The 40,746-nt window shown below is 56.8% G+C and carries 34 protein-coding genes; 20 read left to right on the forward strand and 14 right to left on the reverse strand.

Features of this window, described 5'->3' with window-relative positions; translation table 11 throughout:
• Window positions 1-86: 86 nt before the first annotated feature.
• Window positions 87-221, reverse strand: coding sequence for a hypothetical protein (locus NTD86_RS07105; RefSeq protein WP_262201453.1), 135 nt, complete (start codon window positions 219-221; stop codon window positions 87-89).
• 119 nt (window positions 222-340) lie between these two features.
• Here NTD86_RS07105 and NTD86_RS07110 point away from each other — a divergent pair, with 119 nt between their 5' ends.
• Window positions 341-529, forward strand: coding sequence for a hypothetical protein (locus tag NTD86_RS07110; RefSeq protein ID WP_262201454.1), 189 nt, complete (start codon window positions 341-343; stop codon window positions 527-529).
• Here NTD86_RS07110 and NTD86_RS07115 read toward each other — a convergent pair.
• Window positions 526-912, reverse strand: a complete 387-nt coding sequence (locus NTD86_RS07115; protein WP_262201455.1) for a fe2+ zn2+ uptake regulation protein — start codon at window positions 910-912, stop codon at window positions 526-528. The genes NTD86_RS07110 and NTD86_RS07115 overlap by 4 nt on opposite strands.
• Window positions 913-1,182: 270 nt before the next feature.
• On the opposite strand from NTD86_RS07115, the gene NTD86_RS07120 reads away from it, so the two are divergent.
• Complete coding sequence (locus tag NTD86_RS07120; protein ID WP_262201456.1) at window positions 1,183-3,477, forward strand: acylase; 2,295 nt, start codon at window positions 1,183-1,185, stop codon at window positions 3,475-3,477.
• 46 nt (window positions 3,478-3,523) lie between these two features.
• Here the strand turns inward: NTD86_RS07120 and NTD86_RS07125 are convergent, their stop codons facing one another.
• The gene (locus tag NTD86_RS07125; protein WP_262201457.1) at window positions 3,524-4,525 is read right to left on the reverse strand and encodes a FecR family protein; all 1,002 of its coding nucleotides are present in this window, start codon (window positions 4,523-4,525) and stop codon (window positions 3,524-3,526) included.
• A 163-nt stretch (window positions 4,526-4,688) separates the two neighbouring features.
• Here NTD86_RS07125 and NTD86_RS07130 point away from each other — a divergent pair, with 163 nt between their 5' ends.
• Window positions 4,689-4,961 (forward strand): PepSY domain-containing protein, encoded by a 273-nt coding sequence (locus NTD86_RS07130; RefSeq protein ID WP_262201458.1) that lies wholly within the window; start codon window positions 4,689-4,691, stop codon window positions 4,959-4,961.
• A 73-nt stretch (window positions 4,962-5,034) separates the two neighbouring features.
• On the opposite strand, the gene NTD86_RS07135 is transcribed toward NTD86_RS07130, so the two are convergent.
• Entirely contained in the window at window positions 5,035-5,589 is a 555-nt protein-coding gene (locus NTD86_RS07135) for a GNAT family N-acetyltransferase (protein ID WP_262201460.1), read from the reverse strand.
• Between the two features lie 107 nt (window positions 5,590-5,696).
• Entirely contained in the window at window positions 5,697-5,954 is a 258-nt protein-coding gene (locus NTD86_RS07140; RefSeq protein ID WP_262201462.1) for a DUF2790 domain-containing protein, read from the reverse strand.
• Window positions 5,955-6,278: 324 nt separating this feature from the next.
• Between NTD86_RS07140 and zapE the strand changes: the two genes are divergently transcribed.
• Entirely contained in the window at window positions 6,279-7,397 is a 1,119-nt protein-coding gene (zapE, locus tag NTD86_RS07145) for a cell division protein ZapE (RefSeq protein ID WP_262201463.1), read from the forward strand.
• Window positions 7,398-7,503: 106 nt separating this feature from the next.
• On the opposite strand, the gene dkgB is transcribed toward zapE, so the two are convergent.
• Complete coding sequence (gene dkgB / locus NTD86_RS07150) at window positions 7,504-8,307, reverse strand: 2,5-didehydrogluconate reductase DkgB (protein ID WP_262201464.1); 804 nt, start codon at window positions 8,305-8,307, stop codon at window positions 7,504-7,506.
• Between the two features lie 192 nt (window positions 8,308-8,499).
• On the opposite strand from dkgB, the gene NTD86_RS07155 reads away from it, so the two are divergent.
• The gene (locus NTD86_RS07155; protein ID WP_262201466.1) at window positions 8,500-10,119 is read left to right on the forward strand and encodes a PvdJ/PvdD/PvdP-like protein; all 1,620 of its coding nucleotides are present in this window, start codon (window positions 8,500-8,502) and stop codon (window positions 10,117-10,119) included.
• Window positions 10,120-10,163: 44 nt separating this feature from the next.
• On the opposite strand, the gene NTD86_RS07160 is transcribed toward NTD86_RS07155, so the two are convergent.
• The 3 genes from NTD86_RS07160 to NTD86_RS07170 are packed head-to-tail and all read right to left on the reverse strand — an operon-like array spanning window position 10,164 to window position 14,709.
• A complete protein-coding gene (locus NTD86_RS07160) occupies window positions 10,164-11,558 on the reverse strand; it encodes an efflux transporter outer membrane subunit (protein WP_262201467.1) in 1,395 nt (464 codons plus the stop codon).
• A gap of 7 nt (window positions 11,559-11,565) precedes the next feature.
• A complete protein-coding gene (locus NTD86_RS07165; RefSeq protein WP_262201468.1) occupies window positions 11,566-13,536 on the reverse strand; it encodes a MacB family efflux pump subunit in 1,971 nt (656 codons plus the stop codon).
• The gene (locus NTD86_RS07170) at window positions 13,537-14,709 is read right to left on the reverse strand and encodes an efflux RND transporter periplasmic adaptor subunit (protein ID WP_262201469.1); all 1,173 of its coding nucleotides are present in this window, start codon (window positions 14,707-14,709) and stop codon (window positions 13,537-13,539) included. It lies immediately after the preceding gene.
• A 310-nt stretch (window positions 14,710-15,019) separates the two neighbouring features.
• On the opposite strand from NTD86_RS07170, the gene NTD86_RS07175 reads away from it, so the two are divergent.
• From NTD86_RS07175 to NTD86_RS07210, 8 genes are all read left to right on the forward strand, one after another.
• A complete protein-coding gene (locus NTD86_RS07175) occupies window positions 15,020-15,499 on the forward strand; it encodes a sigma-70 family RNA polymerase sigma factor (RefSeq protein ID WP_262201492.1) in 480 nt (159 codons plus the stop codon).
• Window positions 15,500-15,616: 117 nt separating this feature from the next.
• The gene (locus NTD86_RS07180) at window positions 15,617-16,951 is read left to right on the forward strand and encodes a lysine N(6)-hydroxylase/L-ornithine N(5)-oxygenase family protein (protein ID WP_262201470.1); all 1,335 of its coding nucleotides are present in this window, start codon (window positions 15,617-15,619) and stop codon (window positions 16,949-16,951) included.
• Between the two features lie 634 nt (window positions 16,952-17,585).
• On the forward strand, window positions 17,586-20,348 hold the full coding sequence (gene mgtA / locus NTD86_RS07185) for a magnesium-translocating P-type ATPase (protein WP_262201471.1): 2,763 nt from the start codon (window positions 17,586-17,588) through the stop codon (window positions 20,346-20,348).
• Between the two features lie 75 nt (window positions 20,349-20,423).
• Window positions 20,424-21,140, forward strand: a complete 717-nt coding sequence (locus tag NTD86_RS07190) for an MgtC/SapB family protein (RefSeq protein ID WP_262201472.1) — start codon at window positions 20,424-20,426, stop codon at window positions 21,138-21,140.
• Between the two features lie 296 nt (window positions 21,141-21,436).
• The gene (locus NTD86_RS07195; RefSeq protein WP_262201473.1) at window positions 21,437-22,063 is read left to right on the forward strand and encodes a response regulator transcription factor; all 627 of its coding nucleotides are present in this window, start codon (window positions 21,437-21,439) and stop codon (window positions 22,061-22,063) included.
• Complete coding sequence (locus tag NTD86_RS07200) at window positions 22,064-25,309, forward strand: transporter substrate-binding domain-containing protein (protein ID WP_410016959.1); 3,246 nt, start codon at window positions 22,064-22,066, stop codon at window positions 25,307-25,309. It abuts the gene before it with no gap.
• Window positions 25,310-25,421: 112 nt separating this feature from the next.
• Complete coding sequence (locus NTD86_RS07205; protein WP_262201476.1) at window positions 25,422-25,751, forward strand: hypothetical protein; 330 nt, start codon at window positions 25,422-25,424, stop codon at window positions 25,749-25,751.
• Window positions 25,752-25,833: 82 nt separating this feature from the next.
• Window positions 25,834-26,319 (forward strand): GNAT family N-acetyltransferase, encoded by a 486-nt coding sequence (locus NTD86_RS07210; RefSeq protein ID WP_262201478.1) that lies wholly within the window; start codon window positions 25,834-25,836, stop codon window positions 26,317-26,319.
• 66 nt (window positions 26,320-26,385) lie between these two features.
• Here NTD86_RS07210 and NTD86_RS07215 read toward each other — a convergent pair whose 3' ends face one another.
• Window positions 26,386-28,125, reverse strand: coding sequence for a phosphoethanolamine transferase CptA (locus NTD86_RS07215; RefSeq protein WP_262201479.1), 1,740 nt, complete (start codon window positions 28,123-28,125; stop codon window positions 26,386-26,388).
• A 422-nt stretch (window positions 28,126-28,547) separates the two neighbouring features.
• Here NTD86_RS07215 and gnd point away from each other — a divergent pair, with 422 nt between their 5' ends.
• From gnd to nudC, 5 genes are all read left to right on the forward strand, one after another.
• The gene (gene gnd, locus NTD86_RS07220; protein WP_262201480.1) at window positions 28,548-29,528 is read left to right on the forward strand and encodes a phosphogluconate dehydrogenase (NAD(+)-dependent, decarboxylating); all 981 of its coding nucleotides are present in this window, start codon (window positions 28,548-28,550) and stop codon (window positions 29,526-29,528) included.
• The gene (gene zwf / locus NTD86_RS07225) at window positions 29,525-31,048 is read left to right on the forward strand and encodes a glucose-6-phosphate dehydrogenase (RefSeq protein ID WP_262201481.1); all 1,524 of its coding nucleotides are present in this window, start codon (window positions 29,525-29,527) and stop codon (window positions 31,046-31,048) included. Before gnd ends, zwf begins: the two co-directional genes overlap by 4 nt.
• Window positions 31,045-31,866, forward strand: coding sequence for a Cof-type HAD-IIB family hydrolase (locus NTD86_RS07230; RefSeq protein ID WP_410016960.1), 822 nt, complete (start codon window positions 31,045-31,047; stop codon window positions 31,864-31,866). The genes zwf and NTD86_RS07230 overlap by 4 nt, the downstream gene beginning before the upstream one ends.
• A gap of 120 nt (window positions 31,867-31,986) precedes the next feature.
• Window positions 31,987-32,799, forward strand: coding sequence for a crotonase/enoyl-CoA hydratase family protein (locus NTD86_RS07235; protein ID WP_262201484.1), 813 nt, complete (start codon window positions 31,987-31,989; stop codon window positions 32,797-32,799).
• Between the two features lie 43 nt (window positions 32,800-32,842).
• Complete coding sequence (nudC, locus tag NTD86_RS07240) at window positions 32,843-33,673, forward strand: NAD(+) diphosphatase (protein WP_262201485.1); 831 nt, start codon at window positions 32,843-32,845, stop codon at window positions 33,671-33,673.
• Here the strand turns inward: nudC and NTD86_RS07245 are convergent.
• The gene (locus tag NTD86_RS07245) at window positions 33,641-34,426 is read right to left on the reverse strand and encodes a TSUP family transporter (RefSeq protein WP_262201486.1); all 786 of its coding nucleotides are present in this window, start codon (window positions 34,424-34,426) and stop codon (window positions 33,641-33,643) included. The genes nudC and NTD86_RS07245 overlap by 33 nt on opposite strands.
• A gap of 169 nt (window positions 34,427-34,595) precedes the next feature.
• A complete protein-coding gene (locus NTD86_RS07250) occupies window positions 34,596-35,705 on the reverse strand; it encodes a sigma-54 interaction domain-containing protein (RefSeq protein WP_262201487.1) in 1,110 nt (369 codons plus the stop codon).
• Between the two features lie 334 nt (window positions 35,706-36,039).
• Here NTD86_RS07250 and NTD86_RS07255 point away from each other — a divergent pair, with 334 nt between their 5' ends.
• Window positions 36,040-37,209, forward strand: a complete 1,170-nt coding sequence (locus NTD86_RS07255) for a cysteine desulfurase family protein (RefSeq protein ID WP_262201488.1) — start codon at window positions 36,040-36,042, stop codon at window positions 37,207-37,209.
• 56 nt (window positions 37,210-37,265) lie between these two features.
• Complete coding sequence (locus NTD86_RS07260; RefSeq protein WP_262201489.1) at window positions 37,266-39,077, forward strand: aminopeptidase P family protein; 1,812 nt, start codon at window positions 37,266-37,268, stop codon at window positions 39,075-39,077.
• A gap of 61 nt (window positions 39,078-39,138) precedes the next feature.
• Here NTD86_RS07260 and NTD86_RS07265 read toward each other — a convergent pair whose 3' ends face one another.
• Together NTD86_RS07265 and rhtA are read right to left on the reverse strand one after the other, a co-directional pair.
• On the reverse strand, window positions 39,139-39,420 hold the full coding sequence (locus tag NTD86_RS07265; RefSeq protein ID WP_262201490.1) for a hypothetical protein: 282 nt from the start codon (window positions 39,418-39,420) through the stop codon (window positions 39,139-39,141).
• A gap of 169 nt (window positions 39,421-39,589) precedes the next feature.
• A complete protein-coding gene (rhtA, locus tag NTD86_RS07270) occupies window positions 39,590-40,477 on the reverse strand; it encodes a threonine/homoserine exporter RhtA (RefSeq protein ID WP_262201491.1) in 888 nt (295 codons plus the stop codon).
• Window positions 40,478-40,746 lie beyond the last annotated feature (269 nt).

Raw genomic sequence — 40,746 nt, forward strand, 5'->3', positions numbered from 1 at the left:
GGGGAGGCAGGGGATTATTTTTTAAAAAAAAAAAACCCCCCCCCCCCCCCCCCCGCTTCTACAGGGGGAGCAGAGTCAGTGCAGGCTTAGCGTTGGTAATACCCAGGGCCACCATCGTAGTAGCGGTGATCGTGATGCCATCCATGGTCAGGGAAAAATACGCATCCGCTCATGGCCAGTATGAGCAACAGCGGAACCAGCCGAATGACACGACGTAACATCTGTAAATCCTCATGGTTAGAGCTGGTGGCAGCTAAAAAGCTTCCCCGGCTGTAAGATGAGACCCTGTTTGTTTCAATTCATCTCCGGCCATCCACATTAATTTTTTCAGGAACAGGTAATGACTCCTAAGCAACGATTGGCATATTCGATTTTGATCGCCCTGGTGGTACTGGGCATCATGTTTGGTCTGTCGTACTTGCAGAACACCGGCGTGATCACCGAGAAAACCTTCCAGTACATCGCCATCGGCGTAGCGGTGGTTGTCGTGGTGATCAACGGTGTCATGCGCCGCAAGACCAAACTCTAAGCCTCGATTTTCCCCATCAGAACGGCTTCAGCCTGTGGATGCAGGCTGTAGCTCTTGTCGCTGTTGAGTACCACCACGCCCTCGCTGCACAAGCGCTTTAAAACCTCGCGCACACTGAGAAACGACAGCGGAATATTCAACGCAAGCAAATGGCTGTGCATGCCGCGCACACCCAGTCTGCGGTCGTTGCCTGCGGCGGTCAGCAAGGCATCGATGACCTTGAGCCGTACCAGGCTGGTGCGTAGCCCAAAACACTTGAGTAGCTGGCGGATCCGTTCATTACCTTGCAAAGGCGCAAGCGCTTCGAGCAGACCGGGGTCTGGTTGAAAAGCGGTGTTGCGACGCTGTGGGTTGCCATCCGTTGGCATTTGCGGGTTTTGCATGCAAAAACTCCTTTTCAGAGCCTGATCAGGAAAATAAAAAAGCGCTCTTAATTAACTAGACGAATGAGCGGCGTAAATCATGAACATCAAAATGTAGAAATTTTGTCGTGAATTGTTCTCAATCGCGATTCGGCCCTGTATGGCCGGGGGTTCTAGGCGATTATTAATTTTTTTTAACCTGCTTCGTTTCTTGTACAGGCAGTTCCCGGGTGGTGGTTTTTCAAACGATCGCTGTGCCGGGCCTTTTGTACTGATCGAGCAGGAGTCCGCGTGAGTATTTCCAAGCCGCTGAGCAAGTCGTTTTGTGCTGCGTTATGCCTGGGCCTGAGTCTGTGTGCTTTGGCTCAGACACCCGCCAAGGCGTTGAGTGCCGAGATTCGTCGCACCACGTTTGGCGTGCCGCACATTCGCGCAGCCGATGAGCGAGGGTTGGGGTACGGCATAGGCTACGCCTATGCTCAGGACAATCTGTGCCTGCTGGCCAATGAAGTGATCACGGTCAATGGCCAGCGCTCGACGTATTTTGGCCCTGAGCAAATGACCCTGGACGAACGCGACAACCTGTCCAGCGATCTGTTTTTCACCTGGCTCAATACGCCCCAGGCCGTCGCGGCTTTCTGGCAAGCACAGACGCCAGAGGTGCGTGACCTGATCGAAGGGTATGTGGCCGGTTACAACCGTCAACTCAGTGAACGCAAAGGTTTGCCAGCACAATGTGACAACCCTTCGGTGCGCCCACTGACCACGGCAGATGTGGTCAAGCTGACTCGCCGCTTATTGGTCGAAGGCGGTGTCGGTCAATTCGCTGAAGCGTTGGTGGCCGCTGCTCCGCCGCATGCTTCGGTGCAGGGCGTGGCCGATGCTCGCGCCACTGAAGGTCGCTTTGCGGTGGCCGCCGAACGCAGACAGCGCTTTGCTTTGGATCGTGGCAGCAATGCCGTTGCCATTGGTGCGCAGCACTCGCGAAGCGGCCAGTCGATGTTGTTGGCCAACCCGCATTTTCCGTGGCTGGGGGGGATGCGGTTTTATCAGATGCACCTGACCATCCCCGACAAGCTGGATGTGATGGGAGCGGCTTTGCCGGGCTTGCCGATGATCAACATCGGTTTTAATTCCCACGTGGCCTGGACGCATACCGTCGACACTTCCAAACACTTCACCTTGTATCGGCTCGAACTTGATCCCATGGATCCGACGCGCTACCTGCTCGATGGCCAGTCCCGCCCGCTGGACCGACAAACAATCACGGTCAACGTCAAACAGGCTGATGGCAGTCTCAAAGCAGTGTCACGAACGCTCTACAGTTCGGTCTTCGGGCCTGTGGTGCAATGGCCGGGCAAGCTCGACTGGAATGACCATGTGGCCTTCAGCTTGCGTGATGCCAACCTGCAGAATGAGCGTGTCTTGCAGCAGTGGTACGCGATGAATCAGGCTCGTAATCTCGACGCGCTGCAGGCCTCGGTGAACACCATTCAGGGTATTGCGTGGGTGAATACCCTGGCGGTGGATGATCAGGGGCAGGCGTTATACATGAATTTGTCGGTGGTGCCTTATGTGGACAAGGCCAAACTGGCGGCCTGCAGTGACCCGCGTGTCGGTCTGGAGATGATCATGCTCGATGGCAGTCGCAGCGCCTGTGACTGGACGGTAGATCGGAGTGCGGCGCAACCAGGCATTTTCCCGGCCGACCAGATGCCGCAATTGCGCCGCAACGATTATGTGCAGCATTCCAATGACTCGGCCTGGATGGCCAACCCGAACGCGCCACTGAGTGGGTTTTCACCGCTGATCAGCCAGGACGGCCAGCCGCTGGGGCCGCGTGCGCGGTTTGCCTTGCAGCGCTTGAGCCAGCCAGGGCTGGTCAGTCTTGCGGATTTGCAAGGCATGGTGATGGACGATCGGGTGTACCTGGCGGGGCAGGTCATGCCTGACCTGTTGACCGTGTGTGAAACGCAAAAAGGGCCTGTGTGTGCGAGCCTCAAAGCGTGGGATCAACAGGCGAACCTAAACAGCGGCATGGGGCTGGTGCATTTCCAGAACATCATGGCTCAACTGCTTGAGGTTCCGGATGTCTGGCGGGTGCCCTTCAATCCGGCTGATCCCCAGCACACCCCGCGGGGCCTGAATCTCGAGCAGCCGGCTGTGGTGGAGGCCGTGCAGCAAGCGCTGCTGGCCTCGGCAGCGCAAGCCGCGCAGCAAGGGATAAAACCGGGCGCGACATGGGGAGATATTCAGGTGGTGGGCGCCGACGCGCAGCCGATTCCGATCCACGGTGGCCCGGCCACTCTGGGGGTGTACAACGCCATGCAAAGCGTTCCGGTAGCAGGAGGCAAGCGTGAGGTGGTCAGCGGTACCAGCTATTTGCAAACTGTGACTTTCGGCGAGCACGGACCGCAAGCGCAGGGTGTGCTGGCGTTTTCGATCTCCAGCGACCCGGCTTCCCGACACGCACGGGACCAGACCCAGGCATTTTCGAACAAGCAGTGGCCGTGGTTGCCCTTTACCGAGGCGCAGATCAAGGCCGATCCACAGTATGAGCTGACCACGCTCAAGGGCAGTTTGTAATAGGCAACGCTCTGGCCGCACGCCTGTGGCCAGAGCGTTACCAGACTCAGCCGCGCGGCAGGGCGTTGATCACCGGTCTGCCGTTCTGATCGACGCGTACCGTCACCGGCAAGACTTTGGACAAGGAAGCTACCAGCTTGGGAATTTCCCGGGTGTTGAATACCCCGCCTATACGCAGTTGACCGGTCGCAGTGTCGGCCAGGGAAAGCGGCGTGTTCAGGTAGCGGTTGATCAACGGCAAGGCATCGGCCAGCGTCAGGTTGTCCAGAATCAGCTTGCCGTTGCGCCAGGCGAGGTCGGGGCCGTTGGCGTAGGTCTGGCTGATTTGCGGTGCATAGTCGCCCGCCTTATAGCTGGCCTGCATACCGGGCTCCAGGCGCAGCCCGTCGCCGCTCAAGTTCGTGTTGCTGGTGACCAGCACCGAGCCTTCCAGCAGCGTGACACGTACCTGGTCTTCATACATCCACACATTGAACTGGGTGCCGGTTACCCGGATACGGCCGTCAGCCGCCTGGACAACGAAGGGGTGCGTCACATCGTGACTCACTTTGAAAAACGCCTCGCCCTTGCTCAGCGTGATCCGGCGCTGGTCTTTGTAGTTGCTGTAGGTCAGTTGAGTACCCAGGTTCAATTCGACCTGGCTGCCATCGGGCAGTGTTGCGTTGAGCACGCTGTTGCCCGCCTCAAGGCGCTCATAGGCGTTGGGAATCAAACCGAGCTGCCAGCCACTGAAGGCGGCCAGGGGCACGGCGACCAGGGTGATGGCGGCGGCAATGGCCACTCGCTGCCAAGGGCTGCGTTGCGACTTGCGGGGCAGGGCAACGACCTGCCCAGCGGCCGGTTCGGGGCGCGGCAAGTGCTCACTGGTGTCCCAGATGTCGAGCATGGCCTGGTATTCAAACGCATGCAGCGGATCGGCGTTTAACCACACAGAAAAGGCTTCACGTTCACGGTCAGTGCAATCGGGCTCATGCAAACGCATGCACCACTGAGCGGCAGCTTCGGTGATGGCATCGTATTCAGCTTCTGTGAGGCGTGATTCGCTCATGTGTACTCCTGAGGGGCGCTGCATTCTAACCCCGCGCTTGTGCTGACGAGAACATGAGCCATGTCAAAAGGGTGTCATTTATTCCTATGCAAAGCTTTTTCTCTGCTACGGTTACTTCGGCAACTTAGTACCAGACGCAACATCAATTAATGGAGTTAAGACAATGTTGAAGAAAACTTTTGCTGCTGTGGCCACAACTGCCGTATTGCTGGGCTCCAGCGTTGCGATGGCGCAGCCGAATCTGGACCCGAACTGGGCGTTCTCCAAAGAGCTCATTGAAGTGCTCAAGAACAAGAACGGTTACACCGTGATCAAGAAAATTGAAGCGGAAAACCCTGCCAACGGCATCTGGAAGGCAGAAGGCGTTAAAGGTGCCGATCAGTACGAAATCATTTTCGACTCGACTGGCAAAGTGATTTCCGAGAAGAAAGACTGATTCTCTCCGATTTCAGCGCAAGCACTCAATGAGTGTTTCAGCCCGATCTTGCCTGCGCGGATCGGGCTTTGCATCAGCCAATAGCTCTGCGTGAGCGCCATTGCTCACGGGTTATTTCCCACAAGTCGCACGCAAATTTCCCGCTCACAAAACTGCCTTCTTTACTGCTGATCAGGCGCATCCCGCCACGCTCGGAGATCCGCCGCGAGCCGACGTTAGGCGCCGCCTTGGGCACACGCATCACCTCGCGCCCCAGCGTTTCAAACCAGTAGGCATCCACCACGCTGCAGGCCTCGCTCATCAGCCCCAGACCCTGCCAGGGTGGGGAAAGCCAGAACCCTCGGTTGTTATCCGCTTGATCCATCAAACTGATGTTGCCGATGACCTCTTCGGGCTGGCTGCGCAAGCGGATTGTCCAGTGCCATTCTTCGCCACGCGCGATGGCTGGCAGGGCGACATCGCGCAGGTAACACATAGCGCCGTCATCGGGGTAGGGCCAAGGCACGGCATCATTCAGGTAGCGCACGACTTCCCAGTGCGGGAATCGTTTCTGGATGGCATCGGCATCCGTCAGGCTCAACGGCTGCAAGATCAACTGTCGCGTATGCAAGGTGGGCAGAGCGTGCATGAAAATGGCTCCTTGCCATTAATTTGCACCGAGATTAACCCTGAATGCTGCGCATTAAAAAGCCCCCGGCTTGCGGAGGCTGATGTGAATCCTGAGGACGCTGGCGGTTAGCCGTTGGCGCAACCGTTACCCATGACGCGGTACTCAAGCACATGACGCTGACCTTGATGGTCTTCGTAAGTCATTTTGGCTGGAACCACGCCGCACACATCGGCTACGGGTGACACATTGATGACTTTGGCGATGTCCAGATTGGTGGCGTAGGTGTAATGCTCAACGGCCGGTTGAGACTGAGCCACTTTCAGGTCATCAGCCATTGCCAAGCTAGACAGACCCATAAGAGCAAGAACAAGCAAACGTTTCATTTTCAATATGACCTTAAAACAATCACGACTAACTGACTTCAAGTGCCGGATGGCGGTAGAAGTTGCCAGACCACTGAGTGTGTGTCTGCCACGAAGTACCGTGCCCTGTTTCAATGTTGTTTCTAGGGGGTGGCTCAATGATAAGACTTTGCCTGTCAGCTTAAAGACCAAATGCTGGCATGCACTTATTCCAGATCGGTAACAATCTTTTCAACACACGCCCCCCTTGGTAGGCGCGAGCCGGGTCAGCAATTAATCGTTTAAGTGCTTTATGAATAAGAACCGCTGGCATAATGCTGCGTCTGATTCCGGAGCCCCATCACAATGAATGTCGAGTCCCCACTCAGTGCCTGGCAACGGGCTGTGGAACAACAGGGTTTTGTCCATGACCCCGCGCAGTGGCGGGCTGTGCAAGCGCTGCAGCAGTGTCACGAGGCCCTGCATTGCGGCGTTCGTTCGGTAAAAGGTGTGTACCTGTGGGGGCCGGTCGGGCGGGGCAAGACCTGGCTGATGGATCAGTTTTATCAAAGCTTGCGCGTCCCGGCGCGGCGTCAGCATTTTCATCACTTCATGCAGTGGGTGCATCAACGCCTGTTTCAACTCACCGGCAATGCAGACCCGCTCAGGGTTATTGCAAGGGCGTTGGGCAAGGAACTGCGAGTGCTGTGTTTTGACGAGTTATTCGTTAATGACATTGGTGATGCGATCATTCTTGGCCGCTTGTTTCAGGTGATGTTCGACGAGGGCGTGGTGCTGGTCTGTACCTCCAACCTGCCGCCCGAGCAACTGTACAGTCATGGGCACAATAAAGAGCGCTTTGCCCCGGCGATCACCGCCATCCTCAGTCACATGGACGTTGTGTCGGTGGACGGCGCAGAAGACCATCGGCTGCACCCCGGCATTGCGCAGCAGCGTTATTGGCTGAAAGAACCGGGCCAGCCCAGTGCAATTGCACGCGTGTTTGAAGAGCTGTCATCAGGGCAGGAAACCTCGGACGCTCCAATTGCCGCAGGTCATCGCACGCTAAAGGTGGTGCAAGCCAGTGCAACGGTGCTGTGGTGTACTTTCCATGAGCTATGCGAGCAGCCCTTGGCTGCCATCGAGTTTATGGATATCTGTGACCGCTACCGCGTGATCCTGCTCAGTGATGTGCCTTGCCTGAGTGCGGAGCAGCGTGAGGGCAGGATCGCCCGGGGGACTGAAGATGGACCGGTGAAGGTCGAGGCAGGTGATCGCGAACTGCCACAGCTGTCTTTGTATGACGACAGCGTGCGGCGATTTATTGCGCTGGTCGACGAATGCTACGACCGCAAAGTGCCACTGTGCATTGAGGCGCAAGTGCCGATGGAGCAGTTGTACACCCAGGGTTACCTGGAGTTCGCATTCCGTCGCACCTTGAGCCGTTTGCAAGAAATGCAATTGCAGCGCTTTGGTGCGCACTGACCTGTAGCCGCAGGTTGCGATCAAGACCGAAGACGCTTCGCTCATGAAAAGCGTGACCCTTCGGGCTCAATCGCAGCCTTCGGCAGCGGCTACCGATCCTTGGGGGTTAATCCCACTCAGGTGCCACGCTTTGTGGGTTGGTCAGGCGATGGCCGCGGTCCAGCTTGGCAATCTGTGCCATGTCTTCAGCGGTCAGCTTGAGTGTTTGCGCCTTGAGGTTGCTTTCAAGGTTCGCACGCTTGGTTGAGGACGGGATTACTGAATAACCCAGCTGCATGGCCCACGCCAGTGTCACTTGTGCCGGGGTAGCGTTATGACGTTTCGCGATGTCGACAATCACCGGGTCTTTCAGTACTTCACCGTAGGCCAAGGTCATATATGACGTGATATGAATGCCGTGGCTCTGTGCGAACTCGACTACTTTACGGTTCTGCAAGTACGGATGCACTTCGATCTGGTTAGTGGCGATATTGTCGGCGCCTACGGCGCTGATAGCCTCTTCCATCAGGGCGATGGTGAAGTTGGAAACGCCAATTTCCTTGGTCAGACCGCGTTTCTTGGCTTCGAGCAACTCGCCCAGGAATTCGGCGACTGGCACTTCATGCTGCGGTGAAGGCCAGTGAATCAGGGTCAGGTCCAGATGGTCGGTGCGCAGCTTTTTCAGGCTCTGCTCAAGGCTTGGGATCAGCTTGTCTTTGGCAAAGTTGCTGACCCAGATTTTGCTGGTGATATACAGCTCTTTGCGTGCAACGCCGCTTTCGGCGATGGCCTGGCCGACGTCGGCTTCGTTCTCATAGATTTGCGCGGTGTCGATGGCCCGATAACCCAGTTCAAGAGCGGTCTTGACCGAATCAATAACGACTTGGCCCTTGAGGCGGAAGGTGCCGAGACCGAATGCAGGGACTGTCATGGATAACTCCTTGGTGGTCGTAAGAAGGGGGATGAGTATCTACGGCTTGAGCGCTGGGAAAAACCATAGCCCACGCAAAGCAATCTTGACCGCAAGTCATGAATGAACGATCCCTTGCCCGGTTAAATTTCATGGTTGAGCAAACGTTCTAGCTTGGATAACGCCTGCATTCGGGCTTGGACAGGTAGTGCAATGACGATTTCTCGACGATGGTTTATCGCTGGCTTGGCGGTCACCGGTGCAGCGGTGCCTGCGGCGTATTTAGGGCATCGTGAGCTGACCCGCGTGGATGAGTCGATTACCCCCGGTGAAGCGACTGTCGATCTGGCGGACACCGGTGGCCAGCAGATCGCTGATCAATTGCGTGGCCTGTGGACGATCCATTTCAGCGGTCGCGACGCCGGGTTGGACGGCTTGCCGACGGAGACGCTTGAAGTGTGGCTGGACATTGCGCCGCGTGGGCGCGGGGTGCGAGGGTATCTGGACACGGCGCAGGTGCTGCATAGCCAGCAAACACCGCGCTATCGCATTTTGGGTGATCTGGTCGAGCCCGACAGCCGGCAGATGTTCTGGCGTCTGACACGAAGCGACGCGGCCCACGGCCAGCCGATGTACGAATTCAGTTTCAGCCTCGATGAGGTCTGGGGCATGTATGGCAATGCGGGCAGCGGCACCCTCAGTGGCCGAGTGCAACGCCTGGACAGGCCGCTTGCGTTGCCCGAGCAAGACAACCGCTTTGTGGCACTCAAGCGCACGTTCCCCGAGGCTCGTGAGCGCATCGCTCTGAACCCCACGCTGATGCAATGGCTGGTGTCACCCCAACATCGTTTGTTCCATCAACTGTGGCATGCCTCACGTGACACCTGGCATGAGCTGCCCGAGGACAAACGCAATGCGCTGCGCGGGCTCGGCTGGCAACCCGGTCAACGCGACAAGGAGCGTGATGCCCGAGGCCCGCGTAAAGATCGCAACGGCTCAGGCGTCGATTTTTTTTATATGCACCGGCACATGCTGATGACGGCACGCTCGATGCAAGACTTGCCTTCGTGGCCCTCGTTCCCGATGCCACAGCCAGAGCTTGAGCGCGACCGTGCCGGTTTTGCCCGTTATTTCGACAACCATGATGGCAGCGCCTTGCCACCGACCTGGCTGGCTGAAGGCGATGAGGCCTACACACAATGGCTGAGTGACATCAAACAGCCCGAGACCTATTACAGCAATTTCGAGGTCTGGGAGTCGCGCTACCGTGACCCGCGCTACTTGTCGACATTGACCTTGGGCCAATTCGGTTCGGAGGTTGAGCTGGGCTTGCATGACTGGCTGCACATGCGTTGGGCGTCTGTTGCACGAGATCCGTCCAATGGCGCGCCAGTGCCCTTGGCGCGAGACCCGGCTGACTTTGCCGGACGCTGGTACGTGGCCGAAAACGATTTTTTGGGCGATCCGTTTTCTTCTCACGTCAACCCGGTGTTCTGGCGGTTTCATGGCTGGATCGATGATCGTCTAGAAGACTGGTTCCGCGCCCATGAACGTTTTCATCCTGGCGAACTGACCCGCATGGATGTCAACGGGGTGCCGTGGTTTGCGCCGGGGCGCTGGGTCGAAGTGGATGACCCGTGGCTAGGGCCGGACACCCACGGTTGCAGCACTACACCGGGGCTTAGTGTGGGCAAAAGCGTAGAGATGGACCCGGAAATCATGAAGCTGGCGCTGCGCATTACCTTTGGCGACGACAAGAAGATCGGTAACTTGCTGCGCCGGGTGCCACGCCGCCCGTGGTATGCGCGGCATCTGGCGGTTAAACCTGTGTGAGACTCGAGGGGTAGGTCATAAGATCGCGGGCGGGCTTGCGATCTTTATTGCACCTGCCAGCCTCCACCCAAGGCTTTGTACAAGGCAATACTGGCCTGTAAGCGGGCCATACGCAGTTGTACGTGCAGGTCTTGCGCCTCAAATAGCGTGCGCTGGGTTTCCAGTACCGTCAGCAAGACTTCGGCACCAGCCTTGTAGCGGCTTTGAGCAATGTCGAAGGCGTGCTGCGCCTGCTGGAGTTCTTCGTCTTGCCATTGCCGTTGCCGGTCCAGGCCGCTGGCGCTGTTGAGAGCTTTTTCAACGTCGGCAAACGCATTGATGATGCTTGCGTGATAGGTCTGCAACAGCTCGTCCTGGCGCGCCACGGCTTTGTCGCGTTCTGCACGGAGGCGGCCATTGTTGAAGATCGGTGCCGCCAGACCTGCCGTCAGGCTGTAGAAGGGGCTACGCAGCATATCGCCGAAGCGATCCGCTCCTGAGCCTAATGTCGCGCTAAAGGTCAGGCTAGGCAGCATGGCCGCACGGGCGACGCTGATATCGGCTGAAGCCGTCGCCAGCTTGGCCTCGGCGCTGGCAATGTCGGGGCGCCGGCTCAGCAGTTCGCTGGGCAGCCCGCTGCCGATGTCGGGCCACTGCAGTTGGGCGAATGCCGTATCGCCCAGCATGAGCGCTTGAACGGGTACACCCAGCAAGGCGGCGAGGGTGATACGGGCTTCCCGTGCCTGTTGCTCTATGAGCGGCAGTTGCCGTTGTTGGGCTGCGACCAGACTTTTTTGCTGGGCCAGTTCCAACGCTGTGGCGGAGCCTGCGTCATAGCGGGTTTGCACCACGTACAGCACACTTTGGGCGTTCGTCAGATTGAGCCGCGCAATGTGCAATTGCTCGTCAAAGGCCAGGGTTTGCACGTAACTGCTGGCGACGCCGCTGAGCAGCGTCAGCTCGACAGTGGCCTGGTCAAACTCACTGGCGTCCAGTGTGTGCAGCGCGCTGTCGCGGGCAGCCGCTTTGCCGCCCCAAAAGTCCACCTCATAGCTGGCGGTCAGATTGGCGTCGAAATAATCCACCGCCTTACGGTCGTCGGTGGCGTCCAGCTGGCTATAACCCTTGCCCCGCAGCAGCTTTTCACGATTGGCGCTGCTGCCTAATTTGATGTCGGGCAAGAGCGGGGCACCGGCGATGACCGCCGTAGCGCGGGCCTGCTGGACACGGGCCATCGCTGCCGCCAGGTCGTAGCTGCCGACTCGCGCCTGGGCAATCAGTCGCTCCAGTGGCGGGCTGCCAAAATGGCTCCACCAGGCCGGGCTGCTCAGTGGGTTGGCCAGAGTGTGCGGGGATTGCCAGGACGCAGGTGGCTGTACCGGTTTTTCGTCATGGGGTGGGGTTTGGCTGCACGCACCCAGCAGCAGGCACGCGGTCAACAGGCTCAAAGACGGCTTCATCAATAGATCATTCACTGGTAAGGGCCGTGACCGGGTCAAGCCGGGCAGCTTTGCGGGCAGGCATAAAGCCGAAAATAACGCCGGTCACCAGCGCGCAGGCAAACGCACCGAAGACCGCAACCATCGAAAATGCCACGGCCACATCACACAGCAGCAAGATCCCGCCGATGACAAAGGCCAGGGTGATGCCCGCCAGGCCGCCGACCACCGACAGCATCAGCGCTTCGGTCAGGAACTGACGCAAGATATCCCGCTGGCGGGCGCCGGTTGCCATGCGAATGCCGATTTCGCGGGTACGCTCGCGTACCGTCATGAGCATGATGTTCATCACTCCGATCCCGCCCACCAACAACGAAATGGCGGCAATTGAGCCCAGCATCAACGAGAGCGTGTTACGGGTCTTGGCTTCGGCCTGGATCATGGCGGCGTTGTTGGTGATCTCGAAATCACGCTTGCCCTGATGGAGCTTGAGCATCAGTTGCTCGATGGCTTTTTCGGTCTGTTTGACCTTGCTCGCATCGGCGGCGGCGATGACCACGTATTCCGGGTTGTGAGTGCCGAACAAACGCACACTGGCCGCGGAGTAGGGCACCACGATGCGCGTGTCACTGTCCGAGTCCCCGGAACTGGCGCCTTTTTCGGCCAGAATCCCGACCACGCGGAACGGCACGTTCTCCAGCAGGATGTATTGCCCGATGGGGTTGGGGACATCCTTGAGAACTTTGTCGCGGACCTTTTTCCCGATCACCGCCACGGCAGCGGCGGCGTCTTCATCGGCCTGGGTGAAAAAGCTGCCCTGGACCACCGGCCAGTTGAAAATCGCCGGGAAGTCGATGCCGTTACCGCCGGTGTACATCGTGTGGTCGACGTTGCCATAGCGCACGCCGATGTCGGCGCCATTGATCGGCATGATCATCTTCACTTGCGGCAAGGTCGACAGGGCGGCGACGTCATTAAGGGTGACAATCCCCAGAGGTGCCCGTGGCCGGGGTGACATGCCGCTGAGGTAAATGATGTTGGAGCCAAATGCGCCCATTTCGGCCATGACCTGGCGTTTGCTGCCTTCGCCGACAGCCAGCATCACCACCACCGAGGCCACGCCGATGACGATCCCGAGTAGAGTCAGCGCGGTTCGGAAACGGTTGATCCACATCACTCGCCAGGCAGCGTGCAGGGCGTCGATCAGTTCACCGCGCCAGGCACCGCGGGCCTCGCTGCCTTCGTTGAGCCGCTGACGCAGGTCAATGGCTTGCAAGGCTTTGGGGTTGTCAGCGGGCGCTGGGGCGGCGCCATTGGCGCTGTCGCTGATGATCTCGCCGTCGCGCACTTCAATGATTCGGTTGGCCCGTGCCGCCACTTCGCGGTCGTGGGTGATCAGGATCACCACATGGCCCAGGCTGGCCAGTTCATCAAGCAGTGCCATGACTTCGGCACCGCTGTGGCTGTCGAGTGCGCCGGTGGGTTCGTCGGCGAGGATGATGTGCCCACCGTTCATCAGGGCGCGGGCGATTGACACGCGTTGTTGCTGTCCGCCTGACAGTTGGTGCGGGCGATTGCCGGTGCGTGTTCCCAGCCCCAGGCGGTCGAGCAGGGCAGCGGCGCGGGCATGACGCTCGGCAGCCGGTGTGCCCGCGTAAATGGCCGGCATTTCGACGTTCTCCTGGGCCGAGGCCGAGGGGATCAAGTGGTAGCCCTGAAACACAAAGCCAAAAGCTTCGCGGCGCAGCCAGGCCAGTTCGTCGGAGCCCAGATGGGCGACGTCTTCACCGGCAAACAGGTAGCGCCCCGAGGTTGGCCGGTCGAGGCAGCCGAGGATGTTCATCAGTGTCGACTTGCCCGAGCCCGAGGCCCCGACGATGGCGACGAATTCACCGGCGTGGATCGACAGGCTGACGCCCTTGAGCACATGGACTTCAGGTGTGTCGATACCGCCGTAGACCTTGCGGATGTCCTGCAGGTCGATCAAGGGAATGGGCATTCAGCCTCCGTTGCCGGTGGCCGGGCCGATCAGTAGGTGATCGCCCTCGTTCAACCCTTCGAGCACTTGCACGCGCAGGCGGTCGCTGATGCCGGTGCGGATGTCGCGCTGTTCGATCTTGCCGTTCGGGGTCACCACATGGGCGGTTTGCCGCTGGCTGTCGGTACTGCCCTGCAGCGCCACGATCGGTGCCAGCAAGACGTCCTGGGCGTGATCGGCAACGAAAAAGACCTGGGTGGTCATTTCCGGCATCAGCGTCTGATCGGTGTTATCGACATCCAGCAGCACGGTGTACAGCACCACCCGGGCACTGCCGCTTTTGCCGGAACTGGCCGGGCTGCCGCCGCCCTGGCTGGCCTCATTGAGAGGTTTGGGCGGGACCGGCAGAATCTGCCGCACGGTGCTGTTCCAGCGCCGATTACCGCCGCTCAAGGTCGTGAAGTACGCCTGCATCCCGGCGCTGACGTGGCCGATATCCGCTTCGGAGACTTCGGCCCAGACGGTCATCGGCGACAGTTTGGCGATCCGCAGAATCAGCGGTGTTTGTTGTTGGGCGTTAAGGGTCTGACCTTCCCGCGCATCCAGGGCGACCACGGTGCCCGACATGGGCGCATAAATGCGCGTGTAACCCAGCTCGGCCTCATCGCTGCGCAGGCTGGCCTGGGCCTGACGGATCTGGGCCTGGAACATATCGATACGCGCCTGGGTGGTTTGCACTTGCGCCTGGGCGGATTGAATGTCTTCTTCGCGGGTGGCTCCACCTTTGGCCAGGTTTAGCTGGCGCTGGTACATCTGTTTGGCGAGCCGATGCAGGGCGCGCTGTTCCTGGAGCTGGGCCTGGAGGTTCTCGATGGCATAGCGGCTGGCGTCGAGCTTGGCCTTTTGCGTTGAAGGGTCAATTTCGACCAGCAGTTGGCCTTCTGTTACCTCGTCACCGACTTCAACGTGAATGGTTTTGATCTGGCCCGAGGCCTGAGCGCCCACATCGACATATTGCCGGGGTTGCAGGGTGCCGAGGGCTGTCACGCTGCTTTCTATGTCGCCACGGGTAACGATCACAGTGTCATAGGCTTCGCGGCCTGTTTTCAAAAATGGCCAGGCGAGTACCCCGACGATAAACAGTAAACACAAGGTAATAAAAAGCGCACGGCGGGTCTGTCGAGGGCGTTTCATTCAGGGTTCCGGCCAATGAGGATCGGCCCGTCTTCGTTGCACAGGGTACATACACCTGGAGCAAACGCTGTCACACACGCGACAGACACGGGGAGCTGTTGAGTAAACGAAGGATTTAGTTAGGGATTTAGGCGTTTATTTCTCGATATGTGACTGAATATTTCGGGCTTGAGAATGCAACGTGCTTTAAATCTATATGAGAATTACTATAATTCGCGCCGTAAAAAGTGCCATCATCATGCCGCTAACTCATTCGGTCTGTTTCTGCGCTCATGGAATGTTGCCGCTGTTGTTGCGGCCGGGAGTCATGTTGGAAAACTACTATCGCGAACTGGTGGGTTTTTTGAGTGCCAGGCTGGGTAATGCCCAGGCGGCCGAAGATGTGGCGCATGACGCTTATGTACGAGTACTGGAGCGCACCAGTGATGAGCCGATTGAACAGCCACGGGCTTTTTTGTATCGCACAGCGCTCAATCTAGTGATCGACGGCCACCGGCGCACAGCCTTGCGCAAGTCTGAGCCGCTGGAGGTGCTGGACAACGAAGAGCGCTTTTTCAGCCCCTCGCCGCAATGGGAGATGGATCAAAACCAGCGCCTGCAACTGATCCAGCAGGCACTCTCAGAGTTGCCGACGGCGTGTCGTGACTGCTTCTTGTTGCGCAAGCTTGAAGGTTTGTCCCACGTTGAAATTGCCGAACGCCTTGGGGTGTCGCGCAGTGTGGTCGAAAAGCACATCGTCAATGCCATGAAACACTGCCGGATTCGAATCCGGCAGTGGGGCCTGTCTTAAATTTTTTTCCGTGTCCTCGTCCCTACTCAACAGACGACCTGCTGATTGGCCAACGATCAGTCGGGTCACGGGCTTTTTAATCCCTCGCTAAGAGGGGGAATCCAGAGGACACTGGAAATGACACAGGCAATCGCTTCGGCCGTCGTTCATGATCTGATCGGCATCGGTTTCGGGCCTTCCAATCTGGCCCTGGCCATCGCCCTGCAAGAGCACGGTCAGGTTCACGGCCACTTGGACGTGCTGTTTTTAGATAAGCAGGCGGACTATCGCTGGCATGGCAATACGCTGGTGAGCCAGAGTGAATTGCAGATCTCCTTTCTCAAGGATCTGGTAACCCTGCGTAACCCCACCAGCCCTTATTCGTTCGTCAATTACTTGAAAGCCCATGGCCGTCTGGTTGATTTCATCAACCTTGGGACCTTCTATCCATGCCGCATGGAGTTCAACGACTATCTGCGCTGGGTCGCTTCACACTTTGCGGCGCAGAGCCGCTATGGCGAAGAAGTGCTGGCCATCGAGCCAGTCCTGCATCAGCAGCAGGTTGAAGCCTTGCGCGTCATCTCCCGTGATATTCAGGGCCAGCACCATGTTCGGACCACGCGATCGGTGGTGGTGAGCGCGGGGGGAACGCCGCGTATTCCTGAAGCCTTCAAGGCGCTCAAGGATGATGCCCGGGTGTTCCATCACTCGCAGTACCTTGAACGCATGACACGCCAACCCTGCATCAATGGCCAGCCGATGCGTATTGCAATCATTGGCGGTGGCCAGAGCGCGGCGGAAGCGTTTATCGATTTGAATGACAGCTACCCGTCGACCCGGGTGGATTTGATCTTGCGGGGGTCGGCACTCAAGCCCGCAGATGACAGCCCGTTCGTCAACGAAGTGTTTTCGCCGCAGTTCACCGATCTGATGTATCAGCAGGGCACTGCCGAGCGTGAGCGCATGATCAATGAGTATCAGAGCACTAACTATTCGGTGGTGGACATTGACTTGATCGAGCGCATCTACGGCATTTTCTATCGCCAGAAAGTGTCCGGCATAGCACGTCACGTGTTCCACAGCCTGACCAGCATCGACAGCGCAACTGCAGACGGACAGGGCATCCAACTGGCACTTCGCAACGCGGCCAGCGGTGAAGTCAGCGAGCAGCATTACGATGCGATCATTCTGGCCACTGGCTATGAGCGACAAATGCACCGTCAATTGCTGGCACCGCTGGCGAACTACCTGGGTGAATTTGAAGTGGATCGCGATTATCGGATCGTGACGGACCCGCGCTGTAAGGCTGGGATCTACATGCAGGGTTTTTGTCAGGCCAGCCATGGATTGAGTGACACCTTGCTGTCGGTATTGCCGATTCGCGCCCAGGAAATTTGTGCTTCGTTGTACGCCCATGACCAACATGACAAGCCGGTCAGCCTGACGGATGAGCGGGTGTTGGCGGCGGTATAACGGCTACACAGGATGTAGGTACGTGCGTAGCGGTCACAAACTGAACCCTTCCTGAAGAGAAATCTGATTCATAAAACGGAAGCTTTCTTACGGTTTACTCTCGTAAATGTCGAGGGTAAGCTGCCCACGTTTTTTATCAAGAGCGCAGATCCTAAGTGGGTAACAGTTCGAGTGACAGTAGTCGGCCGGTTCTGAAGACCGGCACATTCTCGGCAAGCTAACGCGCAGATTCCCCTGCCGTTGCTTGCTGACCAGCGAGTAGCGGCGTCCTGAACGGGGTAATGACCCCGAACCCGAAGCCCTCTCATGACACTGAAACGTGTGTGATCAATGCCTTTACGGTGTTGTTCTCGACACGACGTGCGCGCGTGCCTGCTGGTACGGGGCGTACGCTCGGCTGTGCCTGTTTCTGAGCTGCCTTGACCGTTAGGGGAAGCACCATGAAGCACTTTTTCACGCCCATTCGCCGTCGCCAGCACCGCCCAGCCTTGCCAGGTTGTGTGTACGCCAATAATTGACAGCGGGCATCAGGCCCGCTTACCGAGATTGAAAAATGACTGACGGTTCAAGATTAAGGCCGCCTGTGTAATCACCCTGAACGGAGTGATGACGCAGGCGGCGCAGGAGTAGCACCATGAAACTCACTCTGAAAGAATTCTTCGCAGGTTTTCTGCGCACTCGCCATATTGGACGGCACTTTCGTCGTCTGGCATTGCTCGACAGCCTGACCAACACGACGGTCAGCCGCGAAGTGCCGCCCACCCTGGCACAAACGCTGGTGACCTCGGCCAACACTGAAAGCGCAGCGCTGATCGATAAGCTCGGCACCCACACCGATGGCCTGAGTGAAGCCGAAGCCCAAGCCCTGCGTGATCGCCACGGTCTCAACGAAATTGAACACGAGCAGCCTCTGAGCCGTTGGGTGCACTTGTGGCACTGCTATAAAAACCCCTTCAACTTGTTGCTGACATTGCTCGCCGCCGTTTCGCTGGCGACCGATGACATCCAGGCGGCAGTGGTGATCAGCACCATGGTGGTGTTGTCGACGTTGCTACGCTTCTGGCAAGAAGCTCGCTCGAATAAAGCGGCCGACGCCCTCAAGGCGATGGTGAGCAATACCGCCACGGTAATGCGTCGAGATTTCAGCGCAGAAGCTTCGCCGATGTTTGGCAAATTCTATGGCGCGGCGCAGCAAATCAAAGGCGCGCAACGCATTGAATTGCCAATTAAGCAGTTGGTGCCGGGCGACCTGATCGTATTGTCGGCAGGGGACATGATCCCGGCCGATTGCCGGGTGCTCAGTGCCAAGGATTTGTTCGTCAGCCAGGCGGCAATGACCGGCGAGTCAATGCCGGTGGAGAAATTTGCCCACCACTCCGACAGCCAGACCATCAACCCTCTGGAGCTGGAAAATATCCTGTTCATGGGCACCAACGTGGTGTCCGGCGCTGCCACCGCGGTGGTGCTGACCACGGGCAACAACACCTACTTTGGCGCGTTGGCGCAGCGTGTCGGGGCAACTGATCGTGGCCCGACTTCGTTCCAGACCGGGGTAAACAAAGTCAGCTGGTTGTTGATCCGTTTTATGTTCGTGATGGCGCCGCTGGTGCTGTTCATCAACGGTTTTACCAAGGGCGACTGGACCGAAGCCTTGCTGTTTGCCCTGTCTGTGGCGGTCGGTCTGACCCCTGAAATGCTGCCGATGATCGTGACTTCGACACTGGCCAAAGGCGCCGTGTTTTTGTCGCGCAAAAAAGTCATCGTAAAGCGCCTGGACGCGATCCAGAACTTTGGTGCGATGGACGTGCTTTGCACCGATAAAACCGGGACCCTGACCCAGGACAAAATCTTCCTGGCCCGCCATGTGGATGTATGGGGCGAAGAGTCTGACGATGTGCTGGAAATGGCTTACCTGAACAGCTACTACCAGACCGGGCTGAAGAACCTGCTGGACGTGGCGGTGCTGGAGCACGTTGAAGTGCACCGTGAACTGAACGTGGGCACGGCGTTCAACAAGGTCGACGAGATTCCGTTCGACTTTACACGCCGCCGTATGTCGGTGGTCGTGGCCGAGCAGGATCAACCGCACGTATTGATCTGCAAAGGCGCGGTGGAAGAAGTGCTGTCGGTGTGCAAGACCGTTCGCCACGGCGATTTGGAGGAAGCGCTGAGCGACGAGTTGCTGGCACGCATTCGCCAAGTGACGGCGGCGTTCAACGAAGAAGGCTTGCGTGTAGTGGCCGTGGCCGCGCGCTCGATGGCGGCAGGTCGTGACACCTACAGCCTGGCGGATGAGCAGGAACTGACGCTGATTGGTTATGTGGCGTTCCTCGACCCGCCCAAGGAAAGCACCGCCCCTGCGCTCAAAGCCTTGGCCGAGCACGGTGTTGCAGTGAAGGTGCTGACCGGTGATAACGAGTTGGTCACCGCCAAGATTTGCCGCGAAGTGGGCCTGGAGCAACAAGGCTTGCTGATGGGCAATGACATTGAGCGTATGACCGACGCCGAACTGGCGGTGGCAGTCGAGACGACCAACGTCTTTGCCAAACTGACACCCACCCATAAGGAGCGCATTGTGCGTTTGCTCAAGGCTAATGGCCATGTAGTGGGCTTTATGGGGGACGGCATCAACGATGCACCAGCGTTGCGTACCGCTGACATCGGAATTTCGGTGGACAGCGCCGTGGACATCGCCAAGGAAGCGGCTGACATCATCTTGTTGGAAAAGAGCCTGATGGTGCTGGAGGAGGGCGTCCTGGAAGGTCGTCGTACCTTCGCCAACATGCTCAAGTACATCAAAATGACTGCCAGTTCCAACTTCGGCAACGTGTTCTCGGTGTTGGTCGCCAGTGCGTTTATCCCGTTCCTGCCGATGTTGCCGATGCACCTGCTGGTGCAGAACCTGCTGTACGACGTGTCTCAAATTGCGATCCCATTTGATAACGTCGATGCCGACATGCTGAAAAAACCACAGCGTTGGCAGCCAGCGGATGTCGGACGTTTCATGCTGTTTTTTGGGCCGATCAGTTCGGTGTTTGACGTGCTGACCTTCGCCTTGATGTGGTACGTGTTCAAGGCCAATACCCCTGAGCATCAGACCCTGTTCCAATCGGGCTGGTTTGTGGTCGGGCTGCTGACGCAAACCTTGATTGTGCACATGATCCGCACACCTAAAATTCCGTTCCTGCAAAGCCGTGCCGCCACGCCGTTGTTGGTGATGACCGGGGTGATCATGGCCATCGGCATTTTCCTGCCAATGGGGCCGCTGGCCGGGTATTTCAAATTGGAGGCATTGCCACCGCTGTACTTCGTTTTCTTGCCTATCATCTTGCTGGCGTACATGGCGCTGACCCAGGCAGTGAAGGGCTTTTACATTCGCAAGTTCGGCTGGCAATAAGTGGTTTGGCAGGCTGCGGTCCTTTAAAGACCGCGGCCTGCGCGAAGGGACAGGTTTCGTGACAAGGATGAGCCCATGCAAGCAATCAACAACATCAATCTGGTTTCCCTGATCGATACGCTGGTCAGCCTCAGCTCGGCTTTCATACTGGGCGGGTTGATTGGTTTTGAGCGCCAGTTTCGCCAGCGAACAGCCGGCTTGCGCACCAACGTGCTGGTGGCGCTGGGCGCGGCCATTTTTGTCGATATGGCCAACCGCCTGGGAGGGGCTGAAGGGGCGGTGCGGGTGGTGGCTTACGTGGTGTCCGGGATCGGCTTCCTGGGGGCCGGGGTCATCATGCGCGAGGAGGGCAATGTACGCGGGCTAAACACCGCCGCAACGTTGTGGGCCTCTGCGGCGGTAGGCGCCTGCTGTGGCGCGGACCTGATCCTTGAAGCGTTGCTGGGCACCCTGTTTGTGCTGGCGGCCAATACGCTGCTGCGGCCAATCGTCAACAACATCAACCGTCAGCCGCTGGATGTGATTTCGTCCGAAGTCACTTACATGGTGTACGTGATCGCCCAGCGTCATCAGCAAAAGGCGGCCTTGGCTTTGCTGGAAGCCGAGTTGGAGCGCAGTAATTACCCGGCGAGCGATCTGGATGTGCATGCTTTTGGCCAGGATGAAGTCGAGATTGAGGGCACCTTGATGGCCACCTCGGTCGATGGTGATGAATTGGATGCACTGATCGCGCGGATATCAACGTCGCCGTTAGTGGTTCAGGCTTTTTGGAGTCCGAGCACGACCGAGTGATTAATAGGGGGCGTGCAAGTCTCTATCCAAGAAAATTCCTACAAGCTGAGTAGTAATTTCCCTTCTCGTGTGTGGTGCCTTATCGGTGATTATTCGCGGCTTGAAGTTAATTGCGTTGGCCAGGGTCGCGTAAAAATGAGGGTAAGGCCACAAATGTGTTTTGTAGGAAATATCCTATACTTTTCCTATCACTCAATAGAGCGTTAATTCGGTGGGGTTGCGGTATTTAAGCTATTCAAAAGGATAGATTAAAACCGTGGATTTCCTGTTATTAGCTGTTTTTGGCAGGAGGTTAAATGTTTAAAGTTTTGATTGCTGATGATCACACCCTCATTCGTACCGCCGTGCGAGCGCTCATGGAAAACCAGGGGTACACCGTGGTGGCTGAGGCCGCCACTGGCATTGATACGGTGCAGTTGGCACGTCAGCATGCTGTCGACCTGGTAGTGCTTGATATCAGCATGCCGGGCCTGGACGGTCTTGAGGTCATCGACCGGATCCGGGTGTCCGGCCTGAGCTGCCGGATACTGGTGCTGACTTCCCAGTCAGCAACCTTTTATTCCCAACGTTGCATGCGGGCGGGGGCCGCAGGCTTCGTGAGCAAAAGTCAGGACCTCAGCGAGTTGGTTCGGGCGGTCAAGACGATCATGGATGGTTATACGTTTTTTCCTAATCTGGCGATCAGTTCGGTTCGTAATAGCGACATAACACTTACGGACATGGAAATGATTGAGAGTTTGTCTGCACGTGAGTTAAGTATTTTGCAGCAACTTGCCCGGGGCGTGAGTAATAAGCAAATTGCGTTGGACATGACCCTGAGCAGCAAAACCATCAGCACTTATAAAGCACGCCTGATTGAAAAGCTGAACATGAAGTCTGTGGTCTATCTGGCGGAATTTGCCAAACGTAATGGCTTGATTTAAATGAAAGTCCTTGTGTGTCAGGGACTCTTATTCGTTTTATTGATCTTGAGTTCGCCCTGCGTCATTGCGCAGCCGCAGTCGTTGCAGTTGCTGGGGCGTTCAAATGTCGAAGCCTACAACGTGGTACTTGAGGCTTCGGACTGGCAATGGCTGAAACAACACGGGGCCTTGCGGCTGGGTATTTCGGCGCCCGATTACGCGCCCTTTGACATGAGCGACAACGACCATGACTTTGAAGGGCTGACGGCCGATTACATGCAACTGCTGTCCGAGTTGCTGCACGTTAATGTCGAGGTCAAGCGGTATGCTTCAAGGCCGCTGGCGATCGATGCGCTCAAGCGCGGCGAACTGGATCTGCTCAGTAGCGCCAACGGTTTTGAAGCCCAAGATGGCCGACTAATATTGAGTCAGGCGTATGCCGACGATTCGCCAACGCTGGTCACCCGCAGCGGTACTCAACAAGCGTTGCCGGCTGACCTGGCAGGCAAGCGCCTGGCCATGCTCGATCACTATTTGCCACCCGGGGACGTCAGAGCGTTTTACCCCAATGCCCATTTGCAACTGTATCCATCGACGCTAAGTGCCATTGGTGCGGTTGCGTTCGGGCAGGCGGATGCGTACCTCGGGGACTTCATCAGTGCCAACTACCTGATCAACAAGAATTACCTCAACAATGTGCAGTTGGCCGATTTCTCGCGGATAGACGTCAGGCCTTTCTCGTTTGCCCTGGTGCGCACGAACACCCGGCTGCTGCACATTATCAACACGGCACTGGCGGTGATTCCGGCCAGTGAACGAATGACTATCGGGCGACGCTGGAGCTCGGAGGGGACTCAGGTGGGAAGCCATTCACGGCTGAACCTGAGTTCGAGTGAGCAGCGCTGGCTAGACGAGCATCCGCGTCTGCGGGTGGCGATCAATGACCAATATCTGCCGCTATCGTTTGTTGACGAGCAGGGGAGCTTCAAGGGCGTAAGTGCGGACGTGCTATTTAATATCGGCGCTCGCACCGGCATCGAATTCAAGGTGGTCAAGGGCGACTCGGTACAAGACCTGATTAATCTGGTCAGCAGTGGCAAGGCTGATCTCATCGGGGCATTTACGCCGAGTGCTTATCGAGAATCACAGTTGCTGTTCACCCGGCCTTACCTGACCACGCCTTTTGTGCTGGTGACACGAACCACCCCCCAAAGCCCTCGCACGCTGGACGAGATGGCTGAGCAGCGGCTGGTCCTGGTGCGAGGCAATATGTTGCGTGACTTCGTGCTGCGCCATTATCCGCGTATTCATCTGCTGGAAGCGGGAAGCGCGGTCGAAGCGATGACGATGGTGGCGCAAGGTAAGGCTGATGGAGCGATCAACGCCTTGATCAGTGCGCGCTATTTGATTTCTCGTCGATTCGCCGAGCAGTTGCAGATCACCAGCACCGTCGGGACTCAGCCCGCGCAGATCGGTTTCGCCACCGCCCGCGATGCGCCTGAACTGCACGCCATTCTGGACAAGGCATTGCTCAGTATTCCCCCTGAAGACATGGGTGTGCTGACCCATCGCTGGCGGGTTGATTCTCAAGAGGGTGAAAGCTACTGGCTGCGTAATCGGGCGGCCATTCTCCAAGGCTTTGCCCTTGCGGCTTTGCTGCTGGTAATCGCGGTGGGGTGGATCGCCTATTTACGTCGTAGTGTTGCCAAGCGCCAGCAATTGCTGGAACAAGTGCAAATTGCCAAACAGCAGGCAGACGAGGCGAATCGCGCCAAGACGACGTTTTTGGCGACCATGAGCCACGAAATCCGTACGCCCATGAATGCGGTGATTGGGATGCTTGAGTTGGCGATGAAAAAAGCCGATCAGGGCGTCCTGGATCGTTTGGCGATCGAGGTGGCGTCGGGGGCTGCCCGTGAGTTGCTGGAATTGATTGGCGATATTCTGGATATCGCACGCATTGAGTCCGGCCATCTGTCGTTGAGCCCCAAGCGTGCCAATGTGCAGGGGCTGGTGAAGTCGGTCTTGCGCATGTTTGATGGCTTGGCGCGGCACAAACATCTCAATCTTGTGTATGAGGAGAGCGCACAGGCATCGAATATCGAGGTCCTGATCGATCCGATGCGCTTCAAGCAAATTATTTCGAATGTCATCAGTAATGCCATCAAGTTCACCGAACACGGCGAGATTCGTCTGACCTTGACCCAGCAACCCAGCATTGAGGACGCGCAGGTATCGATTGGCATACGGGTTGAAGACACCGGTTCGGGGATTGACGAGCAGGATCTGCAGCGTCTGTTCAGTCCGTTTGTTCAAGCCAGCAATAACACACAATCAGCGCGCAGCGGTTCTGGGTTGGGGTTGGTAATTTGTCGCGCGTTGTGCGAAATGATGGGCGGCACCATTCATTTGAATAGCCAACCAGGCAAGGGGACTCAGGTAGATATCACGCTCAACGTGCCACGGCTCGAACCCGACACCGGGCCGGAGCATGCCGAAATTGACCGGGTGAATAATCCGGGCTCACTGAGTATTTTGATCGTGGATGACTACCCGGCCAACCGCATGCTCCTCGCCCAGCAGTTGAGTTACCTGGGGCACCGCGTGACCGATGCCGAGAACGGTGCTCAAGGCCTTGCGGCGTGGCGCATGGGGCGGTTCGAGGTGGTCATTACCGATTGCAATATGCCTGTGATGAATGGCTACGACTTGACCCGTGCCATCCGCGCCGACGAAACGGCCCGCACACATGACCCGTGCCTGGTCATCGGGCTGACCGCCAATGCACAGCCCGAGGAAATCGAGCGCTGCAAGCAGGCCGGAATGGATCAGTGCCTGTTCAAGCCCATCAGTCTGCAGGATTTGAGCGTGTGTCTGGCCGCCGGTGTGATGCATGGGGAACCCGTTGCAGATGACAGCAATGAAATTGATCTGGCTTATCTCAAGCAATTGGCCGAGAGCAATGAAGAGTTGGTTCCTGAGTTGCTGGGTAACCTTGCGACCAGTAACGAGCAGGACCTTTCGCGCCTGATGGAACTCTTTGTGAGCGATGATTTTCAGGGATTGGCCGCGCTGGCACACAGGATAAAGGGTGGGGTTTTGCTGGTGCGGGCCCACGCCTTGATACGCTGCTGCGAGCAACTTGAGGCGGTATGTGCCTCGGCCGATCCACAATTGATCACGCCCTGCGTGAATGCCCTGCATGCAGAGATGGAACGTTTTGCCGAGAGATTGGAACCGTATGTACTGAATCAGGATATACGCTGACCTGCAGACAAACGGTGCCTTGAAATGTTCGAAAGCACACACATTAATCGTCAATACAGGCTGCTTTTGTTTAATGTTTAAACACGACAACGTGTGATGACGGTTTACCACTATGCCGAATAAGTCTTTACGAATACTGATTGCCGATCGGGATACCGAGCAGGCGTTGATCATAGAACGAGCGCTGAATCTGGCGGGGTATCACCGAGTGGCCCCTTTGCGAGGCACTGATGCATTGAGAGGGCTGCAAGACGCGAAAATCGATGAGTTTGACTTGCTCTTTATCAGTCAGGAAATGGTGGGGGGCGCGGCTGCCGATGCCGAGCAATACCATCGGGATAACGCCCAGTTTCGCCATATCCGTATCTACCAGGATGCTGATGTGCTGGCGGCCAATATTGAGGCGCTGATGAAGAACATCGACCCGCCCAAACGCCCTTGAGGCAAACACTTGTGTACCTCGCGGCAGGCACGCTAAGGTCGGATGCTTTCAAAACACAATCAGACCTCAGGGAAGTCGTGCAATGTCGCAGGTTGTAATCGTACAAGCTAGTTATACAGACCCGGTTCACGCTCAGGCACTGCGAGATGTGTTGAATCACTACGCCCAAGACCCGATGGGTGGCGGCGAGGCATTGTCCGAGCAAGTGCTGCAGGCGTTGCCAGGCGAATTGGCCAAGCGAGCGCATGCATTCAGCGTGTTGGCTTTCGTGGATGGCCAGGCTGCCGGGCTGATTAACTGTTTTGAAGGGTTCTCGACGTTTGCCGGTAAACCGCTGGTCAATGTGCACGATGTTTCGGTTATCGATACTTACCGCGGCTTAGGGCTGAGCCAGAAAATGCTGGATAAGGTCGAGGCCATTGCTCGCGAACGCGGTTGCTGCAAGATCACCCTCGAAGTTCTGGAAGGCAACCCGGTGGCGCAGGGCTCGTATCGCAAGTTTGGTTTTAGCGATGGGCAACTGGACCCGGATCACGGGCGCATGCTGTTCTGGAATAAAACGCTGTAGCAGCCCGCGTTAACGGCGGTGCTGACACACAAAAAGGGGCACTGAGTGCGCCCCTTTGTGTGTCTGCTAATTGATCGCGGCGGGTATCGGTGCCGGTTTGGGTTTGATCAAGCTGAAGTCGATCAAAGCTTTTTGCGGACGTGAATACGGATCTCCGATCAACTGCGGACGCACCACAAACTCGTCACTCACCAGGCTTTTCTTGTCATCCAGTTCGTTGGCATTTAACCCGGCCAGGTCCGCCCAGGTATGGATGAACTGCGAGCTGCTATAGGGGCGATCCAGATCGCTGGCGAAGTTCCATGCGTGGTCCTCACGCCATTTGGGGGAGGCCCAGGCCAGAAACGGAATGGTGTACATCGGCGCCGTGGGCTTTGCTTCGTTGCGCCCCAGTGTGGCGCGGCCCACTGAGTCGAACACGTCTTCACCATGATCGGACAAGTACAACAGAAAACCGTTAGGGTCGGTTTTCGCGAAGTCCTTGATCAGGCTCGACACCACAAAATCGTTGTACAGCACGGCATTGTCATAGCTGTTGTAGGTCGGCACCTGGTCATCGCTCAATCCAGCCGGAGCGCCGCTGCGGTCGGTGAACTTGTCGAACGTTGGCGGGTAACGGTACTGATAACTCATGTGCGTGCCCAGCAGGTGGATAACGATCAGTTTGCGAGGTGCGCTGTCGGCGAGAATCTTATTGAAGGGTTCAAGGACGTCGCCGTCATATTGGCGGGCGTTCTGGTTGCGATTGTTGTTGAGGTAAACCTGCTGGTCAGCCTGCTCGGAGAAGGTGGTGAGCATGGTGTTGCGCTTGGTCATGGTCTGCTGGTTGGTGATCCAGAAGGTCTTGTAACCCGCTTGTTTCATCACGCTGACCAGTGAAGGAGTGGTGAGATACAGGTCGGGGTTTTCTTCGTCGGCAAACGTCAGTACTTGTTGCAGTGCCTCGATGGTGTAGGGGCGCGGCGTGACGACGTTGTCGAAGATCGCCAGTTGATCACGCATTTTGTCCAGGTTAGGTGTGGTTTCTCGTGGGTAGCCATACAGGCTCATGCGCTGGCGGTTGGTGGATTCACCGATGACCAGTACAAGCGTTGTGGGTTGGCCCGCTTCATCGTCCGTGAGGTTGGTCAGCGGCGCGATTTTGCTGGTGCTGGCGAGCATGCCTTGCATGCTGTCCAGTTGTTGCAAATAGCGTCGATACGCTACAACCATCTGCCACGGCACCGCCGGTTCAATCCGGCTCTCGAAGCTTTCCAGCGCTGAGGCGAAGGTGTCGTGGCGCAGGGTTTGCTTGATCAACGGGTAGCCCACCACTGCCAGCAAGATTGCCATGGCCGCTGCCCAGGCTTGGGCGCGGGGCAAGTAGACCGGGCGCAGGCGAGTCCAGAGAAAGACTGCGAAAGCGCTATGGGCCAGAAAGGCCACTAGCATCCACCAGGCGAAGTATTGCGTCAGGTACTCGCCGGCTTCAGAGGTGTTCGATTCGAACATGATGAAAATGACGCTTTGCGAAAACTCTTGCTGGTAGATAAAGAAATACCCAAGGCTGGCCATGGAGCAGGCCCATAGCACGACGCCGATCACTGCCGCCATGAACCGTGTGCGGGCCGGGAATAGCAGCATCGGTGCCAGCCAGATGGCGCTCAGTACGAACGCTTGGCGAAATCCTGAAAAACCGGAGGTGCCCGTCAGTTGTACCAGCAGTTGAGTGATACCGGAAAAGTACCAGAAGAATAGAAACAACCAGCCCAAACCTGCCCAGTCAAACCCGTTCGCAGAGTCATTACTGCGTTTAAACAACCCCATGCCGCACTCCAGCACATACCAACTTGAAGGTTGATGCCGTCATAGCCGGCCCAACTCGCGAGGGCCGCTTGTAAATAAAGCCGCCACAAAGTGATTAATTGTCACGAAAGTGATGTGAAAACTTTGTCCGCGGAGCTGAGGCGTTGAATGCAGCAGGTTTGCCGGGGCGGGGTGGATATTCACAGATTCTGTGGAGGTCACTGAAATTGCTCCAGCGACAGGTGGCTTTTGGCTCGATAAAGGGTTTTTAGGGGCAGATTGCGTTTCATCCGTCTGCTGAGCGTATTCAATGGGGAATCTGCCACGCCGCTTGTGCGAAACTATGCGCCATGCGATAGGACTAATCCTTAGCCGAGCACCTTAAGCCTTGCTGAACTAAGGTGCTGTACACCTATTTATTTTGCCGTTGGGAGCAACAGTACATGCAGTTGGGAATTATTGGATTGGGCCGTATGGGCGGTAACATCGCACGGCGTCTGATGCTCAATGGGCATACCACCGTGGTTTTTGACCGCAATACCGATTTCGTCAGTGCTCTGGAGCAGGACGGCGCCACAGGCGTTGCTGACCTGCCCGCGCTGGTGGCTGGCCTGGCCAAGCCCCGTGCGGTATGGGTCATGCTGCCGTCTGGCGCGCCAACCGAGGACACGATCGATACCCTGAGCCAACTGCTCGACGCCGATGACATCATCATCGATGGCGGTAACACCTTCTATAAAGACGATATTCGACGTTCCAAAGCGTTGGCTGAAAAAGGCATTCGTTATGTCGACGTCGGCACTTCGGGCGGCGTCTGGGGCCTGGAGCGCGGTTACTGCATGATGATCGGCGGTGACACGCAAGTGGTTCAACACCTGGACCCGCTGTTCGCGGCGCTGGCTCCGGGCCTGGGGAATATTCCGCGCACCAAGGACCGCGTGTCTGAAGACGATCGTGCCGAGCGCGGATATATCCACGCGGGGCCGGCGGGCGCAGGCCACTTCGTCAAAATGGTGCACAACGGTATCGAGTACGGCTTGATGCAGGCGTATGCCGAAGGCTTCAACCTGATGAAGATGAAAGGCGGCGAGAATCTGCCTGAAGATCAGCGTTTTGACCTGAACCTGGCTGATATCGCAGAAGTGTGGCGCCGTGGCAGCGTCGTGTCGTCCTGGTTGCTGGACCTGACCGCCGATGCCCTGGCTGTAGATGCACCTCTGGATGGTTACTCCGGCGCCGTGGCAGACAGCGGTGAAGGCCGCTGGACCATTGAAGCCGCCATGGAGCAATCGACCCCGGTGCCTGTGTTGTCCAATGCCTTGTTTGCCCGTTACAGCTCACGCCAACAAAGCCTGTATGGCGACAAATTGTTGTCCGCCATGCGCTTTGGATTCGGTGGCCACGTGGAGACGCCTAAGAAATGACCGAACTGTCCAGCAAATCCAACGTTAAACCTGCGCCTCCTACCACGCTGTTTCTATTTGGGGCCCACGGTGATCTGGTAAAGCGCTTGTTGATGCCAGCGCTTTACAACTTGACTCGAGACGGTTTGCTGGACGCTGGCTTGCGCATTGTGGGCGTTGACCACAATGCGATCAGCGATGAAGGCTTTGCTAAAAAACTGGAAGACTTCATTCGCACAGAAGCCGCCAGCAAGGTCAGGCATCCTGATGGCCAAGGCTTGAATGCCGATTTGTGGAACCGCCTGGCGAAGAACATCAGCTATGTGCAGGGCGACTTTCTCGACGACAGTACCTATGAGGCGCTGGAAGAGAAGATTTGCGCCAGTGGTACTGGCAATGCGGTGTTCTATCTGGCGACTGCCCCGCGCTTTTTCAGCGATGTGGTGCAGCGACTGGGCGCCAGCGGGCTGCTCAAAGAAACCCCGGAGGCGTTTCGCCGGGTCGTGATTGAAAAACCTTTTGGCTCGGATGTCGACACCGCACAGGCGCTGAACGCTTGCCTGTTAAGTGTCATGAGCGAGAAGCAGATTTATCGGATTGACCATTACCTGGGCAAGGAAACGGTCCAGAACATTTTGGTCAGCCGTTTTTCCAACGGGCTGTTCGAGGCCTTCTGGAATAACCATTACATAGACCATGTGCAGATCACGGCCGCTGAAACGGTCGGGGTCGAGACCCGTGGCAGTTTTTATGAAAACACCGGCGCCTTGCGCGACATGTTGCCCAATCACCTGTTTCAGTTGCTGGCGATGGTGGCGATGGAGCCGCCTGCGGCGTTTGGAGCAGACGCGGTGCGCGGCGAAAAAGCCAAAGTAATTGGTGCGATTCGCCCGTGGTCGCTAGAAGATGCACGCAAGAACTCGGTCCGTGGTCAATACACCGCGGGCGAGTCGGCTGGTAAACCTGTGCCGGGCTATCGCGAAGAAAACAACGTGGCTGCTGACAGCACGACGGAAACGTTTGTTGCGCTCAAGGTGATGATCGACAACTGGCGCTGGGTCGGTGTGCCGTTTTATCTGCGTACCGGCAAGCGCATGAGTGCGCGTGACACTGAAATCGCGATCTGTTTTAAACCCGCACCCTATGCGCAATTTCGCGACACCGAAGTGGAGCGCTTGAAGCCCAACTATTTGCGTATCCGGATCCAGCCCAACGAAGGCATGTGGTTTGACTTGCAGGCCAAGCGCCCAGGGCCGGGTTTGAATATGTCCAATATCGAGTTGGGTTTTGCCTATAAGGATTTTTTCGAAGTCCAGCCGTCGACTGGTTACGAGACATTGATTTATGACTGCCTGACGGGCGATCAAACCTTGTTTCAGCGAGCCGATAACATCGAAAACGGCTGGCGGGGTGTGCAGCCTTTTCTGGATGCGTGGCGTGAACAGACTGACGTGCATCCCTACAAAGCCGGTGAGGACGGGCCGCAGGCGGCCAAGGACTTATTGGCTCGCGATGGCCGCGTATGGCTGAACATAGAATGAGTACAGTGATGCACGAGCCGATTCAATTGGTGCTGTGTGACATGGACGGCACGTTACTCAGCCCTGATCACACCATCAGCCCGCGGACGCTGGCTGCGGTCAAGGCGCTGCAGGCGGCGGGTGTTTACTTCTCGTTGGCCACTGGACGCCCGCCCAGAGGCATGCGCGATCAGGTCAAACAGCTGGGCATCGAGTTGCCAACAGCGGCCTTTAACGGCGGGATACTGGTGAACGCTGACGGCAGTTATTTGCAATCGTATCCAGTGCCGTGTGAGGCGGTCAAAGCGACGCTGGCGCTTCTGGACCAACATGACGTTGAAGTCTGGGTGTTCGCTGATGACCAATGGCTGTTGCGCGACCCCAATGGGCCGATGGTGGCTCAAGAGCACAATGCCTTGGGGTTCGCTCCACGGGTGGTGACGGATTTCGATGCGTATGTGCAACGCGTCGACAAGATTGTGGCTGCCAGTCGCAATGCACAGTTGCTGGTCGAGCTTGAACAGCAGTTGCACGGTGTCTTGGGCGATCAGGCGCTGGCTAGTCGCTCACAGGCTTTTTATCTGGATATAACGGCCCCGCGTGCAAACAAGGGTGATGCCTTGGTGAGCCTGGCCGCTCTCTTGGAGGTGCCGCTGGGTAACACGATGGCGATCGGGGATGGTGGCAATGACCCCGCGATGTTCAAGCGCGCCGGTCTGTCTGTTGCCATGGGCCAGGCAGGTGCCGAGATCCGTGACCAAGCCACGTACGTGACTGGCACGAATCGGGAAGACGGGGCTGCGCTGGCACTTGAGCGGTTTGTCCTGAAGGCTGAATAGCCCTTTCGATACGCTACTTTGTCCGGTTTTTGGCGCAAACACGGTCTTTTTGGGCGAGCAGGGCTTGTTATAGTCGGCCGCTCATTGACTGGCGACAACGCCCTACAAAGGATTCAGGTTATGTCCGACTACCAGGCTTTCAAGGTTGAGCTAAACGACAACATCGCCCATGTGATGATCAACCGACCTGAGAAGGTCAATGCGATGAACGCGGCATTCTGGACTGAGATCATCGATATTTTTCAGTGGATCGATGAAACCGATGCCGTGCGTGCTGTGGTGATCAGTGGTGCCGGCAAGCACTTTTCGGCTGGTATTGACCTGATGCTGCTAGCTTCGGTGGCCAATGAACTGGGCAAGGACGTCGGACGTAACGCTCGCCTGCTACGGCGTAAAATCCTGCAAATGCAGGACTCGTTCAACGCCGTCGATCAATGCCGCAAACCCGTGCTGGCAGCGATTCAAGGGTATTGCCTGGGGGGCGCGATTGATTTGATTGCCGCCTGCGACATGCGCTATGCGGCTGAGGATGCACAGTTTTCGATCAAGGAAATCGACATGGGCATGGCCGCCGATGTCGGCACTTTGCAACGTTTGCCGCGCATTATAGGTGATGGCATGCTTCGAGAGCTGGCCTACACCGGGCGCATGGTCGACGCGCAGGAGGCGCGCAGCATTGGCTTGGTCAATCGGGTCTACAGTGATCATGAGCGTTTGCTGGAAGGCGTAATGGCCATTGCCCGGGACATCGCCAGTAAATCGCCGATCGCCGTGGCGGGGACCAAACACATGATCACTTATATGCGCGATCATCGGGTGGATGATGGCCTTGAATATGTTGCCACTTGGAACGCGGCCATGTTGCAATCCTTGGACTTGCGTTTGGCTATGGCCGCGCATATGAGCAAACAAAAGCCTGAATTTCAGGATTGACGCGATCGCCGCGTCGCACCTCAACTTGACCTGGGATGTTGTGATGACTTCGCGTTGGACTACGGCAGTACTGGACACCGATCTTGCTGGCGGCTTGGCCGTGGTGCGTGGCCCAGAGGGTTTTTTGCTCGACGACAATGGTCCGCTGTTCCCGCGTGAATGGCTCAAGCACCAGCAACTGCCGGTGTTGGCTGAACACGGTATCGGCCACCTGGACGGGGAGCCCGTGTATCTGTTCGAGTTGCAGGGCGCCGCCCAGGTTGAGGGCTGCCACTGGCAAGGGCTGCGTGCGTTTATGCTGCAAGGCGATCACACGCTGTACAAGGTGTTGGGTTACGCCGCGCAAATTGGCACCTGGGCCCGCGAGCATCGTTTCTGCGGCAGTTGTGGTCAGGCCATGACTCAAGTACCCCTCGAGCGCGCCATGTACTGCTCGACGTGTGACTTGCGCAGTTATCCGCGTATTTCGCCGAGCATGATTGTGCTGATTACCCGCGGCGATGAGATCTTGCTGGCCCGTTCGCCCCGTTTTGTACCAGGTGTTTACAGCACCCTGGCAGGTTTTGCCGAGCCCGGTGAGTCGGCCGAAGACTGCTTGATTCGTGAGGTTTACGAAGAAGTGCAGGTCGAGGTCAAGGATATTCAGTATGTCGGCAGCCAGTGCTGGCCATTCCCGCATTCAATGATGCTGGGCTTTCATGCGCAGTATGCGGGGGGAGATATCGTGCCGCAGGCCGATGAGATTGAAGATGCCCAGTGGTTCAGCATCCATGCGTTGCCGCCGTTACCGGCGTCGCGTTCGATTGCGCGTTATCTCATCGACCTGTATGTGGCGCGGCGTTTAGGCCATGCCGAACCAGTGTTGCCAGGCTAGGCGCACGGTCAGCCCCAGGACTACGGTGATAAACACCGGGCGAATGAATTTGGCCCCGCCGCTGATGGCGCTGCGGGCGCCAAAGAACGCGCCGACCATGACGGCAAAGCCCATGGTCAGGCCGATGATCCAGTCCACATGCCCCGAAAAGACAAAGATCGACAGCGCCGCGATGTTGCTGACGAAGTTCATGCTACGGGCGACGCCGCTGGCCTTCACCAGGTCGATGGGGTAGAGCAGCATGCTGCTGACAGTCCAGAACGCGCCGGTTCCAGGCCCCGCGACGCCATCATAAAAACCCAGGCCAAAACCCTGCGGCAGTTGCCATTTCTTTTTGATCGGCGCGTCGTTGTCGATCGGGGTTTTAGGTGTGCCGCCGAACAAAAGGTACAGTCCGCACGCAAAAACAATTACCGGGAGCATTTTGTTGAGCCATTCGGCGGGCATGTAGTGCGCGGCAACAGCGCCGATCAGAGCGCCTGTCAGGGTGCCGAAAATCGCCAGTTTCCACTCACGCGGATGGAACAGTTTGCGTCGATAAAAGGTAAAGCTGGCAGTGGCCGAGCCGAACGTCGAACTGAGCTTGTTGGTGCCCAGTACCAAGTGCGGTGGCAGGCCCGCGGTCAGCAGGGCAGGGGTGGTGAGCAGGCCACCACCACCGGCAATCGCGTCGATAAAACCGGCGATGAATGCAACGGCGGCCAGAATGGCAAGGGTGGTCAAATCTACGCTGAGGCTGAGATCAAAAGGCATGAGGTCGACTTAATTCGGCGGGACGTATGCGCTATGCGCTGAAGAAGCACGCATCTTACCCATTACAGGCTGTAGCGGCGACTGCCCTTTTAGCGTTAGCTACCGTTACGTGACAACCTCATTAAGTTCGAACCCAGCAGCAGCCGTCACAAGGCCGCTGCTGCTTTTGCTAGAGGGACTGTTGCAAGTAGGGCGAGGGGGCGGGTGAGTCTGCCCGGCGGGTATTGACGGACAGGGCGCCGAGTTTGATCAGGCGGGTGCGTGTCACATTGCGGCTCAGGCCGAGCAGTTTGGCCGTATGCACTTGGTTGTGGTGGCAAAATTCGTAGGCTGCACGCAGCAGGCTATCTTCAACCGTTTCGTGCAGGGCGCCGGGCTCCTCTTCAAAAAGCCTTCTAAACGCCCGCTGCAGCAAGTCTTGAGTGTTGTCTTGCGCGTGGGGGGGCGACGGTAGGGGCGCTTCCTGGCGCCTTACGCGTGAGGGCGACAGTCGTAGGTCTTGCACGGTGATGGTCTGGTTGCGACACAGCAACAGACTGTGGTGCATGACGTTTTCCAGCTCGCGGATATTGCCTTGCCATGGATGTTGAGTGAGTGCTTCTTCAGCACACGGGCTGAGTGTCGTTGGGCCGTGTTGCAGGCGTTGGCGATAGGTCTGCAGGAAATGCCTGGCCAGTGGCAGGATATCCCCGGGACGTTCGCGTAATGGACGCAGCACTAGGCTCACGACATTGAGGCGGTAATAGAGGTCTTCGCGAAAGTGCCCCGCTTCGATCGCTTGCTCCAGGTTGACGTTGGTGGCGGCCAGTACTCGAACATTGATTGGCGTGCTTTTACGCGAGCCGAGTCTGACAACTTCCTGCTCCTGCAACACACGCAGCAGTTTCACTTGGATGGGCAACGGCAGGTCGCCGATTTCATCGAGAAATAATGTCCCGCCGTCGGCCTCTTCAAACCAGCCGGCCTTGGCTGCCAATGCGCCGGTGAAAGCGCCTTTTTCATGGCCGAACAGTTCGGCTTCTACCAGCGACTCGGCAAACGCTCCGCAGTTAACGGCTACGAAGGGTTGCTGATGACGGTGGCTGAGTTGGTGAATATGCCGGGCAACCAACTCTTTGCCGGTGCCGGTTTCGCCGATGATCAATACGCTGGCGTCGCTTGGAGCTATTTGTTGCAGGTGCGTCAGTAACTCCTTGGATACCGGATCTTCAAACACTTGAGCCGTGGCCCTGATGGAAGTCGCGAGTGCCGGAGTGGACGGTAAGGTTAAAAGCTGCAATGGACAGCTCCTTTTATCGGAGGGCTCTGCCCACAAAAGGAAAGCCGAAGGCGACTTTATAAGGGGATTTGTTTATTCCGTAAACTAACGTAATTCCATATTTATATATCCTTATGGCATATAAGACTTGTACAAGACTCCACTTTTGGCGCTTTATAAGGCTATGGATTTACGTTGAGCTGAGTTTAGGAAGGCTCCTACGCCTTTTCTTGTCTCAGACGCTTGGTTAGACCTGTTCTATCGGTTATTTCTAAACACCGCGCTTTTCACGCGGTTTCATTTTTCTGCTATCAAGCATTGCCTGATTCCGGAACGCGCTCAGTGGGTTTGCACAATGAACAAACGACCTCTTTATTTCGATTACGCCGCCACCACGCCTGTGGACGATCGTGTCATTCAGGTGATGGTCGATTGTCTGGGTTTTGAAGGGAATTTCGGCAATCCGGCGTCTGGTTCACATGTTTTCGGCCGTGACGCGCGGCAGGCGGTAGAGCTCGCTCGTGAGCAGGTTGCGCAGTTGGTTAACGCAAGACCGCAACAAATTATCTGGACATCAGGTGCTACCGAGTCCAATAACCTGGCATTGAAAGGCGTTGCCCAAGCCAGCCCCGAATCACGCGGGCACATCATTACCAGCCAGATCGAACACAAGGCGGTATTGGATACTGCGCGATTCCTGGAGGCGTCAGGCTTCGAGGTGACCTATCTGGCGCCAGACAGCGACGGGCTCGTCAGCGCAGAAAAAGTGAGCGCTGCCTTGCGTACGGACACTCTGCTGGTATCGCTGATGCTGGTGAATAATGAGCTGGGGACCGTGAATGACATTCCTGGTATCGGTCGTCTGGTTCGCGAACATGGTGCGTTGTTTCATGTCGATGCGGCGCAAGGCGCTGGCAAGATCGCCATTGACCTGCAGGAGTGGGCGGTGGATTTGATGTCTTTCTCGGGGCACAAAATTTATGGGCCTAAAGGGATTGGTGCCTTGTATGTGGGTGCACGTGCGCTAGATCGTTTACAGGCACAGATTCATGGAGGTGGTCATGAGTCCGGGCTGCGATCTGGCACTCTGGCGACTCATCAGATCGCCGGTATGGGCGCGGCATTTGCCTTGGCTCACGAAGCCTTTGCTCAAGAGCTGGCACATATTCAGGGGCTTCGTGAGCGCCTGCTCGAACAATTGGCTGATGTACCGGGGGTGCAGTGTAATGGTTGTCCGACACAACGAATTCCTCATACCTTGAGCCTGACGTTCAGTGAAGGACAGCTCAATAGCTCGGCACTGAATGCAGTGCTGGCATACTCGGCGACCTCCGCGTGCAATTCTGCCAGCAAAGCACCCTCTCATGTGTTGCTTGCCGTCGGGCTTGATGCGCAAAAGGCGGCTCAAACCATCCGCTTGAGCTTTGGGCGTTTTACTCGCGAGCAGGATATCGATGCAGCAGCCAACGCCATCAAGGTTGCCGTTGCAGCGCCTGCACCATTTTGGGCAGTTGCCCCGTCTTGATGACTGCTCCATTATCCGCGACGTAGTTAAATCAATCGTGGCCAGCAGGAGAGAGGATGAGTATTCAGTCGTTGAATCAGGAATCTGTGGTGCAGCGTTTGGCGCGAACTCGCGCCTTGATGAAACAGAACGGCATCCATGCGCTGTTGGTTCCGTCGGCCGATCCACACCTCTCCGAGTATTTGCCTGCCTATTGGCAGGGGCGTCAATGGCTGTCGGGCTTTTACGGTTCGGTGGGCACGTTGATCGTGACCCCGACCTTTGCCGGGTTATGGGCTGATAGCCGTTATTGGGAGCAAGCGGTTAAAGAGCTTGCCGGCAGTACGATCGAATTGGTCAAGTTGCAACCTGGCCAGCCTGGGCCTCTGGACTGGTTGGCGGAACAAGCGCCTGAAGGGGCGACGGTCTCTGTGGATGGTGCCGTTCTGGCCTTGGCTTCAGCACGTACCCTGGAGAGCAAGCTCAAAGAACGTGGCGCTATCTTGCGTACGGATATCGATTTATTGAATCTGGTTTGGGCAGACCGCCCGGCGCTTCCAAATCAGCCGATTTATGAGCACTTGCCCCCTCAAGCCACCGTGAGTCGTACAGACAAACTGGCAAAGCTGCGCGAAACACTCAAGCAGCGCAATGCCGACGCACACTTTATCGCCACGTTGGATGACATTGCCTGGTTATTCAACTTGCGTGGGTCTGATGTCTCTTTTAACCCGGTATTTGTTTCTTTTGCGCTCGTTGAGCCAACCCGCGCCACCTTGTTTATTGACTTGGACAAGGTGGCTATTGACCTGCAGGAAACGCTGGAACGTGATGGCCTGACATTACGTGATTACTCCGAAATCCATGCAGCCCTGGCTGCTTTGCCAGCCACGACTCGACTTCTGGTTGACCCGGCACGTGTAACCTGTGGTTTGCTCAACAGCGTGAACCGTGAGGTGAAGTTGGTGGAGGGGCTGAATCCCACCACGCTCGCCAAGTCTCAGAAGAGCCTTGATGATGCGGTGCATATCCGTCAGGCAATGGAGCAGGATGGCGCAGCACTCTGTGAATTCTTTGCCTGGCTTGAAGCGGCCCAGGGGCGTGAGCGCATCACGGAACTGACCATTGATGAACAGTTGAGCGCTGCGCGTGCACGCCGCCCAGGCTTTGTATCACTCAGCTTCAATACCATCGCAGCTTTCAATGCCAATGGTGCAATGCCGCATTACCATGCGACACCGCAAGAGCATGCGGTGATCGAAGGGGATGGCTTGTTGCTTATCGATTCGGGTGGTCAGTACTTGGGCGGTACGACTGACATTACGCGTATGGTGCCTGTCGGTACTCCGACCAGCGAGCAAAAGCGCGACTGCACTCGGGTGCTTAAAGGCGTGATTGCGTTGTCGCGTGCACGGTTCCCCAAAGGGATCCTGTCGCCCTTGCTGGACTCGATTGCTCGAGCGCCGATCTGGGCTGATAACGTTGATTACGGGCACGGGACAGGCCATGGCGTTGGCTATTTCCTGAATGTGCACGAGGGGCCGCAAGTTATTGCCTATCAGGCCGGCGTAGCGCCCCATACCGCGATGCAGCCGGGAATGATTACATCAATTGAACCCGGTACATACCGTCCAGGTCGTTGGGGCGTGCGCATTGAGAATCTGGTGTTAAATCGTGAGGCTGGTACGTCGGATTTTGGTTCGTTTCTGGCATTCGAAACTCTGACGTTGTGCCCGATTGATACGCGTTGCCTGGAGCCTTCACTGCTGACGCATGAAGAACGCGAATGGCTTGATGACTATCACGCGCAAGTCCGTGAGCGTTTGAGCCCGTTACTGCAAGGTGATGCCTTGGAGTGGTTACAGGTTCGTACGGCAGCGCTTTCTTAAAGCGCGAGGGCACTCTGTCACGTGCTCGACTGATTTGGTGACGTGACAGAAGCCTGGGGGGTTACCTGCAGAGGACAATCATGCTGCGACTGGTATAGCCGGCAGGGTTCAATCCGAAGGGGTAATCTCCAGGTTCTTCTGTTGCATCGCCCGATTTGGCAACAACTCGGTATCCCTTGTCACTGCAAGACTTTGCTGCTTCGGCGTAGCACTTGTCCCAGGATGATGACAATCCAGAGCAATTGATATGCAAGCCACGTTTGCCACGTTTGACAGCGGTTTCGGAGGTTGCAGCGCAGCCGGATATTATGAGCACGGCCATAACAACCAAAAATCGTTTCATTCCTGTCCTTAAAGCGTTTGCGTCAGATGTGCGTGATGCTAAGAGCGGTTGGTTATTCATTCAGTGGCTTAGGAGGATGTCCGTCTCCGCAATCGCCACAATTGAATTATTCTGCGTACAAACATCTCCTAAATGAGAGTCAATTACCAGAACTGTGTCAAATGTATGATTAATTCTCAGTGGTTGCTGGGGTTGAATGGCCGCGCATTGTCAGAGTTGCACCTACAGAGGCCATGATAATGCAGGCAATAGCTATCCATTGTGTGACAGACAGGACTTCATGCAAAAAAAGCAGTCCCGAAAGCGCACCAAAGGCAGGCTCAATACTCATGAGGGTCCCAAATGTCCGGGTAGGCATTCGGGTAAGAGCAACCATCTCTAATGTATAGGGAAGGGCGGTGGACAATACCGCAACACCCAATGCGATCGGAATCAGGGCTGGCGTTAATAACGCACTGCCAGCGTGAACAATGCCGACAGGGGCGATAAACAGGGCTGCAATGATCACACCCAAGGCCGCCGTTTGAACGCCGTTATCAGCACCTGCTTTTTGTCCGAATAGAATATAAAGCGCCCAACAGACGCCTGCGCCCAGCGCATAGCAAGTGCCTACCAGATCAATGCCTTGCGTGTTGTCGCCAAGAGGGATAAGCAATAAAAGGCCGGTGATTGCCAGGCCAATCCATACGAAGTCGATTGCTTTGCGTGAAGAGAAAATAGCAACGGCCAAAGGGCCTGTGAATTCGAGCGCAACCGCAATTCCCAGTGGCACGCTGCGCAACGACATATAGAAGAGCAGGTTCATACCACCCAGCGCTATGCCATAGACAATAACAGTCTTGAGGGATTTGGCTGTGAACTTGGCTCTCCAGGGGCGCAATATAAGCAGCATGATGATACTGGCAAATATCAAACGCAGCGTTGTAGTCCCTTGGGCGCCAACAATTGGGAACATGCTTTTCGCGAGCGAGGCCCCTGATTGGATGGAGGCCATGGCGATCAGGAGTAAGCCAACAGGTAATAGCGTCGATACGAGGCTACGGGAGGACTTTGTCATTGCGGAGTATACCTGGGCGTTAAGTGTCTTGAGGACAGGCATCATGCTCAAGTGGCGCGCCGTGTGCAATATAGTGCGCAATTTGCTTTGAGTGCTTTGCGCTTGTATTAGCACTTGACTCGTTACGCCAGCAGCCTATAATGCGCCCACTTCCGGCGCAGTCGAAACGGAAAAACTCTTTTAGTATCAATGAGTTGGATGATTTTCGATGAGCTAGCTTCAAATCATCGAAGCAGGAAATAAGGTGTTGACAGCAGCGTGTAACGCTG

This window comes from Pseudomonas sp. 7P_10.2_Bac1 (genome assembly GCF_025465935.1).
Taxonomy (GTDB): Bacteria; Pseudomonadota; Gammaproteobacteria; order Pseudomonadales; family Pseudomonadaceae; genus Aquipseudomonas.

What these genes read in the sequence shown, in the direction of transcription:
- NTD86_RS07105 (WP_262201453.1), bottom strand. Translation starts at nt 221, where the DNA reads ATGTTACGTCGTGTCATTCGGCTGGTTCCGCTGTTGCTCATACTGGCC.
- NTD86_RS07110 (WP_262201454.1), top strand. Translation starts at nt 341, where the DNA reads ATGACTCCTAAGCAACGATTGGCATATTCGATTTTGATCGCCCTGGTG.
- NTD86_RS07115 (WP_262201455.1), bottom strand. Translation starts at nt 912, where the DNA reads ATGCAAAACCCGCAAATGCCAACGGATGGCAACCCACAGCGTCGCAAC.
- NTD86_RS07125 (WP_262201457.1), bottom strand. Translation starts at nt 4,525, where the DNA reads ATGAGCGAATCACGCCTCACAGAAGCTGAATACGATGCCATCACCGAA.
- NTD86_RS07130 (WP_262201458.1), top strand. Translation starts at nt 4,689, where the DNA reads ATGTTGAAGAAAACTTTTGCTGCTGTGGCCACAACTGCCGTATTGCTG.
- NTD86_RS07135 (WP_262201460.1), bottom strand. Translation starts at nt 5,589, where the DNA reads ATGCACGCTCTGCCCACCTTGCATACGCGACAGTTGATCTTGCAGCCG.
- NTD86_RS07140 (WP_262201462.1), bottom strand. Translation starts at nt 5,954, where the DNA reads ATGAAACGTTTGCTTGTTCTTGCTCTTATGGGTCTGTCTAGCTTGGCA.
- zapE (WP_262201463.1), top strand. Translation starts at nt 6,279, where the DNA reads ATGAATGTCGAGTCCCCACTCAGTGCCTGGCAACGGGCTGTGGAACAA.
- dkgB (WP_262201464.1), bottom strand. Translation starts at nt 8,307, where the DNA reads ATGACAGTCCCTGCATTCGGTCTCGGCACCTTCCGCCTCAAGGGCCAA.
- NTD86_RS07155 (WP_262201466.1), top strand. Translation starts at nt 8,500, where the DNA reads ATGACGATTTCTCGACGATGGTTTATCGCTGGCTTGGCGGTCACCGGT.
- NTD86_RS07160 (WP_262201467.1), bottom strand. Translation starts at nt 11,558, where the DNA reads ATGAAGCCGTCTTTGAGCCTGTTGACCGCGTGCCTGCTGCTGGGTGCG.
- NTD86_RS07165 (WP_262201468.1), bottom strand. Translation starts at nt 13,536, where the DNA reads ATGCCCATTCCCTTGATCGACCTGCAGGACATCCGCAAGGTCTACGGC.
- NTD86_RS07170 (WP_262201469.1), bottom strand. Translation starts at nt 14,709, where the DNA reads ATGAAACGCCCTCGACAGACCCGCCGTGCGCTTTTTATTACCTTGTGT.
- NTD86_RS07180 (WP_262201470.1), top strand. Translation starts at nt 15,617, where the DNA reads ATGACACAGGCAATCGCTTCGGCCGTCGTTCATGATCTGATCGGCATC.
- mgtA (WP_262201471.1), top strand. Translation starts at nt 17,586, where the DNA reads ATGAAACTCACTCTGAAAGAATTCTTCGCAGGTTTTCTGCGCACTCGC.
- NTD86_RS07190 (WP_262201472.1), top strand. Translation starts at nt 20,424, where the DNA reads ATGCAAGCAATCAACAACATCAATCTGGTTTCCCTGATCGATACGCTG.
- NTD86_RS07195 (WP_262201473.1), top strand. Translation starts at nt 21,437, where the DNA reads ATGTTTAAAGTTTTGATTGCTGATGATCACACCCTCATTCGTACCGCC.
- NTD86_RS07200 (WP_410016959.1), top strand. Translation starts at nt 22,064, where the DNA reads ATGAAAGTCCTTGTGTGTCAGGGACTCTTATTCGTTTTATTGATCTTG.
- NTD86_RS07205 (WP_262201476.1), top strand. Translation starts at nt 25,422, where the DNA reads ATGCCGAATAAGTCTTTACGAATACTGATTGCCGATCGGGATACCGAG.
- NTD86_RS07210 (WP_262201478.1), top strand. Translation starts at nt 25,834, where the DNA reads ATGTCGCAGGTTGTAATCGTACAAGCTAGTTATACAGACCCGGTTCAC.
- NTD86_RS07215 (WP_262201479.1), bottom strand. Translation starts at nt 28,125, where the DNA reads ATGGGGTTGTTTAAACGCAGTAATGACTCTGCGAACGGGTTTGACTGG.
- gnd (WP_262201480.1), top strand. Translation starts at nt 28,548, where the DNA reads ATGCAGTTGGGAATTATTGGATTGGGCCGTATGGGCGGTAACATCGCA.
- zwf (WP_262201481.1), top strand. Translation starts at nt 29,525, where the DNA reads ATGACCGAACTGTCCAGCAAATCCAACGTTAAACCTGCGCCTCCTACC.
- NTD86_RS07230 (WP_410016960.1), top strand. Translation starts at nt 31,045, where the DNA reads ATGAGTACAGTGATGCACGAGCCGATTCAATTGGTGCTGTGTGACATG.
- NTD86_RS07235 (WP_262201484.1), top strand. Translation starts at nt 31,987, where the DNA reads ATGTCCGACTACCAGGCTTTCAAGGTTGAGCTAAACGACAACATCGCC.
- nudC (WP_262201485.1), top strand. Translation starts at nt 32,843, where the DNA reads ATGACTTCGCGTTGGACTACGGCAGTACTGGACACCGATCTTGCTGGC.
- NTD86_RS07245 (WP_262201486.1), bottom strand. Translation starts at nt 34,426, where the DNA reads ATGCCTTTTGATCTCAGCCTCAGCGTAGATTTGACCACCCTTGCCATT.
- NTD86_RS07255 (WP_262201488.1), top strand. Translation starts at nt 36,040, where the DNA reads ATGAACAAACGACCTCTTTATTTCGATTACGCCGCCACCACGCCTGTG.
- NTD86_RS07260 (WP_262201489.1), top strand. Translation starts at nt 37,266, where the DNA reads ATGAGTATTCAGTCGTTGAATCAGGAATCTGTGGTGCAGCGTTTGGCG.
- NTD86_RS07265 (WP_262201490.1), bottom strand. Translation starts at nt 39,420, where the DNA reads ATGAAACGATTTTTGGTTGTTATGGCCGTGCTCATAATATCCGGCTGC.
- rhtA (WP_262201491.1), bottom strand. Translation starts at nt 40,477, where the DNA reads ATGACAAAGTCCTCCCGTAGCCTCGTATCGACGCTATTACCTGTTGGC.